Genomic DNA, 55,128 nt, shown 5'->3' on the forward strand with positions numbered 1-55,128 from the left:
CGGGTGCGGCACGCCGAGGACCGCCGACTCGGCCACCCCGGGGTGCGCCTGGAGCACCAGCTCCACCTCGTGCGGGTAGACGTTGAAGCCGTTTACCAGGATCAGCTCGCCGAGCCGGTCGACCAGGAACAGGTCGCCGTCGCCGTCGGCGTACGCGACGTCGCCGGTGGCCCACCAGCCGTCCGGGTCCGGCCCGCCCCGCCCGTCCGGCCAGTAACCGGCGAACAGGTTCTCCCCGCGTACCACGATCTGCCCGGGGTCGGTGCCGGCCAGCTCGTCGGAGAGGTCCATCTCGTCCTCGTCGGGGGCGTCGGCGGGCGCGCCGTCGCGCCACAGCTCGACGCCGTCGGCGCCGGTCAGGCGCAGCTCGACGCCGGGCAGCGGACGGCCGATCGAGCCGGGTTTCGGCTCGCCGCCGACGAGCGTCGACGTGAGCACCGGCGCGGTCTCGGTGAGCCCGTAGCCGACGTGCACCGGGTGCCCGGTCAACTCGGTGAAGCGCGCCCCGACGGCCGGCGGCAGCGGCGCCGCGCCGCACACCGCGACGCGCACCGAGGCGAGCGCCGCGGCCGGGTCACGCTCCGCCTCGGCCCAGGTCAGGAACATCGACGGTACGCCGACGAGCACCGTGACCCGGTGCCGGGCGATCTCGTCCAGCGCCCCGGACGGGCCGGGCTCGTCGACGAGCACACCCGTCGCGCCGTGCCGCACCACGGCGCCGAGCACCGTGTTCAGCCCGTACGCGTGGAACAGCGGAAGGGCGAGCAGCACGACGTCGTCGGGGCCGACCACCGGCGGCTCGATCCGGTCGGTCTGGTCGTGGTTGGCGGCGAGCGCGCGGTGCGACAGCATCGCGCCCTTGGGCCGTCCCTCGGTGCCGGAGGTGTAGAGCAGGACGGCGAGGTCGTCGCCGGCGCGGGCCGGGAACCCGTCCGGCCCGGTGTCGCCGCGTACCGGCGGCGCGGTGTGCACGGCGCGCAGCCCGGGCAGCTCGGCGCGGTCCACCCGGGCGGTCACCTCGGGGGCGCCGACCAGCACCGTCGCGCCGGAGTCGGTGAGCACGTGCCGCAGCTCGCGGGCGGTGAGCGCGGGGTTGACCGGTACGGCGACCAGGCCGGCCCGGAGCGCGGCGAGGTAGGTGACCACGAAGTCCGGGGTGTTGCCGAACGCGACAGCCACCCGGGGCGGATGTCCCGGTCCGGCAGCCGGCGGCGCGTCGGCGAGCAGCGCGCGGGCGGTGGCGGTGACCGCGTCGTCCAGCTCGGACCAGGTGAGCGTCCGCTCGCGCCAGCGCAGCGCGGCCCGGTCGCCCCGTTCGGTGGCGGCCCGGCGGAGCCGGTCGGCGAGGTTCGGCGCGGAGCTTTCGGCGGCGTCCTGCACGGTGGCTGAGTCTGGCACAGCGGCGTCCGCCGGACCATGCCCGGACACGGCACCGGGTCCGCCACACGGGACTGGGAATGCAGTACGGTGGGATTCCCGAGCGCGGGATAACGATCTCCAGCGGCACGAGCCGAGCGACCCGGGGCGACCCGTGCGAGCCGCCCTCGCGACACGCCGAGCGGAAAGAAAATCTGCTCCGACCAGGACTTTCCACTGCGGACCACGATCCGGCGCGAAAGTCAACCACACGCGACGGACAACGGGTCCGCCATTCGTGCGATCCGGCGGGAAATACTTCCGCTCTGTGTAACGGACTTGCCACGCGTGGGTGACGTTGGCCCTATCATCACTCGGGTCGGCTCACCCCATTTGCCGTGAGTCGACACCCCTCAGCCCGAGGAGGCCCCCGTGCCCGTCAGCGCATTGGACCAGCACCTCAAGGGGATCTGCCGCCCGTCGGCACGTCCCGACCCGGCCGCGCCCGGCCGGGTTCCACCCGGTCCCCCGGCACCACAGTGGCGCCCGGTGCGGTCGCTGCCCACTCGGACCGGGGAGGCGCGGTGACCACCTTCGGTTACGCCGAACGGCCGGCCGGCGTCACCGGCCCGACCCAGCGCAACCCGCTCAACGAGCGCGCGGACCCGCCTCCACGCAGCGCCGAGAGCCAGCTCGCGGTACGCGGCGAGGGGCGGCGCGTACGCAGCCGCGCGCACCACACGAACGAGGCGCCGGCGCGTCCCGCGACGCCCGGCGGCAACGCGAAACCCGCGGCCGGCCGCCTCGGCAGCCCGGCCCGCCCGACCATGCCGGCGCAGGCCCGGCGCGGTGACGCGGCCACCGGCGCGGAGCCGTCCGCCGCGGAGACCGCGATCCTGCCGGCGGTGACCACAGGCGACACCGCCGTCCTGCCCGCCGTGCCGGCCGCCACGCCCGCCACCGGATTCCCCAGCCGCCCCGACCCGTCCGACCCGGCCACCGAGGTGTGGACGCTCGTCGAACGCGCGCAGGCCGGCGAGTCCGAGGCGTTCGGCCTGATCTACGACAGGTACGTCGACACCGTCTTCCGGTTCGTCTACTTCCGGGTCGGCAACCGCCAGCTCGCCGAGGACCTCACCTCCGACACGTTCCTGCGCGCGCTCAAGCGGATCGGCAGCTTCACCTGGCAGGGGCGCGACCTCGGCGCCTGGCTGGTCACCATCGCCCGCAACCTGGTCGCCGACCACTTCAAGTCGGGGCGCTACCGGCTGGAGGTGACCACCGGCGACGTCCTCGACGCCGACCGGGAGGACCGCGGTCCGGAGGGTAGCCCGGAGGCGGCGGTGGTGGAGCACATCACCAACGTCGCCCTGCTCACCGCCGTCAAGCAGCTCAACCCGGAGCAGCAGGAGTGCATCGTGCTGCGGTTCCTCCAGGGCTTCTCGGTGGCCGAGACGGCCCGTGCCATGGGCAAGAACGAGGGCGCCATCAAGGCCCTCCAGTACCGCGCGGTACGGGCCCTGGCCCGCCTGCTGCCCGACGGCTTCCACTCCTGACCGGCAGCCACCGTCCCGTTTCCTCACCGGCGCCACCGCCGGGCGCTGTCGCGTGCCCGACGCCCCACGCAGGCCGATCACTCTTGGTGATTTCGCCGCCGTCCCAGCCGTAACCGGCGACCGGCGCGGTCCGTTTCTCCGGGTGCGACCAGTGGTTGTCCCGGCGTCCCCCGGGCCACCCGGTCCGGCGGGTCGGGTCGGCCGTTCCGGTCGACTCGGTGCCACACGCTGCCACCGGTCGCTGGTGACGACGACGGCCGCCCGGCCGTGACCAGCGAGAGGGGGTGCCGCGGTGGACAGCGACCTCTTCTCCCGTCGGCGGGCCGAGCGCTTCGCGCAACTCCTCGACGAGGCCAACGGCGGACGCCGGCACCACGTCCGGTCCAAGGCGGACGGTGAACTCACCGCGCTCGTCGAGGTGAGCCGCCGGCTCAGCGCCGAACGGCCCGACGTCGAGCCCGGCGCCGAGTTCCGCACCGGACTGCGGGCGATGCTCGTGGCCACCGCCGAACGTGAGGGCGTCGGCACTCCGGCCAAGACCACCACCGGGGTACGCGGAACGCTGCTGCCCGCGATCACCGGACGTCGGGCGCGGGCCCGGGGCGCGATCCTGGTCGGCGTGGCCGCCGGCGCGGTCGCCCTCTCCGGCATCTCCGCCGCCAGCGAGAACGCGCTGCCCGGTGACGCCCTGTACGGCATGAAGCGCTCCACCGAGCGCGCCCAGCTCGCGCTCGCCAGCTCGGACATCAGCCGTGGGCAGCTCTTCCTCGACTTCGCCCGCACCCGGCTGGACGAGGCCGCCTCGGTACGCGGCGACCGGCTCGGTTTCAGCGCCGTCCTGGACGACATGGACGCGGACACCCGGCAGGGCGTACGCCTGCTGACCACAGTCGCGGCGCAGCGTTCCGACCCGGTGGCGCTGGACGCGGTGGACACGTTCCTGGCCGGCCAGCGCCGGGTGGTCAGCGGCCTGCTGGACCGGCCCGACCACGCCGAGCGGGACCGCACCCGCCGCTCGCTGGCGCTGCTCGACGCGGCCGGCAAGCGCGCCGACGCGCTGCGCGAGGCGATCGCCTGCGGACTGCCCGCGCCACAGGCCAGCGACGCGCTCGGGCCCGCCCCGGCGGCCTGCCCGGCCGACCGCTGAGCGCGTACGCCGACCGCGCCACACTTCTCCCGGCGGACACCCACCCGTCACACCGTGCCGGATACGCTCGACGCGGAGGGCGTACGCGGTCGTCGAGGCAGGGAGGTCACCGTGGCCGGAACCCGGAAGGTGACCGTCAGCACCGACGCGCACGGGCACACCACGGGCTGGTCGGAGGCCCCGTCGGCGCCCGCGACCACGATCCCGCCGGACCCCACCGCCGCCGCCTTCTTCGACGTGGACAACACGATGATGCAGGGCGCCTCGATCTACTGGTTCGCCCGCGGGCTGGCCGCCCGGAAGTACTTCACCACCGGTGACCTGGCCCGTTTCGCCTGGCAGCAGGCCCGGTTCCGGCTGCTCGCCACCGAGCACGCGGGCGACATGTCCCAGGCCAAGGAGGCAGCGCTCGCGTTCGTGCAGGGCTGGCGGGTGGACGACATCGAGCGTCTCGCCGACGAGATCTTCGACGAGCTGATGGCCCCGCGCATCTGGGCCGGCACCCGCCGCCTGGCCCAGCGTCACCTCGACGCGGGCGAGCGGGTCTGGCTGGTCAGCGCCGCCCCGGTGGAGATCGGCCGGGTGATCGCCGCCCGGCTCGGCCTTACCGGCGCGATCGGCACGGTGGCCGAGGTGGTCGACGGCGCGTACACCGGGCGGCTGGTCGGTGACCTGATGCACGGGCCGGCGAAGGCCGAGGCGGTGACCCAGCTCGCCGCCGTGGAAGGGCTGGACCTGGCCCGCTGCGCGGCCTACAGCGACTCGGCGAACGACCTGCCGATGCTCTCCGCCGTCGGCCGTGCGGTCGCGGTGAATCCCGATCCGGCGCTGCTGCGGCAGGCCCGCGAGCGGGGCTGGGACGTGCGCGACTTCCGCACCGGGCGGCGGGCCGTACGCATCGCCGTGCCCTCCACCGCCGCCGCCGGGCTGCTGGCCGGCGCGGTCACGGCCGGACTGGCGCTGCACCGGCGCCGCCACCGCGAGGCCTGAGCCGGCGCGCGTTCGCTCAGGGCCCGAACGGGTCGGGGCGGCGTTCGAGCAGCTTGTGCAGCGTCTGCTGGATCGTCTCCCGCACCTGGTCGGCGAGGTTGAACACCACGAGCGGGTCGTCGGCGGAGTCACGCAGGTGCGCGGTCGGGATCGGCGGGCAGAACTCGATCAGCCACTTGCTCGGCAGTGGCACCATGCCCAGCGGCCCGAGCCAGGGGAACGTCGGCGTGACCGGGAAGTACGGCAGTTTGAGCAGCCGCGCGAGGGGCTTGATGTCGGCGAGCATCGGGTAGATCTCCTCGCCGCCGACGATCGCGACCGGCACGATCGGCGTGCCGGTGCGCAGCGCGGCGGAGACAAATCCGCCCCGGCCGAAGCGCTGGAGCTTGTAGCGGTCGGAGTAGAGCTTGCCGACCCCCTTGAAGCCCTCCGGGAACACGCCCACCAGTTCGCCGTTGCCGAGCAGCCGCTCCGCGTCCGGGTTGCAGGCGACGGTGCCGCCGGTCTTGCGGGCTATCTCGGAGACGACGGGCATCCGGAAGACCAGGTCGGCGCCGAGCAGCCGCAGGTAGCGGCGCGCCGGGTGCCGGTCGTGCAGCGCGGTGGAGAGGATCAGCGCGTCGAGCGCCACGGTGCCGGAGTGGTTGCCCACGACCAGGCCCGCGCCCTCGGCCGGTACGTGCTCGATGCCGCTGACCTCGGTGCGGAACCAGTCCCGGTAGAGCAGCCGGACCAGCGGGTGGACGACCGCGTCGGTCAGGTCGGGGTCGAAGCCGAACTCGTCGACCTCGTAGTCACCGGCGAGCCGCCGCCGCAGGAACGCCAGGCCCTGGGCCACCTTGCGGTCCCAGTGGTCGCCCGGCCGGTCGGCCACCGCCGGTCCGGGCGGCGTGTCACCGGCCGGCGCGTCGCCGGCCACGGCCTTCTTCGCCACGGCCTTCTTCGCCACGGCCTTCTTCGCCACGGCCTTCTTCGCGACCGTCTTCTTGGCCACCGTCTTCTCGGCCGTCGGGCGGTGCGCGGCCGGACCCGGGGCGGCCGACCCGGCCGGGGTGCCGGGCTCGTCGGCGGAGGTGTCCGGCTCGACCGGCGCGGCCGGGCGGGCGGACGGCGCGGTCACCCGGCGGTGTCCGTTGCGCCGTGCCGGCTCCGCGCCCGGCCCGGGCACGTCCAGCGGTACGTCGTAGCGCGCGTCGCGCCGCTCCTCCGGGCTGGTCACGAACGCTCCCGTACGGTCGAGCGGACCTGCCGGATGCTCTCCAGCACCAACCGCTCGGCCGCGGCCAACTGGTCCCGGGTCACCACGACGCCGCCGTGGTGGGCGCGGATGAAGTCCTCGAACGCGGCGGCGGTCGAGCGGGGCGTGAAGCCGAACTCCCGCTCCAGCCGGCTGGTGTCCACCACCCGGCCGTGCACGAACAGGTCCACCTGGTCCAGGCCGTACCGGCCGAAGCCCAGGCTACGGGCGATCGCGGCGACCCCGGCCAGGCCCGGTTCCAGCACCGGCACCGCCACCCGGCCGGCCCGGCGGATCGCCTGCGACAGCGACAGCACGCCCGGCCCGGCGACGTTGTACGTGCCCGGGTGGTCCTCGGCGACCGACCGGTGCAGCACCTCCAGCGCGTCGTCGAAGTGCACGAACTGCAGGCGCGGGTCACGGCCGAAGACGGTGGGCACCACCGGCTGGGAGAAGTAGCGCGTGAGCGTGGTGTCGGCGGCGTACCCGATGAACGGCGCGAAGCGCAGCACGGTCGCGGTGACGTCGGGCCGGCGGCGGCGGAACCCGCGGACGTACCCCTCGATGTCGAGTATGTCGCGGCCGAAACCGCCGCGCGGCACCTCGCGCGGCTCGGTCTCCTCGGTGAAGACGGCCGGATCGCGGAACGACACCCCGTACGCGGCGGTGGACGATCGGACCACGAGCTTGCGCAGCCGGGGCGCGCGCTGCGCGGCGGCGAGCATCTGCATCGTGCCGATGACGTTCTGTTCCTTCATCGCCGACCGGCCGCCCTGCTGCGGGTCGGGGGAGGTGACGAGCGCCAGGTGCACCACGGCGTCGACGTCGAGGTCGGCCAGGAGACCGCCGAGCGAGTCGAGGTCGAGACGGACCCGTTCCACGTCGGTGAGCAGGTCGGCCAGCTCGGGGTTGGGCGGCGCCGGATCGACCCCGATGACCCGCTCGATCCGCGGGTCGGCGGCGAGCCGGGCGGCGACGTGCGCGCCGAGCCAGCGACCGACCCCGGTCACGACGACGACCCCCGGGGCACCGGAGGTGTCACCGGGGGTCATGTCGTGCGCCTTGCGCGGCAGGCGGGATCGAGCCGGGACGTCCACGGCCTGATCACCTGAGCCTCCGAGGGTCGACAGTTGGCAAGTGGTGCCGGGTGCCGGGCCAGTGCCCGGCCCCGGTCACTTGCCGAGACGGCGACGCTGGACGCGGGTCTTGCGCAGCAGCTTGCGGTGCTTCTTCTTAGCCATGCGCTTGCGGCGCTTCTTGACCACCGAGCCCATACGACAGCCTTTCGATGCAACGTTCGGGGCGGACCGGAAGACACCACCGCCGGTGGCGCCTTGACCGCTTGCGGACAACGGACCGGACCAGCGTGGTGGGCAGGGCACACCAGAGGGCGATCACGGTCGTGGTCCAGCCTAACCGGAGTGCGTCAGCAGGACCAACGCGCCCCCGTCGATGCCCCTTTTCGTCGCACTCGGCGGACCGGCCCGCCGAGTGCTCAGGCGGACTCCTGGAAGGCGCCCCGGAGGTATTCGTGCACGGCGTGCTCGGGCACCCGGAACGAGCGGCCGACCCGCACCGCGGTCAGCTCACCGCTGTGCACGAGACGATAGACAGTCATCTTGGAGACCCGCATGACCGTCGCCACCTCGGCGACGGTCAGGAACCTGACATCCGACAGCCGTGCGTCGGACTGCGACCCGGCCATGGCTCACCGACCCATTCCCGTGCCCGGCGCGTGTCACCGGGCAGGTGCTCCCGCCTCGACGAGCGACGCGCGTGTAACCAGTACGGTAGCGGGACGGCTGTGACCTGCGCGATCCCTTCCACCCTTTGATCATGGCGGGACAGCCGTTCACCCGATGTCCACCAGGGGTTTTTCGCCCGGACGGGTGTCTCGTCCGTAACGCCTACTCCGCGCGCAGCGCCACCACCGGGTCGAGCCGGCCGGCCCGCTGCGCCGGCACCACGCCGAAGACGATGCCGACCGCCGCGGAGACGCCGAACGCCAGCGCCAGCGACCACCAGGTGATCGCCGCCGGGATCGGCGAGAGCGCGTCGACGAGCAGCGCGGTGCCCACGCCCAGCGCCATCCCGGTCAGGCCGCCCACCGAGGTGAGCAGCACCGCCTCCAGCAGGAACTGCACGCCGATGTCCCGGGGACGCGCGCCGACCGCCTTGCGCAGGCCGATCTCGCGGGTCCGTTCGCGTACCGAGACCAGCATGATGTTGGACACGCCGACGCCGCCCACCAGCAGCGAGATGCCCGCGATGGCGGCCAGCACACCGGTGAGCACGCCCAGGATGTCGCCGAGCACGCCGAGGATCTGCCGCTGGGTGACGGCGCTGAACTCGGTGTCCGGGTGCCGGCGGGACAGCTCCGCGACGATCCGCTCGCCGAGTTCGTCGATCCGCTCCCGGTCCGGCGCCTTCACCGCGATGCCGTCGATGCGCTGGGTGCCCCACAGCCGTTGCGCCGCCGTCACCGGTACGTGCACCTCGTCGTCCCGGTCCACGCCGAGGCTCTGCCCGAGCGGCGCGAAGACGCCGATCACCCGGAACCGCACCCCGGCCAGCGTGACCTGCTGACCGAGCGGGTCCCGGTCGGGGAACAGCGCCCGGGCCACCGAGTCGCCGAGCACCGCCACCCGGCGGCTGGTGTCGACGTCCGCCCCGGTCAGGTAGCGGCCCCGCGACAGCGATCTGGTGAACACCGACGGGGTGGTCTCCAGCACCCCCTGCACGGTGGTGAAGTCGGACCGGTTGCCGGCCCGGGCGGTCGCGCCGGAGGCCACTGTCACCGCGACCCGGCCGGGGTCGCCGACCACCCGGGAGACGGCGTCGGCGTCGCTGAGGTCCAGCGGCGAGACCACCGGCGCGTTGCCCACCTCGATCCGGCCCGGCACCACCAGCAGCAGGTTCGAGCCGAGCCCTTCGACCTGCTGCTCGACCTGCTGTTTGGTGCCGGTGCCGATGGCCACCAGGATCACCACCGAGGCCACCCCGATGATCACCCCGAGCATGGTCAGCACGCTGCGCAGCCGGTTGGCGCGAAGCGCGTCCCACGCCACCCGCCACGCCTCGGCCAGCCTCATCCCGCGTCCTCACCGGTCCACGTACGGCGCTGCTCGGCGCGAGGGCGCTCCCCGGGCCGCGGAAGGCGCCCGGTGGCACCGGCGGCGCCACCGGAGCCACCGGGCGGGTGCCCCGGGCCGCTTCCGGACACGGACCGGGGCTCCGCGCTGGGAGCGGGGTCCAGTGTCGCAGGTACGCCGGAGCTGTCCGACGGCGGTCGATCATGAGCGCTGTCCGAGCGGATCAGGCCGTCCCGCACCGCGATCCGCCGGCGCGCCCGGGCGGCCACCTCCTGGTCGTGGGTCACCATCACCAGCGCCACCCCGGACTCGGCGTTCAGCTGTTCCAGCAGCTCCAGCACCGCCTCGCCGGTGGCACTGTCCAGATTGCCGGTCGGCTCGTCGGCGAGCAGCACCGCCGGTTCGGTGACCAGCGCGCGGGCGATCGCCACCCGCTGCTGCTCGCCGCCGGAGAGCTGGTTGGGCCGGTGGTGCAGCCGGTGGCCGAGCCCGACCCGGCCCAGCATCGCCGCCGCCCGCTCCCGCCGCTGCCGCGCCCCGACGCCCCGGTAGACCAGCGGCAGCGCCACGTTGTCCACCGCCGACGTACGAGCCAGCAGGTGGAACGCCTGGAACACGAAGCCGATCGTCTCGTTGCGCAGCGTCGCCAGCTCCGGGGCGGTGAGCGTGGTGACGTCCCGGCCGCCGATCACCAGCCGGCCGCCGCTGGGCCGGTCCAGCCCACCGAGCAGGTGCATGAGCGTCGACTTGCCCGAGCCGGACGGGCCGATCACCGCCACGTACTCGCCCTGGTCGATGGTGAGCGACACCCCGCGCAGCGCGGACACCGAGACGCCGTCCAACTCGTACGTGCGCCAGACGTCGACCGCCTCGACCGCCGGTTCGGTCACGGGAGTTCCTGGCCGTCGCGGACCTGGTCGGCGCCGCGTACCACCACCCGGTCGCCGGCCCGTACGCCGTCGACGATCTGCACCAGGTCCTGCCCCTGCACGCCCACCGTCACCGGCACCCGGTCGGCCCGGCCGTCCCGCAACACCCAGACCGCGTCCCGCCCGTCGGCGGAGAACACCGCCGACGCCGGCACCGCCACCGCGTCGGCGGCCTCCCGCACCCGCAGCCGTACCACCGCGTTCATGCCGGGGCGGGGCGCCGGGGCGGCCTCGGCCTCACCCATCCGTCCGGCACCGAGGTCGAGCCGGACCCGGTAGGTGACGCCACCCCGCGCCGAACTGGTCGGCAGCACATCCACCGACCGCACAGTGGCGTCGTACGTCGCGCCGGTCACCGCGTCCAACTCGACCGAGGCGGGCACCCCCGCCCGCACCAACAGCACGTCCGTCTCGTCCACCTCGGCGAGCAGGCCGAGCCGGCCGGTGTCCACCACAGTCAGCACCGGCGTGCCGGCGGTGACCCGGCCACCGGCCGGGATCGCGTCGTCCACGCCGGGCGGCGGTCCGCCCTGCCCGCCCGCGCCGAACGCCGACGGGTCGAGACCGGGCACCGCAGCGCCACCGGCCGCACCGAGCAGCCCGGCCAGATCGGCCGGCGCCGCCGCCCGGGTGCCGCCCGGCTGCACCACACCGGAGATCGGCGCGCGCAGCGTCAACGCGTCCACAGTCGCCTTCGCCAGGTCGTACGCCTGCTGGGCCTGGAGTCGCTGCGCGGCCGACAGCGCGCCGACGGCGCTGTTCAGCCCGGCGACCCCGCGCTGCACCTGGGCGACCGCCCGGTCAGCGGCGCGGGCGGCCGACTCGTACTGCCGCTGCGCCGAGGAGACCTGGAGCAGCAGCGCGGCGCGTACCTGCGGGTCGCCGACCTTGCCGGCGGCGGCGCGGGCGGCGGCGAACGCCTCGTCGGCGGCCCGGTCGGTGCCCCGCCGGCTGCCGCCCAGGTCACCGGTGCCGGTGCCCCGGCCGGCCCGCTTCGCCGCGCGCAGCGCCTCCCGGGCCTGCGCCAGGCGCTCCCGGGCGGACGGCGAGTCGATCACCGCGAGCACCTGCCCGCGGCTGACCCGCGCGCCGGGGGCGACCCGCAGGCTGGCGAGCGTGCCGTCGGCGGGCGCGGTGAGCGTGGCCGCGGCCCGTGCGGTCACGGTGGCCGGCGCGTCGATCACCTCGCTGACCGGGGCGCGGCCCACCTCGGCGACAGTCACCGCCGGGGCGTCGTCGCCGCAGGAGGCGGCGGTCGTGCCGGTCAGGGCGACGACGGCGAGCAGCGCGGTGACGAGACGGGGGCGGCGGGCCGCGGGCAGCCGCGGCGAGGGAGTGCGGGCCACCCGGCCCATGCTACGACCCCGTCGACAGGCGTCGACGTGTCAGCCGACGACGGCCCGCACGTACGCGACGCACTCGTCGTGCAGCATCGACCACGGGTCGCCGAGCACCTCGTCGGCGGCCTGCGCCGGTGACCGCCGCTCGTGCACCACGGCCCGGTAGAAGTCGAGCATCCGCTGCTCGCCGTAGCGGTCGACCAGGTGCCGCACGGCCAGGTAGCCGACGCCGTAGGCGCCGCCGACCCGGCTGTCACTCGCGTCCGCCTCCGGCGCCACCGCCTCCAGCCGCCCGGACCAGCCGCCGCGCAGCAGGTCGCGCACCTCGGTCAGTCCCTCGTAGCGGTGGACCGGCTGGCCGTCGGCCCCGGCGTACTCGGCCAGCCCCTCCACCAGCCACCAGTCGGCGCGGTCGGCGTACCCCCGGTCGGGCAGCGAGGCGGCGTGGGTGAGTTCGTGCCGCAGCAGGTCGTCGACGCCGTCCGGGGTGACGGTCTGGGCGTTGAGCACGACGTCGTGGCGTCCACCGCCGACGCCGACCGCGTACCCGGCGGTCCACTTCGGCCGGCCACCGCCGTACCAGCGCCGCCACTCGGTCTTCCCGGCGTAGTAGACGAGATACCGGTCCGGCCGCGCGTCGCCGACCGCGTACCGGTCCGCGACCCGGGCGGCCGCCTCGGCCTGGGCGAGCAGGCCGGGCAGCTTGCTCCGCTGGGCGGTGGTGGTGGCCACCACCACCCGCTTCCCGACCGTCACGGCCAGGTCGTTCGCCTGCCACGGCCGGACGCCGGCCGGGTCCGTGCCGGACGGTTCCAGCGCGGTCAGCCGGGGCTCCTCCCCCACCAGCCGCCAGCGCGCGTCCAGCTCCACAGTGCTCGGCGCGCAGTCCGGCGCCACGAAGCAGTACCCCACTGTGATCGTCTGCCGCCACTGTCCGGGCTGCCCGTCGGCCGCCTCCGGCACCCCGTCGGCGGCCGGCCGCCACACGGTGACGCGCAGCGCCCGCAGCGCCGCGTACCGCCGGCTCAGGGCCGGCCGCGCCGCCGGTTCGGCGATGGCGAGGAAGCCGGCCCGGTCGGCGCCGACGAGCGCGGTGGCCTGCCGGTCCAGCAGCGCGAGCATCCGCTCGCCGAGCCGCCGCTGCGCCGCCGTGCCCGGGTCGCCCTTCGCGGCCGACCGTCCGGCCGCGTCCGGCGCGGGCCCGCGCAGGAGCACGCCGGGCACCGCGCCCGCCACCAGGCCGAGCGCGAGTCCGAGCGCGGTCCAGAGCGGCCAGCGCCGCCGCTTCCGCACCGCCCGCGTCGGCTCGCCCACGTGCATCAGGGGTACGGGGTACGGCGCGGGTACCGCGACGGGGTGCGGCAACGACGCCGGTGCCGGTGCCATGGTGTCAACGGCGGCGTCCACCTCGGCGCTGTCGGCGCCGGCGTCAGCCGCGCGGGCGGTCTCGGCGCGGGTGTCGTCAGCGCCGGCGTTGGCGCTGAGGTTGGCCGCGACCGCGTCGGCGGCGCTCGCCTTGTCGACGGCATCGACGGCATCGACGGCATCGACGGCATCGACGGCGGGACGATGCTCGTCGCCGTCCGTCGTCCGGCCGGGAGGCTGCTCGTCGCCGTCGGTCACCGGCGAAGGGTACGACCAATCGGGCGTTCCGGGAAAGAGTCCCGCCGCTGTTCCGCCGCGCTCCGAGATCTTGGAAGGAAAGGGCCCCCAGAGGGGCCGAATTCTTCCAAGATCTCTCAGATCGGGGTGCCGGTCAGCGTCAGCGTGGCCTTGTCGGCTGCCCAGAGGGCCACCAGGGCCACGCCGGGCACGGCATGACCGGCCAGGGCGAGCAGCACGCCGCCGGTGAGGAAGCAGGCGGCCTGGACGGCGAGCTTGGCCGGGTCGGGCAGCGTCACGGCGGCGCGCGGTGAGCAGAACAGTCCCCACACCACGGCGATCACCAGCGGCGCGCCGAGCCCGGCCAGCAGGCGCAGCGGCCAGCCGACGTCGAGCGTGAAGCCCCAGTATCCGGCCGAGCCCAGCAGGGCCAGCTCCAGCAGGAAGATCACGCCCAGCAGCAGCGCGGTCATCGGTCTCCCCAGGAACGGTAGGCGCGGTCCAGGCCCGCGATCAGCTGGTCGAAGGAACGGTCGGTGTCGCGGGGCAACCCGAATCCGCCGGCCGCCTCCAGCGCGACGAAGCCGTGTACGGCGGCCCGGAACATCCGGATCGCGTCGATCGCGTCGTCGCCGTCGAGGCCGTACCCGAGCAGGATCGCCCGGATCGCGCCGACCGCGCGCTCACCGGCGGCGAGGTGTTCGGCGTCGGCCGGGTCGGGCGCCCGCTGGGCGGCCGGGTAGCGGCCGGGGTGCTGCCGCGCGTACGCCCGGTAGGCGGCGGCGACGGCGCGCAACGCGTCGCCGCCGGCCCGGCCCGCGGCGGCGGTGGTGAGCACGTCGGCGATCTCGGCGGTGGCGAGCACGGCGAGCTGCTGGTGCAGCGCGTCCACGCCGCGCACGTGCTTGTAGAGGCTGGGCAGCGCGACGCCGAGCCGGGCGGCGAGCGCGGCCAGCGTCAGCTTCTCGTAGCCGACCTTGTCGGCGAGCACGGCCGCCTCCCGCACGACTGTGGCCGGGGTCAGGCCGGCCCTAGGCACGCGCGGTCACCGCCAGGAACTCGACCAGGTCGGCGGCGGTGGCGTCGGGCTGGTCGGCGTGCGGGTAGTGGCCGGAGTCGGCGATCATGCGCGCCTCGGCGACGGCGAACAGTCGTCGCGCGGCCCGCGCCTCCGCGCCGGGGTCGGGGAAGTCCGGGTCCTTGGTGCCCATCAGCACCAGGACCGGCCGGTTCACGTCGCGGGCCCGCGCGGTCCAGTGCGGGTCGGCCGGCGCGACCACGCCGCGCACGGCGGCCATCCGGCCGCGCAGCTTGGCGACCAGTTCCTTGCGGTACGCGGCGTCGTCCGCCGGGCGTCCGCAGGGGAACAGCGTGCGGTGGAACAGCCCGAACAGCCGAGGGCTGCGCAGCACGACGGCTTGCGCGGCCCGCATCAGCGGGTTCGGCTTGGGCGTGCCGACGAACGGGCTGACCTGCACGATGCCGCTGACCAGCTCCGGCGCCTCGGCCGCGGCGAAGACCACTGCCGCGCCGCTGGAGGAGCTGCCGACCAGGGTGGCCGGGCCTCCGCCGAGCGCCCGCACCACGGCGAGCAGATCGCCGCCGACGTGCTCCGGGGCGTACGTGGGCCAGCGCGGGCTGGAGTCGCCGTGCCCGCGTACGTCGACAGCCGCCACCCGGTAGCCGGCCGCGACCAGCCGGGGCGTCAGGTGCCGGAAGGCGGCCCGGTTCTCGCCCATGCCGTGCGCGAGCACCACGAGCGGGCCCGATCCGTGCACCTCGTACGCGATAGTGCCGCCGTCCCGCGTCACCTGGCTAACTGTCATAGCCCTAAAGCTAATGCTATTAGCCAAGACGCGTCAAGCTTGACCTCAACCCGGGATGAGGTCGCACGATCCCGCACATGCCGATCACCGCCGACACCCACGTACGCCTCGCCCGCCCGAGCCGCGACCTGGTGATGCTCGGGCTGCCCGGGGCCGGCTGGCACCTGGAGCTGGTCGGCGGCTCGACGCTCGCGGTCGAGCCGCGCCCCACCGACGAGGACCTCTTCGTGCTCTACCTCGACGGACCACCCGACGACGAACTGGTCCCGAGAATCGAACGGGCCGGCGGGACCAGGGTCTCCGCCGGCCCGTACTGGGACAGGTGGGGTGTCACGTTCGCCGACCCGGACGGCTACCGCCTCGTGCTGTGCACCCGGGCCTGGTCGAACGACTGACTCACTTCTTCGACAGCACCGCGCGGCCGAAGAACGCCAGGTTCGCCGGGCGCTCCGCGAGCCGGCGCATCAGGTAGCCGTACCACTGGTCGCCGTAGGGGACGTAGGTCCGCACCGTGTAGCCCTCGCCGACCAGGCGCTGCTGCTCCTCCGGCCGGATGCCGTAGAGCATCTGGAACTCGAACCGGGCCGGGTCGCGGTCGAACCAGCGGGCGCGGTCCTCGCCGATCGCGATCAGCCGCGGGTCGTGCGTGGCGAGCATCGGGTAGCCGTCGCCGGACATCAGCACGTTCATGCAGCGCACGTACGACTTGTCCACCTCGCGGGCCGACTGGTACGCCACCGACTCCGGCTCCTTGTACGCGCCCTTGCACAGCCGCACCCGCGACCCGGCGGAGGCCAGCTCCCGGCAGTCCGACTCGGTCCGCCGCAGGTACGCCTGGAGCACCGCCCCGGTCGACGGGTGGTCCTTGCGCAGCTTCGCCAGGATGTCCAGCGTCGAGTCGGTGGTGGTGTGGTCCTCCATGTCCAGCGTGACAGTGGTGCCCGCCGCGTCGGCCGCCGCGCAGATCGCCCGCGCGTTGTCGTACGCGAGCTGCTCGTCGAACATCTGGCCCAGCGCGGACAGCTTCACGCTGACCTCGGCAGCCGGGGTGAGCCCGGCGGCGCCGAGCCGGCTCAGCAGCGTGAGGTACTCGTCCCGGGTGGCGTTCGCCTGCTCCGGGGTGGCGGTGTCCTCGCCCAGGTAGTCGAGGGTGACCGCTTGGCCGTCGGCGACCAGCTCGCGGGTGGCGCGCAGCGCGTCGTCGGTGGCGGCGCCGGCGACGAACCGGCGGACGACGTCCCGGGTGAACGGGGCCGTCGCGACGAGCCGCTCCACCTGGGAAGACCGGGAGGCGGCGAGGATGACGGAACGGAGCATGAGCCGAGCGTAACGCTCATCACCGGCCCTCCGCCGGGCGCGTCCGAGGCCCGCTCGGGTCGGCGCGCGGACCCGGGGCGGGCACCCCCGGCTGGCGTCGATCGGCTACAACGTTCACGTGGATCGACGACACCCCCGGCGGCGGCTCCGCTCGGCCTCCGTGCAGCTCGGCGCGCTGACCGCGCTCGCCCTCGCGCTCTCCGGCTGCAACAACGGCTACGACGACGACGATGACGACTGCGCGCTCGGACCGGCCGGCGGGGGCGGCGACACCGTCGCGGTCGCCCTGCGTGTGCCGGCGACCGCCACCGCCGCGCGCGGCGAGCCGGCCCCGACGACCGCCGCGCTGCCCGAGCGCGGCGGCTTCGGCAGCCACCTCGCCTCCTGCGGCGGCTGACGTGCGCCGCGAGGCCAGCACGCCGCGCCCCGGCTGGGACGAGACCATCCGGGCCCAGGGCCTGGTGTACGTCGACACCGAGCTGCCCGACGGCAACGTCATGTCGTACTGGGACGAGACGGCCGCGTACTCGTTCACGCTCGACGAGGTGCTCCGCCTGGAGGAGGCGACGGAGGAGCTGCACCGGATGTCGGTGGCCGCCGCCGAGCACGTGGTGGCCCGCAACCGGTACGCCGAGTTCGGCATCCCCGAGTGGGCCGCCGAGGCGGTCGCCCGCTCGCTGCGGGAGAGCCCGCCGACGCTGTACGGCCGGTTCGACCTCTGGTACGACGGCAGCTGCCCGCCGAAGATGCTGGAGTACAACGCCGACACCCCGACCGCGCTGGTCGAGGCGAGCATCGTGCAGTGGTACTGGCTGGAACACACCCGCCCGGACGCGGACCAGTGGAACAGCCTGCACGAACGGCTGGTCGGCGCGTGGGCCAAGATCGGCGCCGGGCTGCACGAGCGCCGGACGCACGTGCTCTGGTCCGAGGAAGAGGAGTCGGGCGAGGACCAGATCACCGCCGGCTACCTGGCCGAGACGGCCCGCCAGGCCGGGCTGGACGTGACGCTCATGCCGATCCAGCAGGTCGGCTGGGACGGGCGGCGCTTCGTCGACGCCGACGACCGCCCGATCACCACCTGCTTCAAGCTCTACCCCTGGGAGTGGATGCTGGCCGAGCCGTACGGGCGGCCCGCGCTCGACCCGGGCACGCCCACCACCTGGATCGAGCCGGCCTGGAAGCTGCTGCTGTCGAACAAGGCGCTGCTGGCGGTGCTCTGGGAGCTGTACCCGGGGCACGACTACCTGCTGCCCGCGTACCTGGACTCACCGCGCGGCATGACCGAGTACGTGGCCAAGCCGCTGCTCGGTCGCGAAGGCGGCTCGGTACGCATCGTGACCGGCGGCACCGAGATCACCAACCCGGGGATCTACGGCGACGAGGGCTTCTGCTTCCAGGAGTTCCGCGCGTTGCCCGAGTTCGAGGGCAACCGGACGGTGCTCGGCAGCTGGATCGTGGACGGCGAGTCAGCCGGCGCCGGCGTACGGGAGAGCGAGAGCCTCATCACTGACGGTTACGCGCGGTTCCTGCCCCACTACATCGACGCACCGCGTCTGCCGTGAGTCGTCTACCGTTGGTGTCGTGAACTTCGACGCGTACGCCCGGACCGGGGTCGAGCTCGTCAACGCCCGGCTGGACGACCTGGACGGCCTACGGGCTGTCTTCTCGGACGAGCAGGGCTGGATGCGCGACGAAGTCGCGGAACGGGACCTGGCGATCTTCCGGCGGGCGCAGAAGCGACTCCGGGACGTCTTCGAGTACGGCACCTCGGGCCGGGACAACGAAGCGGTGGCGGAGCTGAACGCGCTGCTGGAGGCGTTCCCGGTGCAGCCGCGCATCTCCGGCCACGACTCCTCCGACTGGCACATGCACGTGACCAGCCGGGGCGCGTCGGTCTCCTCCGAATACCTGGCCGGCGCGGTGTGGGGCCTGTCGGTGTGGCTCTGCGAGTACGGCAGCGCCCGCTTCGGGGTCTGCGCCGACGACCGCTGCGGCAACGTCTACCTGGACACCTCGTCCAACTGCTGCCGGCGGTTCTGCTCCGAGCGCTGCGCCACCCGCTCCCACGTGGCGGCGCATCGGGCCCGCAAGCGGGCCGCGGTCGGCGAGCAGGCCGTCCCCGCGCAGCCGCTGTCCCCGGTGAGCTGACCTCCGGGGCGGCGCGCCCCGGTCAGGCGTCGACCGGCGAGGCGGCGGTCAGGTTCGCCCGGGCGAACTCCAGCGACTCACGCAGGTCCGCCTCCCGGACCGCCCGGCTCTTCGCGCCCCGGGTGGTCACCTCTACCGCCACCGTGCCGCTGAACCCTCGGCCGGCGAGCGAGCGGAGCATCTCCGCGCAGGGCTGCCCGCCGCGACCGGGCACCAGGTGCTCGTCACGCCCCTCGCCGGTGCCGTCGCCCAGGTGCACGTGCGCCAGGCCGGAACCCATCCGGTCGGCCATCGCCATCGCGTCGGTGTGCGACGCAGCGCAGTGCGACAGGTCGAGCGTGTACGAGGCGTACCCGATCTCGGTCGGGTCCCAGCCCGGCGCGTACGGGACGAACTGCCGCCCCGCCATCCGCACCGGGTACATGTTCTCCACCCCGAAGTGCAGGCCGCCGAACTGCCCGGCGATCGTGTCGAGCCCGTCGGCGAAGGTACGCGCGTAGTCACGCTGCCAGGTGAACGGCGGGTGCACCACGACGGTCGGCGCCTCCAGCGTCTCGGCCAGCTCGGCGGCCTTGCGCAGCCGCTCCCACGGGTCGGGGCTCCACACCCGCTGGGTGACCAGCAGGCAGGGGGCGTGCACCGACAGCACCGGGACGCCGTAGTGCTCGGCGAGGCCGCGCAGCGCGCCCGCGTCCTGGCTGACCGGGTCGGTCCAGACCATCACCTCGATGCCGTCGTAGCCGAGTTCGGCGGCGAGCTGGAACGCCGCCGCGGTCCGTTCGGGGAAGACCGAGGACGTGGACAGGAGTACCGGAACGCGGTAGGTCACGCCTCCGAGGGTAGCTCCAACCGCCAGCGAGCATCGGGACGAGCAACCGCAAAGCAACCCAGAGCGCTCGTACGGTCACATCGGCGCGAGCTGATCCAGCCGACGCAGGATGACGCCCTCGCGCAGCGCCCACGGGCAGATGTCCACGCCGTCCACACCGAGCCGCCGCATCACCGCCTCGGCCACCACCGCGCCCGCGAGCAACTGGTGCGCCCGCTGCGCGCTCACCCCCTCCAGCTCGGGCAACTGGGCCGGCGGGATGTGCCTGATGAACCCCAGCACCTGCCGCAGGCCGGTACGGGTCAGGCTGCGCCGCGCCCACAGGCCCGCACCGGAGGGAGCGGCCCCGGCCAGCCGGGCCAGCGTGCGGAACGTCTTCGAGGTGGCGACCGGACGCTCCCAGCCCACCGCCGTCAACTGCTCCACCACCGGGTCGAGCTGCGCGTCCACGTACGCCCGCAGTTCCTCCACGGCCTCGGCCGACGGCGGCGCCGTGCCGGCCGGGTCGACCGCCAGCCGCTCCCGGCTCAGCCGGCCCGCGCCGAGCGGCAGCGAGATCGCCACGTCCGGGTGCTCGTCGATGCCGGCCGCCAGCTCCAGCGAGCCGCCGCCGATGTCCATCGCCAGCAGCCGCCCGGCGGACCAGCCGAACCACCGCCGCACCGCGAGGAACGTCATCCGCGCCTCGTCCGCCCCGGAGAGCACCTCCAGGCGTACGCCCGTCTCGTCGCGGACGCGGGCCAGCACGTCGGCGGCGTTCGTGGCGTCGCGAACAGCGCTCGTGGCGAACGCCAGCAGATCCTCGGCGCCCAGCCCGTCCGCCGCCGCCCGGGCCATGCCGACCGCCTTGACCAGGCCGTCCGCGCCACCGACGGTGAGCGCGCCGTCCGGACCGATCTGCTCGGCCAGCCGCAGCACCACCTTCTCCGAGTGCGCCGGCCACGGATGCGCGCCGTGGTGGGCGTCGACCACCAGCAGATGCACCGTGTTGGAACCGACGTCGAGGACACCCAGTCGCATGGGAAAGACCCTAGGGCCAACACGTTTCGTCGGCTCGGCGGCCGGGCGGGGTCACCGCGCGTACGCTGGTCCGAGTGACAGGGCAGATCGAGCTTCACGTGCTGGTGGACGACCCCGAGGACCCGCGCAGCCGCGAGGTCGGGCTGGACTTTCCCCGGGAGTGGATCGAGTTCGTCGACCCGGCCGACCCGAAGCACGTCGTCCGCGCCGACCTGACCTGGCTGCTCTCCCGCTGGACGTGCATCTTCGGGCAGGGCTGCCACGGCATCATCGCCGGACGGGCCGCCGACGGGTGCTGCTCGCACGGCGCGTTCTTCACCGACTCCGACGACGAGAAGCGGGTCCGGGCCGCGGTCAAGCGGCTGACGCCGGAGACGTGGCAGCACTTCCGGCGCGGGTTCAAGAACTGGACCGAGAACGACACGGTCGACGGCAAGACACCGGCCCGGCGTACCGCCACCCGCGACGTGGACGCCCCGTGCGTGTTCCTCAACGACGCCGACTTCGCCGGCGGAGGCGGCTGCGCGCTGCACGCCCAGGCGCTGCGCGACGGGGTGCACCCGCTGGAGTACAAGCCGGACGTGTGCTGGCAACTGCCGGTACGCCGCGACCAGGAATGGCACAAGCGGCCGGACAACACGAAGGTGCTGATCTCCACGCTGGCCGAGTTCGACAGGCGCGGCTGGGGCGCGGGCGGGCACGACCTCGACTGGTGGTGCACCTCCTCGACCGACGCGCACGTCGGCGCCGAGCCGATGTACGTCTCGTACGGGCCGGAGCTGACCGCGCTGATCGGCGCGCCCGCGTACGCGAAGCTGGCCGAGCTGTGCGCCGCCCGGCAGCGCCAGGGTCAGATCGCCCCGCACCCGCAAGCGAGTGAAGGCCGGCACCCCGTCTCGGAGTGCCGGCCTTCGTATCTCTTACTTGTTCCAGTGCTGGGCCACGAGGTCGGCGGCCTGCTGTTCCCACTGGGCGTAGTGGTCCGGGTAGGCGGAGACCTGGACGGTCTGGGCGGCCTTGGTCAGCGGCATGTCCTGCCAGCCGTCGACCTGCTTCAGACCCTTCAGGAACGCGGTGGTGGAGTACTCGGGGTCGGTGATCTGCTCGACCGTGCCCCAACCGCTGGAGGGGCGCTGCTGGAACAGGCCCTGCGAGTCGTGGTCGTTACGGTCACCGAGGTGGCCGAGGTTCTCCAGCTTCGACTCCTGCAACGCGGTAGCGATCGACACGACCGCGGCACGCTCGTCCATGCCGGCCTTCTTCGTCGCCGCGATGATCGCCTTCACGTTCTTGGTCTGCTCGTCATTGAGGTCGATGCGGGACTGGGCGCCCTGCACGCCGTGCGGGATCAGCTTGTCGGACTGCACGGTGGCGGTGACCGGCTTGACCGCGTGGGTGGTGTCGGCCGCGTGGGCGGCGACCGGGCCGGCGAACACGCCACCGGTGAAAGCCAGACCAGCAATACCCAGAACGCTCTTACGCAGAATCGTGTTCATGATGGGGGCTCCATTCGGGGGTCGACACACCCCCCGGGGGGACCGGGGGTGCGTGGGCACCGTCAGGCGCTCAAGAAAGTCTCAAGGGGGATCCCGGCTGCTCGCGGGGCGGGGGCCTCTACGCGGCGCCGGAAGGATGTCCAACGACCGTCGGCCCGGCATCATTCCCGGGCCAGCTCACGCTGTCGGGGTGCGGCGCGGGGCTCACGTCGTCGGAACCGTGTTCAACGACCGGCCGGGCGGGATGATTCCCCGCGGCTCACGCCGCCGCACGTACTCAACGGCCTGAGGTCTGTTCCCACAGCCGACGCGCTCGGGGGGCGCGGCCTTGCTCGGTCGTTCACCCGGTTACAACGCCCCGCACCCGCCAGCGATTCCGCCACCAGAGTGCCGCCCACCACCACCGAACCCGACACCCCGCCCACACACGCCAAACCTCACCGAGCCCGGCCCGGCCGCCTCGCTCCACGCCCTGTTGATCAAGGAGTTTGCGGCCCTTTCCGGCACCCACGAGCCCACTAACTCCTTGATCACCGCGATCTTGGAGTTGTGGCACCTCACGAAGGGCGCCAAACCGGGCATCCCGGGCACCACAACTCCAAGGTCCGACAAGCCTTCGCCAGGCCCCCACACCGGGTTGATCATGAGGTTAGCGGTGACAAACCGGACACCAAGTGCCGCCAAGTTCATGATCGACGCGACCGGGCAGGACGGATGCGCTGGACGGGGAGCGAAGCGGCCGCGACCGGCCTCGCGATCTTGCAGTTTGCGCCCTCCGAGCACCCGATTCGCCCGGTTTGCGGGGCACCAATGTGCAAGATCGCGCGATCGAGGGAGGGCTGGGCGGAGTGGGGGTCGAGAACTCCCCCGGGAGGCCCCGAGGGTCGGCGATCTTGGAGTTGTGGTGCCTCGCGAAAGGTGTCAAGCCGGGCATCCTGGGCGCCACAACTCCAAGATCGACGGGGGGCGTGGACGGGGGGACGGGCGGGTGGCCGGCCCGGGGGTCAGGGCTCGAACTTGTAGCCCAGGCCTCGGACCGTGACGATGTAGCGCGGCGCGGACGGCTCCGGCTCGATCTTGGAGCGCAGCCGCTTCACGTGCACGTCCAGCGTCTTGGTGTCGCCCACGTAGTCGGCGCCCCAGACCCGGTCGATCAACTGCCCGCGGGTGAGCACCCGCCCGGCGTTGCGCAGCAGCAGCTCCAGCAGCTCGAACTCCTTGAGCGGAAGCTGCACCCCGGCGCCGCCGACCGTCACCACGTGCCGTTCGATGTCCATCCGGACCGGGCCGGCGGCGAGCGTCGGCGCGCCCGTCTCGTTCGACTCGGCGCTCTGCCGGCGCAGCACCGCCCGGATGCGGGCGACCAGTTCACGCGGCGAGTACGGCTTCGTCACGTAGTCGTCGGCGCCGATCTCCAGGCCGACCACCTTGTCGATCTCGCTGTCCCGCGCGGTGACCATGATGATCGGCACGTGCGAGCGCTGGCGGAGCTGCCGGCACACCTCGGTGCCCGACATCTCCGGCAGCATCAGGTCGAGCAGCACGATGTCGGCGCCGGTCCGGTCGAACTCGGTGAGGGCGTCGGTGCCCGTCGCGGCGACGGAGACCTCGAAACCCTCCTTGCGGAGCATGTAGGACAGGGCGTCGGAGAACGACTCCTCGTCCTCGACCACCAGTACGCGGCTCAACGGGTGTTTCCTTTCCTGTGGTCAGACCTGCCGGAGCTCGGCCGGGCCGGCCTCGATCCCAGCGGAGGCGAGTGTCGTCTCCAGGTCGTCCGGGGGGCGGGCGGGCAACCGGAGGGTGAACGTCGACCCCCCACCAAGAGTGCTCGACACGTCCACCCGGCCGCCATGGTTGCTGGCGATGTGCTTTACGATGGCCAGTCCCAGGCCGGTGCCGCCGGTCGCGCGGGAGCGGGCCTGGTCGGCGCGGTAGAACCGCTCGAAGATCCGGTCCACGTCGTTCGGGGCGATGCCGATGCCCTGGTCGGCCACGGCGATCTCGACGTGTTCGTCGGTTCCGGTGACCGTCACCCGGACCATGGTGTCCTCGCCGGAGTAGGTGATTGCGTTCTCCACCAGGTTCGCCACCGCGGTGGCGAGTTGGCTGTCGCTGCCGTACACGGTCAGGCCCCGCTGCCCGCCGACGGCGATCTCCACCCGGCGGGCGGTGGCCGCGGTGCGGGTGCGGTCGACGACCTCGGCGAGCACCCAGTCCACCGAGACCGGCTCGGGCGCGGGTTGCGGCTCGGCGCCCTGGAGGCGGGTCAGTTCCAGCAGCTCCTGCACGAGGCGGCCGAGCCGGGTCGACTCGTGCTGGATCCGCTCGGCGAACCGCCGCGCGGCGACCAGGTCCTCGGACAGGTCGGGCGCGCCGTCGGAGGCCGGTTCGGTGGCGTCGACGAGCGCTTCGGCGAGCAGTTGCAGCGCGCCGATGGGTGTCTTCAGCTCGTGGCTGACGTTAGCCACGAAGTCCCGGCGTACCCGGGCGAGACGGTGCGACTCGGTGACGTCGACCGCCTCGATCGAGACGTAGCCGGAGCCCAGTCCCATCGCCCGCAGGTGCACGCCGAGCGGGTTGTCGCCACCGCCGTCGCGGCCCCGGGGCAGGTCCAGCTCGATCTCGCGCCGCACGCCCGTGCGGCGGACCTGCCCGGCGAGGGTACGGATCAACGGGTGCGCCGCGATCGAGCCGGGTGTCGCCCCGGTACGCAGCAGACCCATCGCCCGGGCGGCCGGGTTGACGAGGACCGGCACGTCGTCCGGGCCGAGCACCACCACGCCGGCGCGTAGCGAGTCGATCGTCTTGCGTCCGAGCCCGGATAGGCCCCCCTGCTGGTCGTCCGGAATCGTCGGCCTCCCTGCGTCACGACGGGTGGTCCCGCCGCCCCGCGACGCCCGCCGGCGCCGCCACTGCTCAACCGGTCCGGACAGCGTCGCCCCGGCGACCAGCCCGGTCACCAGCGCCACGGCCACCGCGACCGCCACCGCCCATTCCACCCGGCGATCGTAGGGTCATTGTTAACCCAGGGATCGGGCACAAAGGGACGAACCACTCTCGCTTCCGGCAAAGTTCACCTGCGGGCCCCGCGTCGTTCACCCACGTTCATCCTGGTGCCGACCGTTCGGCCTAGCGTGGGGCGCGCACCTGCTCCCGCCGTACCCCTCGGGGTCGCGGCACCGACCCCAGGAAGTGACGATGCGCGACGAGTTCCGGGCCGACCTGCAGATTGTCAGCCAGTTGCTGGTGGACATGGCCGAGGCGGTACGCGCGGCCATGCGGCAGGCCACGAAGGGTCTGCTGACCGCCGACCGGACGGCCGCCGAGACGGTGATCGCGCGGGACGCCGAGATCGACGAGCTGTACCGGCACGTGGAGGAGCGGGTCTGCGACCTGCTGGCCCGGCAGGCGCCGGTCGCCTCCGACCTGCGTGCCATGATCACCGCGCTGCACGTGGCAGCCGATCTGGAACGGATGGGTGACCTGGCCGACCACGTGGCGAAGACGGCGCTGCGCCGGCACCCGTCCCCGGCCGTCCCGGCGGAGCTGCGGCCGGTCTTCACCGACATGGCCGGGATCGCCGACCGGATGGCCGAGAAGATCGGTGCCGTGCTGGCCAAGCCGGACGCCGACGTGGCCGCCGAGCTGGACGGCGACGACGACGCGATGGACGACCTGCACAGGAGCCTGTTCGGGGTGCTGCTCGGCGACGACTGGCCGTACGGGGTGGAGACGGCGATCGACGCGACGCTGCTGGGTCGCTTCTACGAGCGTTTCGCCGACCACGCGGTGAACGCGGGCGAACACGTGGTCTACCTGATCACCGGTTCGACGTCCGCCTGACCCCGGCCCGCGCGCAAGGAAGGGCCCCTTATTAACAGCGAGCGTTAATAAGGGGCCCTTCCTTTACCGCAGGCGTTAAAAAGGGACCCTTCCTTACACCAAGCTCAGCGGCCCTGGTTGGCTACCGCGGCGGCGGCGTCCTTGGCCGCGTCCGGGTCCAGGTACGTGCCGCCGAGCACCTGGGGACGCAGGTCGGCGTCCAGGTCGTAGCGCAGCGGGATGCCGGTGGGGATGTTCAGCTTGGCGATCGCCTCGTCGGAGATCTGGTCGAGGTGCTTGACCAGGGCGCGCAGCGAGTTGCCGTGCGCGGCCACCAGCACCGTCCGGCCGGCCAGGATGTCCGGCACGATCGAGTCGTACCAGTAGGGCAGCATCCGGTCGACGACGTCCTTCAGGCACTCGGTGCGCGGCATCAGCTCGGTCGGCAGCAGCGCGTACCGGGGGTCGCCGACCTGCGACCACTCGTCCGCGTCGTCGATCGGCGGCGGCGGCGTGTCGTACGACCGGCGCCAGAGCATGAACTGCTCCTCGCCGTACTCGTCGAGGGTCTGCTTCTTGTTCTTGCCCTGCAGGGCGCCGTAGTGGCGTTCGTTGAGCCGCCACGACCGGCGCACCGCGATCCAGTGCCGGTCGGCGGCGTTCAGCGCCAGCTCGGCGGTGCGGATGGCCCGGCGCAGCAGGCTCGTGTGCACCACGTCCGGCAGCAGGTCGTGCTCGCGGAGCAGCTCGCCGCCGCGCCGCGCCTCGGTCTCTCCCTTGGTGGTCAGGTCGACGTCGACCCAGCCGGTGAAGAGGTTCTTGGCGTTCCAGTCGCTCTCGCCGTGCCGCAGCAGGACCAGCGTCCCGACGGTGGGCCCCTCGCTCGCAGTCATGCCGATCATCCTGCCGTACCGGCGCGACGGGCACGCGCCGACCGGTCGTGACGACCACCACGTGGAAAACCTGATGACCACGGCTCCGGCCCGGCACTAGGTTGTAAGGCGTTCTAAACAGGTCGGTCATTACCACACGGGGGCGTCGGGATGCGGACGGTACGAGGCTGGTTCCAGGACACGGCGGGTGGCCTGCCACGGACGTTCTGGTACCTCTGGGCCGGCACGCTGATCAACCGGCTCGGCTCGTTCGTCCTGATCTTCCTGGCCATCTACCTGACCCAGGAACGCGGCTTCTCCGCCGCCCAGGCCGGTCTGGTGATCGGTCTCTGGGGCGCCGGCGGCGCGGTCGGCACCACCATCGGCGGCACCCTGACCGACCGCTGGGGACGGCGGCCCACGCTGCTCGTCGCGCACGTCGGCGCGGCGGGCATGATGATCGCGCTGGGCCTCGCCCGGCCGCTCTGGGCGGTCGCCGTGGGCGCGCTGCTGCTCGGCGCGTTCGCCGAGGCGGCCCGCCCGGCCTTCGGCGCGATGATGGTCGACGTGGTGCCGGACAAGGACCGGCTGCGCGCCTTCTCGCTGAACTACTGGGCCATCAACCTCGGTTTCGCCTGCGCCGCCGTGCTCGCCGGCTTCGCCGCCCAGGGCAGCTACCTGCTGCTGTTCCTGGTGAACGCGACCACCACACTCGTGACCGCGCTGATCATCTTCGCCAAGGTCGGCGAGACCCGCGGCCCGGTCACCGTACTGCCGGTCAAGGGGATGCCGGCGCCGGCCGGCGCGCTGCGCACCATCCTCGCCGACCGGGTGTTCCTCGGCTTCGTCGCGCTCAACCTGCTCGCCGCGCTGGTGTTCCTCCAGCACATCTCGATGCTGCCGATCGCCATGGGCGACTCCGGGCTCAGCCCCGCCACGTACGGCTCGGTGATCGCGCTCAACGGCGTGCTCATCGTGGTCGGCCAGCTCTTCGTACCCCGGCTCATCAAGGGCCGCAGTCGCTCACACGTGCTGGCGCTCGCGTCGCTGGTGATGGGCGCCGGTTTCGGGCTCACCGCGTTCGCCGACACGGTCTGGCTCTACGGCCTGACCGTGCTGATCTGGACCGTCGGCGAGATGCTCAACTCGCCGTCCAACGCCACCCTGATCGCGGAGCTGTCCCCGGCCGCGCTGCGCGGCCGCTACCAGGGCGTCTTCTCGCTGTCCTGGCAGCTCGCCGGCGCCGCCGCGCCGATCCTCGGCGGCCTGGTCCGCGAGCAAGCCGGCAACAGCACGCTCTGGCTCGGCTGCGCGGGCATCGGCGTCGTGGCGGCCGTCGCCCACCTGATCTCCGGCCCGGCCCGGGAGCGCCGCGCGCTCGCGCTGCGCGCAGTGGGCACGCCGGTCGCGCCGGTCACCGCCACCGCCTCCCCGGCGCCCGAGGCGGCCGAGGCCGCGGCCACCGCACCCGCCGCGCCGGTCCGGGCCGGTTCCTGAGTACGCCCCGACGCGACCGCCCCGAGGCGGGTGGATACCGTACGGGACGGAATCGGTAAGGAAACCTTCCTGGAGGACTGGTGCACGGCCTGCGGCGCTGGTGGGACGACACGGCCGGCGGGCTCCCCGCCACGTTCTGGTACCTCTGGTCCGGCCTGCTGATCAACCGGGCCGGCGCGTTCGCGCTGCTGTTCCTGTCGCTGTACCTGACCGTCGCGCGGGGCGCCCCGCCGTCGCTGGCCGGGCTGGTGGTCGGCGCGTACGGGATCGGCGGCGCGGCCGGCACGCTGCTCGGCGGCGTGCTGGCGGACCGCTGGGGACGGCGGGCCACGCTGCTCGCCGCCCACCTGGTCGCCGCCGGGCTGATGGCGGCGCTGGCGTTCACCACGCACCTGGCGGTGATCGCCGTACTAGCCACGCTGGTCGGGGTGGCGCACTCGATGCCCAGCCCGGCGTTCGTGGCGGCCATCGTGGACGTGGTGCCCGAGGCGCGCCGCTCCCGCGCGTTCAACCTGCAGTTCTGGGCGTTCAACCTGGGCATGGCGGTGGCCTCGCTGCTGGCCGGAATCCTCGCCGAGGCCAGCTTCACCGCGCTGTTCCTGGTCGACGCCGCAGCCACGCTGGCGGCGGCGGTGGTGATCGCGCTGAAGGTGCCGGAGACGCTCACCCGGCGGCCGGCGCTCACGCCACGGGCGGTGATGGGACGCCGTCCCGGGCTGCACACCGCGCTCACCGACCGCACGTTCCTGGTGTTCGTCGGGCTGACGTTCCTGCTGGCCGTGCTGACCATGCAGACCTCGACGATCATGCCGCTGGCGATGCGCGCGGACGGCCTGCGCCCGTCGGCGTACGGGCTGGTGGTGGCGCTCGGCGGGGCGCTCATCGTGGTCGGGCAGCTGTTCGTGCCCCGGCTCATCGAGCCGTACCGCAAGTCGACGGTGCTGGCCGCCTCCACCGCTCTGATGGCGCTCGGGTTCGGCACGCTGACAGTCGCCGACGGGCTGCCGCTCTACCTCGGCGCGGCGGTGGTCTGGACGGCCGGGCAGATGCTCGCCGCACCGCCGAACGCGCAGATCAACGCCGACCTCGCCCCGCCCGAGCTGCGGGCCCGCTACCAGTCGGTGTTCTACCTGACGTTCCCGGCCGCGTCGTTCGTCGCGCCGGCGCTGGGCGGGCTCAGCCTGGAGCATCTGGGCGAGCGGCACTGGCTGGTGGTCGGCGTGCTCGGGCTGCTGGCCGCCGCCGGGCACCTGCTCGCCGGGCCGCCCCGGGAGCGCCGGGTCGCCGCGCTGCGGGCGGCAGCCGTGGAACCGGTCTCGTCAGCCCGCTGAGCGCCGACAACGGCAGAGCGCCCATCCCGACCCCCGTCGAGATGGGCGCTCTGACCGTACGCCCGGCGGCGGCGGGCGACACTCACCCCCGTAAGCGTCGCCCGCTCGCGCCGCCGGTTCCACGGGTGGCACCGTCCCCCAACGGCGTGCTCCACCCGATCTTCGCATCTCGCCTGCGCGGATCTGATCGATCCACCGCTCCCCCGAACGGAAACAAGCGTGACGCGGTGCAATAAAGTTAGTTCGCCCAGATTCCGGATTCAACCCAGATCGCTGTCTTGCCCGTCACAGCGTCCGTGTCGGGAATCCGGCTGTCCGTGCTGCGGTCCCTGGGATGGCAAACACCGGGTTCCCGGGGTCCATTCCCGTAAACCTCAGCCGTCCTCGCGATTCGGGTTCTCGGTCCGGAAGAAGTTGCTCTGCCGCCCGTCCCGCATCTGCTCCTGGTAGATCAGGTTCAGCCGCCGCAGGTCGAACGTCCGGAACCAGTCGTCCCAGGTGATCTCCCGGATCCGGCTGCTCTCCCGGTAGCCGGGGATGTTGAACGTCAGCACCCCGGGCCGGCCCGCACGCTCGGTGCCGGCGATGGTGGCCGGCTTCGCGCCCCGCGCCCGCGCCCAGCGCTGGATCACCTCGTGGTTACGGGTGACCAGGCTGCGGCCCGGACGCTCCGGCCGGTCCGCGAGCGACGTGATGAGCTGCGACGATCCGATCGACCGGCTGGACGCCGGCCCACGGGTCGGCGCGCTCTGCGCCCGAGCCGACGTCGCCTTCCGGGCCGGCGCCGCCTTGGCGCGCGAAGGAGCGGCCTTCGCCCTCGACGGAGCCGCCTTCTTCGCCCGGGCGGGCGTGGCCTTCGCGCGGGACGGGGCCGCCTTCGCGCGCGTCGCGGTCGCCCGCGACGAGGTGGCCTTGGCGCGGGCGGGGGCCGCCTTGCGCGTACCCGTCGCCTTGGCCCTGGCACCGGTGGCCCGCGCGGCCGGCGCGGACTTGGCCGGCGACGTGGCCCGGCGGGCAGTGGTCTTCTTCGCGGCGGTGCTCTTGCGGGTCGCGGCCGGCCGCCCGGCCGGTCCGGAGCTGCGCCGCGCGGCGCCGCCCTCCCCGCGCATCGTCCGCGCCAGGGTCTTCACCAGTTCCGGCTTCCGCAGCGCGGAGATCCCGGAGACCCCGCGCCGCTTGAGCTGGCTGCGGATGTCGTCCACCTTCATCCGGGAGATCGCCGACTCCGACACCCTCGGGGTGTTCGGCGTATGGTTGCCGCTTTGCCGCTTGGTCCGGGTCGCAGTCGTGCCGCGACCTGAGCTGTTGCGCTGAGCCATGGGACACGCTCCTCGACAGTCCGTCCTCGGCCCGCGGTGGGTCCCAATGCTCCGCACCGCGCGGGGCGGCATACCCGTCAGGAGGGCTCCGAACCTCCGGCGGGCGATCCGGCAGTGGCGGACGGCTCGAAGAGGTGCGCGAACGCGGCCAGGTTGGCAGTCGACTCGCCGCGCTTGACCCGCCACTCCCACTCCCGGCGGATCGCCGTGCCGAAGCCGATCTCCAGCATGCTGTCGAACGACTCGTCGGCGTACGTCAGCACGGAGCCCAGCAGCCGGTCCAGCTCGTCGGCGTCGACCCCGGCCAGGTTGACCCGACCGGTCAGGTAGACGTCGCCGACCGCGTCGATGGAGAACGAGACGCCGTACATGCGGGCGTTGCGCTGCAGCAGCCAGGCCCACAGCTCCTCGCGGCGCTCGTCGGGCTGGCGCATCACGAACGCCTCGACCCGCAGCGCGTGCTCGCCCACGATCAGGTTGCAGATCGTCTTGAGCTTGTGCGTGCCCGGCAGGGTCACCGCGTACGACGCCTCGCCGGTCGACTCCCACTCCAGCTCGCGCTCGGCGCAGACGGACTCGATCAGCGCGGCGACCTCACTCCTGCGGCTCATCGCACCCACTCTACGACCGGTCGACCGGGGCCGCCGGACGGGTGATCACCAGGAGCACAGCATCGCCGGGTCGCCGAGCCGCCGCGCCAGCCGGGCCCGGTGCTCGGTGATCGCCTCCCCGTAGACGGCGAGCAGGCCGGAGGCGGTGCGGTGCCAGGAGAAGTCCCGGGCGTGCCGCTCGGCGCCCCGGCCCAGCGCGGCACGGCGTACCGGATCGGGCAGCAGGCGCGCCAGCGCCCGGGCCCAGTCGACCGGGTCGTGGCCGTCGATGAGCATGCCGCTGACGCCGTCGCGTACCGCGGTGACCAGGCCGCCCACGGCGGCGGCCAGCACCGGCGTGCCGCACGCCTGGGCCTCCAGCGCGACCAGGCCGAACGACTCGTTGTGCGACGGCACCGCGACCAGGTCGGCGGCGCGGTAGAGGGCGGGCAGGTCCGCGCCGGTCTGCGGCGGCAGGAAACGCACCCGGTCGGCGATGCCGAGCGCGTGCGCCAGCTCGATCAGGGCGGTGGGCCGGTCCAGGCCACTGCCGCTGGGCCCGCCGCAGATCACCACGGTCAGCTCGTCGGCCAGCGCCGGATCCCGTTCACGCAGCGCGGCGGCGGCACGGACCAGCACGTCCGGCGCCTTGAGCGGCTGGATGCGGCCGACGAACGCGACCACGTACCCGTCGGCCGGCAGGCCGAGCCGGCGGCGTGCGGCCCGGGTCGCGGCGTCCCGGTCACCGACGGCGGGACGGAACCGCTCCAGGTCGACGCCGGGTTCCACGATCGCCACCCGGTCCGGGTCGGCCGCGTACCGGTCGAGCAGGTCACGGGCCTCGACCCGGGTGTTGGCGACCAGCCGGTCCGCCTCGGTGACCACCTGCTCCTCGCCGATCACGCGGGCCTTCGGCTCGGGGCGGTCCCCGGCGGCGAGGCGGGCGTTCTTGACCTTCGCCAGCGTGTGCGCGGTGTGCACCAGCGGTACGCCCCAGCGCTCCTTGGCCAGCCAGCCGACCTGACCGGAGAGCCAGTAGTGCGAGTGGATCAGGTCGTAGTGGCCCGGCGGGCGGGCCGCCTCGGCGCGCAGCACCCCGGCCGTGAAGGCGCAGAGCTGGCCCGGCAGTTCCTCCTTGGTCAGCCCCTCCAGCGGCCCGGCGGTGACGTGCCGGACGGACACGCCGGGCGCCACCTCGACCACCGGGGGCAGGTCACCGGCGGTGGCCCGGGTGAAGATCTCCACCTCGACGTCGGCCTCGGCCAGCCGCCGGGCCACCTCCAGGATGTAGACGTTCATGCCCCCCGCGTCACCGGTGCCGGGCTGGTGCAGCGGCGACGTGTGCACCGAGAGCGTGGCGATACGGCGCGGCCGCGGCCACGGCAGGGCACCTCGCTGACGACCGACACCGGTGTGCAAATCCGCCACGTCCGCTCCCTCTGTCACGGTTGATGCCGTCCCGCACGACCGGCGCTTCTCGGTCAACCCGTGTGCCGGATCTCATCTTCCCCATCGGGGTTCGGAAATGCCCTTCGCCGGGTCCCCGGCGTGACGGACCTCATCACCGCGCGCGGCCGGGCGGCGGTGGACAATGTCCGGATGACTTCAGTCGCCATCGTCACCGGGGCGTCCAGCGGGATCGGCGCGGCCACCGCCCGCCGGCTCGCCGCCGAGGGATTCCACGTGCTCGCCGCCGCCCGGCGTACCGACCGGCTCGCCGCGCTGGTCGCCGAGATCGAGGCGGCCGGCGGCGCGGCGAGCGCGGTGGCCTGCGACGTGACCTCGGACGAGTCGGTCGCCGGGCTGGCCGCCGCGGCCGAGGCCGCCCCCGGGCCGGTCACGCTGCTGGTCAACAACGCCGGCGGCGCGCGCGGCCTGGACCCGGTCGAGACGGCCGACGTGGGCGACTGGCAATGGATGTACGACGTCAACGTGCTCGGCACGCTGCGCGTCACCAAGGCGCTGCTCCCGGCGCTGGAGCGCTCCGGCGCCGGCACGATCGTGATCGTCAGCTCCACCGCCGGGCACGTCGTCTACGAGGGCGGCGGCGGCTACACGGCCGCGAAGCACGCGCAGACCGCGGTCGCCGGCACGCTGCGGCTCGAACTGTGCGGCCGACCGGTCCGGGTGATCGAGATCGACCCCGGCATGGTGAAGACCGAGGAGTTCGGCCTGGTCCGCTTCGGCGGTGACGCCGACCGGGCCGAGGCGGTCTACGCCGGTGTCGCCGAACCGCTGGTGGCCGACGACGTGGCCGACTGCGTGGCCTGGTGCGCGACCCGCCCGCACCACGTCAACATCGACCGGCTCGTGGTCCGCCCGCTGGCCCAGGCCGCACAGCACAAGGTGCACCGGGAGTCCTGATGGAGCGTCCGCTCGGCGTGGCCACCCGGGGCACCACCAACCCCAACCGGCTCCGGCGGGTGGACAACTGGATCGTCGAGACCTGCGGCGACGCGCTGCGCGCCGCCGCCGACCCGCTCGTGGTCGACCTCGGCTACGGCGCCACCCCGGTCACCCCGGTCGAGCTGCGGGCCCGTCTCGCGGCCGGCGTCCGCGCCGACGTGCGGGTGGTCGGCCTGGAGATCGATCCGGTACGCGTCGCCGCCGCCCTGCCCGCCGCCGACCCGCCCGGGCTGACGTTCGCCAGGGGCGGCTTCGAGCTGGCCGGACTGCGTCCCGCGCTGGTGCGGGCGTTCAACGTGCTCCGCCAGTACGACGAGAGCGAGGTGGCCGACGCCTGGCACACAGTCACCGGGCGGCTCGCGCCCGGCGGGCTGCTGGTCGAGGGCACCTGCGACGAGCTGGGGCGGCTCGGCTCCTGGGTGCTGCTGGACGCCACCGGCCCTCTCACGCTCACGTTGTCGGCGAAGCTGACCACGCTGGAGAGCCCGGCCACGCTCGCCGAGCGGCTGCCGAAGGCGCTGATCCACCGCAACGTCCCAGGTGAACGCATCCACGACCTGATCGAGGCGCTGGAGCAGGCGTGGCGCGCGGCCGCCGGCTACGCCCCGTTCGGCCCCCGGCAGCGCTGGCTGCGGACGGTAGAGGCGGTGAAGGAGTCAGGCTGGCCGATCCGGGACAGCCCTCGTACGTGGCGCCACGGCAACCTCACGCTCCCCTGGCCCGCCATCTCCCCCCGCTGACCCGCCCGCCCCCGCCCACCGCCCACCGCCCCGCCGATCTTGGACTTGTGGCGCCCACCTTGCCTCGTTTGGCCCAGTTCACGAGCCACCACAACTCCAAGATCAAGGGAGACGTCACCCCTCCCCTGGAACCCTCGCCGGGACCCTTCGAGTCCAGCGTTGATCTTGCACTTGCTGCCCCGGCAGAACGGGTCAAACCGCTCGGACCGAGGGCCGGAAGTGCAAGATCGCGGGGGTGGGAGGGGGAGTGGGAGGGGGCGGGGGGCGGGGGCGCGGGTCAGATGGTGCAGTTGATCAGGACTGGTTCGGGGTGGAGGGTTACGCCGAAGCGGGACTGGACGCCGTCTCGGATCTCGCGGGCCAGCGCCACCAGCGCGGCCGTGCTGGCGCTGCCGGAGTGGTTGGTGAGCGCGAGCGTGTGCTTGCTGGAGATGGCGACGCCCTCCGGGCCCGCGTACCCCTTGCCGAACCCCGCCTTGTCGATCAGCCACGCGGCGCTGACCTTCACCGTGCCGTCGGCGCCCGGCCAGTGCGGCGGCTCACCCACCTCGGCGGCGCGTTCCCGTACCTGCTCGAACACCTCGCCCGGCAGCACCGGGTTGGTGAAGAACGAGCCGACCGACCAGGTGTCCGGGTCGGCCGCGTCCAGCACCATGCCCTTGCCGGCGCGCAGCTTCCGCACGGTGGACCGGGCGTCGGCCAGCGGCACCCGGTCGCCGACCTCGACGCCGAGCGCCCGGGCCAGTTCGGCGTAGCGGACCGGGCCGGAGCGCGGGGACCGGGTGAGCCGGAAGTCGACCGAGAGCACCACCCAGCGGTCGCTGTACTTGAAGATGCTCCCCCGGTAGACGAACCCGCAGTCGGCCGCCGCGATCCGCGTCACCCGGCGTTCGGTCCGGTCGTACGCCTCGACGGCGACGATGGTCTCGGCGACCTCCTGGCCGTACGCGCCGACGTTCTGGATCGGTGTCGCGCCGGCCGAGCCGGGGATGCCGGAGAGGCACTCCAGCCCGGACCAGCCGCGCTCGACGGTGGCGGCGACGAAGTCGTCCCACGGTTCGCCGGCTTCGACACGTACCGTGACGGTGTCGCCCTCCTCGGCCACGGCCTGGAACCCGCGCGAGCGGACGAGCACGACGGTGCCGGGGAAGCCCTGATCGCCGATCACGACGTTGCTGCCGCCCGCCAGCACCAGCACGGCCTGCTCGCGGGCCTCCGCTTCCTGCACTTTTCGCACGATCTGGGCGGCGTCCTCGGCGATCTCCAGCCGCCCGGCGGGTCCGCCGAGCCGGAGCGTGGTGTAGCGCGCCAGGGTGGCCGGATCGGTCGGTTCACCGGCAGTAGCCGGTTCGGCGTAGACGTCTGACACGCCTTTCACCCTAGGCTGAGGGGTAGCCGGCGCACCCACTGGTGGCCCGGTCACCCCCGGGAGGATGGCGATGAGCAGACTGCACCACACGAAGGACTTCTGGATCGGCGCGCTGCGCACGGAGGGTCCCGCCTTCGCCGCGGCGGTTTCGGAGGCGCCGCCCGAGACACCCGTGCTGTCCTGTCCCGGCTGGACGGTCACCGATCTCGCCCATCACCTGACCCGCGTGTACGTCTGGGCGGGCACCGTGCTGACCGCCGGTGGCACCACCCGCCCGGAGCGGCACGACCCGGAGCCGCCGGCGGACCTGACGCCGGCCCAGTGGTACGTGCGGGAGTACGAGCGGATCACCGCGCTGCTGGAGGCGGCGGATCCGGAGGCGCCGGCCTGGAACTTCGCGCCGCAGCCGAAGAAGGCGGCCTTCTGGCCGCGCCGGATGGCGCACGAGACGGCCGTGCACCGCTGGGACGCCCAGCTCGCGATCGGTGCGGGTGATCCGATCGAGGCGAAGCTCGCGGCCGACGGGGTGAGTGAGGTGCTGGACACCTGGCTGCCGGCGGGCCGGCGGGTGCAGCCCGGGCAGTGGCGCGGCGTGGTGCAGCTGACCGCGACCGACGCGGCCCAGGAGTGGTACCTGCGGTTGCGGGGTGAGGGGGTCGCGCTGCTGGACACCGCGACGATCCTGGACCACGACGACCACCGGGCCCGGGCACAGGTGGCCGGCACGGCGAGCGATCTGCTGCTGGCGCTGATGGGCCGGATCAGCTTCGACGCGCTGGACGTGGCGGGCGACCCGGCCCTGCTGGGGGGCCTGCGGGTCGGCTGACGACGGGCACCGGACGGAGAGGGGCGGCGGGCGCCCCTCTCCGTTTCTTTTCGGACAGCTCTGAGAGCGCTCTCTTGACAAGGTCCGTGACCCTCCACCACGCTGTCGTGAGAGCGCTCTCTAAGTTCCGGAACCGCCTTCCACCACCCGTTTCGACGACCCGAGAGGTCAGGACAGCATGCTCACCTTCACGCGCCGCCGCCTGGCGGCGGTTGCAGTGGTCGCCGCCACCGCGCTGCTCGGCACCACCGCCTGCGGCGGCGGCGGCGATGCCGCCGCCGACGGGCCGATAACGCTCACCGTCGACGTCTTCGGCCAGTTCGGTTACGCCGGTCTCTACCAGGAGTACATGGCCAGCCACCCCGGCGTGAAGATCGTCGAGCGCGGCACCGGCGGCAACCTCGACGAGTACTCCCCGAAGCTCACCCAGTGGCTCGCCGCGGGCAAGGGCGCCGGCGACGTGGTCGCCATCGAGGAGGGCCTGCTCGTCGAGTACAAGGCCAACCCGCAGAACTTCGTCAACCTGCTCGACCACGGCGCGGCCGACCTGAAGGGCAACTTCCTCGACTGGAAGTGGAACCAGGGCCTCACCGCCGACGGCAAGCAGCTCATCGGCCTCGGCACTGACGTAGGCGGCATGGCGATGTGCTACCGCACCGACCTGTTCGCCAAGGCCGGCCTGCCCACCGACCGGGAGGCCGTGTCCAAGCTCTGGCCCACCTGGCAGGACTACATCAAGGTCGGCGAGCAGTTCACCGCGAAGAAGACCGGCGCGTCGTTCCTGGACGCCGCGACCAACACCTTCAACACCATCCTGCTCCAGACCGCCGGCAACAGCAGCGGCTACAGCTACTACGACACCAGCAACAACCTGGTCGTGGGCAGCAACCCCGCGGTGAAGCAGGCGTACGACACCACGATGGACATCATCGACTCGGGGCTGTCCGGCAAGTACGGCTCCTGGTCCGAGGAGTGGGTGTCGGCGTTCAAGCAGTCGAAGTTCGCCACCATCGCCTGCCCGGCCTGGATGACCGGCGTGATCGAGGGCAACGCGGGCGCGGGCGCCAAGGGCAAGTGGGACATCGCCCAGATCCCCGGCAACGGCGGCAACTGGGGCGGCTCGTTCCTCGCCGTGCCGAAGCAGAGCAAGCACCAGGCCGAGGCGATCGAGCTGGCCAAGTTCCTGACCAGCGCCAAGGGTCAGATCGGCGCGTTCAAGGCGAAGGGTCCCCTGCCCTCTTCGCCGCAGGCGCTGGAGGACCCGGCGATCATCGACTCGAAGAACGCCTACTTCTCCGAGGCGCCGGTCGGGAAGATCTTCGCCGAGGGCGCCAAGAGCCTGAAGCCGGTCTACATGGGACCGAAGAACCAGGCCGTACGCACCGAGGTCGAGAACGCCGTCCGCAGCGTCGAGCTGGGCAAGCGCTCCCCGGAACAGGGCTGGAGCGACGCGGTCGCCAACGCCGAGAAGGCCGCCGCCAAGTAACCCGAGCAGCGCGTGCGGGCGGCCACCCGGCCACGGGGGCCGCCCGCACGGCGGAAAGGAGTCCCGGGTCATGGCCGTCCAGCTCGACGCCCGCCCGCCGGTCGCACCGGCACCCCGCCCCACCCGTCCCGGCCTGGGCAACCGGCTCAGCCGACTCGACACGAAGTACTCGCCGTACCTGTTCATCGCCCCGTTCTTCCTGCTGTTCGGCGTCTTCGGGGCGTACCCGCTGGCGTACACGTTCTGGGTCTCGCTGCACGACTGGGACCTGCTCGGCGCCGAACACCCGTACATCGGCTTCGACAACTACACCCAGCTGCTCGCCGACTCGGACTTCTGGCACTCGGTGGTCAACACGCTGGGCATCTTCGTGATCTCCACGGTCCCGCAGCTGCTCGCCGCGCTCTGGCTGGCCAACCTGCTCAACCGGCAGTTGCGCGCCCGTACCACCTGGCGGATGGCGGTGCTGATCCCGAACGTCACCTCGACCGCCGCCGTGGCGATCGTGTTCGCAGTCCTGTTCGGCCGCGAGTTCGGCATGATCAACTGGGTGCTCGACCACGTCGGGATCAGCGCGATCGACTGGAAGGCGAACCGGTTCGCCGCCTGGGTCGCCATCTCCACGATGGTCGACTGGCGCTGGACCGGCTACAACGCGCTGATCTTCCTGGCCGCCATGCAGGCCATCCCCCGCGACCTGTACGAGTCGGCGGCGATCGACGGCGCCGGCCGGGCCCGCCAGTTCTGGTCCATCACGGTGCCGCTGCTCAAGCCCACGATCATCTTCGCGGTCATCATCTCCACCATCGGCGGCCTCCAGCTCTTCACCGAGCCGCGGATGTTCAACTCCGGCACCAACGCGATCCGCGGCGGACCGCTGCGGGAGTCGCAGACGGTGACCATGTACATGTTCGAGAACGCCTTCGCGCCGCACTACAACTTCGGCTACGGGTCGGCGGTCGCCTGGCTGCTGTTCGCGCTGATCGCCGTGGTCGCGGCGATAAACGTCCTGCTCCTGCGCCGGCTCGGCGGCGGCTCCCGCAAGGAGGTCTCCCGATGACCCGCCTCTGGTCGGCAAGCCGGCTCACCTACCTGGCGCTGACGCTCTCGGCCGTCCTGTCGATCTTCCCGATCTACTGGATGTTCGTGGTGGCCAGCCGCACCAGCGACACGATGGGCCAGGTGCCGCCGCCGCTCACCCCCGGCGGCAACCTCGGCGCCAACATCGCCCGGCTGTTCGACAACACCGACGCGTACTTCCTGACCGGCCTGATCAACTCGGCGATCGTGGCCACCACAGTCACGATCTCGGTGGTGTTCTTCTCCACGCTGGCCGGGTTCGCGTTCGCCAAGTTGCGCTTCCGGGGGCGCAACGCGCTGCTGCTGGTCATCGTCGCCACCATGATGGTCCCGACGCAGCTCGGCGTGATCCCGCTCTACCTGCTCATGACGAAGCTGAACTGGAACGACCGGCTGCCCGCCGTGATCGTGCCGGCGCTGGTCACCGGCTTCGGCGTGTTCATGATGCGCCAGTACGCGGGCCAGGCGGTCAGCACCGAACTGATCGAGGCGGCCCGGATGGACGGCTGCAACACCGCCCGGATCTACTGGAACGTGGTGCTGCCCGCGCTGCGCCCGGCCGCCGCCGTGCTCGGCCTGCTCACGTTCATGACCACCTGGAACGACTTCCTGTGGCCGTACGCGGTGCTGAACGACCCGGAGAACCCGACGGTGCAGCTGTCGCTGCGGGCCCTCTCCGACGGGTACTACCAGGACATGTCGCAGGTGTTCACCGGCACGGCCATCGCCACGCTGCCGCTGCTGCTGGTGTTCATCGTCTTCGGCCGCCAGATCATCGGCGGCATCATGGAAGGTGCGGTCAAGGCATGAGCAACGTCCGATTCCCGGAGGGCTTCGTCTGGGGCGGGGCCACCGCGGCGTACCAGATCGAGGGCGCCGCCCGCGAGGACGGTCGCGGTCCGTCGATCTGGGACACCTTCAGCCGTACGCCGGGCGCGGTGTTCGCCGGCCACACCGGCGACGTGGCCTGCGACCACTACCACCGGTACGCCGAGGACGTCGCGCTGATGGCCGAGCTGGGGCTGCGGGCGTACCGGTTCTCGGTGTCCTGGCCCCGGGTGCGGCCGGACGGCACCGGCCCGGTCGAGCCGCGCGGGCTCGACTTCTACGACCGGCTGACCGACGCGCTGCTGGACGCCGGCCTCGACCCGATCGTCACGCTCTACCACTGGGACCTGCCGCAGGCGCTGGAGGACCGGGGCGGCTGGACCGTCCGGGAGACCGCCGAGCACTTCGCCGAGTACGCGCTCGCCGTGCACGGCCGCCTCGGCGACCGGGTCCGCACCTGGACCACGCTCAACGAGCCGTGGTGCTCGGCCTACCTCGGGTACGGCTCCGGGGTGCACGCGCCGGGGCGGCGGAACGCCGGTGACGCGTTCCGGGCCGTACACCATCTGCTGCTCGGCCACGGCCTGGCGGCGCGGGCGCTGCGCGCGGCCGGCGTGGAGACGCTGGGGATCACGCTCAACCTGGCCGACGTGCAGCCGGCGGACGCCGCGAGCGCCGCGGACGCCGAGGCGGTACGGCTGGTCGACGGCCTGCACAACCGGATCTTCCTGGACCCGCTCACCGGCGGCGGCTACCCGGCGGACGTGCTGGCCCACGTCAGCCGGATCGTCGCGCCGGACTTCATCAGGGACGGGGACGAGAAGCTGATCGCCGCGCCGCTGGACCTGCTCGGCCTGAACTACTACGCGCCCACCTACGTGGCCGGGCGGGCGGGCGGCGCGGGCGGGGACGCGTACCCGGGCACCGCCGGGACCGTCGAGTTCCTGCCGCCGGCCGGGCCGCTCACCGACATGGGCTGGTCGATCGAGCCGGCCGGGCTGACCCGGCTGCTGGAACGGGTGGCCGCCGACCACCCCGGGCTGCCCCTGATGATCACCGAGAACGGCGGGGCGTTTCCGGACACCGACCTCGACGAGCAGGGCGGGGTGGCGGACACCGACCGGGTCGCCTACCTCGACGGGCACCTGCGCGCGGCGCACGAAGCCATCGCCCGCGGCGTGGACCTGCGCGGTTATCTCGTATGGTCGGTGCTGGACAACTTCGAATGGGCCGAGGGTTACCGGAAGCGATTCGGGATCGTCCACGTCGACTACCTGACCCAGCGGCGCACACCAAAGCACAGCGCCCGCTGGTACCAGGAGGTGATCGCCCGGAACGGGCTGTGACGAGGTGGTGGTTACGGGGATGACGACGGCACAGCGACCGACCCTGGAGGCGGTGGCCCGGCTGGCCGGCGTGTCCCGGGCCACCGTCTCCCGGGTGGTGAACGGCTCGACCACTGTGGCCGAGCCGATCCGGCAGGCGGTACGCCGGGCGGTCGAGGAACTCGGGTACGTCCCGAACCTCGCCGCCCGCAGCCTGGTCACCCAGCGGACCGACTCGGTGGCGCTGGTGCTGCCCGAGGCGGCCACCCGGGTCTTCTCCGACGACCAGGTGTTCCCGGGCATCATCAGGGGCGCGGCGCAGGAGCTGGAGGCGGCGGACAAGCAGCTCGTGCTGATGCTCGCCGGCTCACCGGCCGGACACGAACGGGTCGAGCGGTACACCACCGGGCGGCACGTCGACGGGGTGCTGTTCGCCTCGCTGCACGGCGAGGACCCGCTGCCCGGCCGGCTGGCCCGCCTCGGCATCCCGGTGGTGTGCAGCGGACGGCCGCTGGACGGCGCCGACGTGCCGTACGTGGACGTCGACCACGAAGGCGGCGTGAGCACGGCGGTCCAGCACCTGATCGCGAGCGGACGCCGTCGGATCGCCACCATCGCCGGGCCGCAGGACATGGTCGCCGGAATCGAGCGGCTGATCGGCTACCGCAGCGCGATCACCGAGGCCGGGCTGCCGGAGCTGGTCGCGTACGGCGACTTCACCCGGGAGTCGGGCACCGCCGCGATGCGGGAGCTGCTCGCCGCCGACCCGGAACTGGACGCCGTGTTCGCCGCCTCCGACCTGATGGCGCACGCCGCCCTGCGGACGCTGCGGGAGGCCGGGCGGCGGGTGCCCGAGGACGTGGCAGTGATCGGGTTCGACGACATCGAGACGGCCGCGTACACCGAACCGCCGCTGAGCACCGTGCGGCAGCCGATAGTGGAGCTGGGCCGGTCGATGACCCGGCAGTTGCTGCGCATCGCGGCGGGCGAGGACGTCGAGCAGGCGCTGGTGCTGCCCACCGAGCTGGTGCTGCGCGAGTCCGCGTAAGGAAGGGCCCCCTCTTAACGCCTCAGGTAGAGGAGGGGGCCCTTGTTAACAGCCCGCTCCGCGTTAACCGGTCGCGGGGCGGGTGGCGGCGGGTCTAGGGTCCGCCGGATGAGTGCAGCCGAGATCCGTCCCGCCCGTCCCGACGACGCGCCCGCCGTGGTGGCGTTACGCGCGCTCGTCTATCCGTATCTGGTGCGCGGCGTCGAGTCGACCCGCCGCATGATCGCCGAACCACCGCCCGGCGAGGACTGGGCGGCCTGGGTCGCCGAGGCGGACGGCGACGTCGTCGGCTGGGCGTCGGCGTACCGCAACACGCAGACCTCGACGCCCGGGGTGGGGGAGATCGCCATGCTTCACGTCCACCCGGACCACCGCCGCCAGGGCATCGGCACCGCCCTGTTCGACCACGCCTTCGGCCGCGTACGGGCGCTCGGGTCGACCCGGGTGCTCGCCCACGCCCGCACCGAGTCGCTGCCGTTCGCGCAGCGGCACGGCTTCACGCCCAGCCGGGAGCTGCGCTACTCCGCGCTCGACCTGCGCACCGCCCCGCCGATGCCGACGCCGCCGCCGGGCGTACGGCTGCTGCCGACCGCCGGGCTCGACCCGCGCCGGGTCCACCGGGTGGACGCCGAGTCGGCCCGGGACGAGCCGGGTGACGTGCCGACCGACACGCTCGACTACGACCTCTGGCACCACGAGTGCTGGGAGAACCTCGGGCTCGATCGGGAGGCAAGCACGGTTGCCGAGGTGGACGGCGAGCTGGTCGCGTTGAGCCTGGTGAAACGCGACGGCGACCGGATGTGGTCGGACTTCACCGGCACGCTGTCCGCGTACCGGGGCCGGGGGTTGGCCCGGTTGACCAAGCAGGCCGCGCTGCACGCCGCCGCGGCGCGCGGCGTACGGACCGCGTACACCTCGAACGACGAGGCGAACGCGCCGATGCTGGCGATCAACGCGGCCCTCGGCTATCGGCCGGTGGACAGCCAGTGGTCGTGCCGGCGCACGCTCAGCTGAGCCCGGCGGCCACCCGCACCGCAGTGGCGTACGTATCGGCGCCGAACAGCACCAGCCGCGCCTCGGTGACGTGCACCGGGGTGGCCGCGTGCAGCACGGTGAGCGCCTGCGCCACCGCGTCCTCGACCGGCCAGCCGTAGATCCCGGCGGAGATCAGCGGGAACGCCACCCGGGTCGCGCCCAGCCCGTCGGCGACGCGCAGGCTGTTGGCGTAGCAGTCGCGCAGCAGCGCCGAGCGGTCCTCGCCCGGCGAGAAGACCGGCCCGACCGTGTGCACCACCCAGCGCGCGGGCAGGTTGCCGGCGGTGGTGGCGACGGCCTGGCCGGTGGGCAGCCCGCGCCCGTACCGGGAGGCGCGCAGCGCCCGGCACTCCTCCAGGATCGCCGGGCCGCCGCGCCGGTGGATCGCGCCGTCCACGCCCCCGCCGCCGAGCAGCGACGAGTTGGCGGCGTTGACTATCGCGTCGACCTGCTGCGCGGTGATGTCCCCCTCGATCAGGACGGTGTCCATCTCAGCTCTCCTCGATCGGCTGGCCCAGCGACCGGCGGGCCAGCAGCGCGGCCCCGGCCACGGCGGCCGGCATGACCAGCACCGCGCCGAGCGGGATCAGGAAACACAGGAAGACCGCCACCCCGAAGCCGAGCGCCGTCGGCCGGTCGGCCCGCAGCCGCGCCCGCCGGTCCGGCAGCCGCATCCCGCGCCGGTAGAACGGCGCGCCGACCAGCTCCAGCGCCAGGAACCAGCCACCCACCAGGGCACCGACCACCGGGACCACCGTCTGTCCCACCACCGGGATGAAACCGGCGGCGAACAGGGGTACGCCGATCAGCGCGGACAGCGCCACCAGGCGCAACGAGTCGGCGAGGCTGCGTCGCAGCGAGGACCAGAACGGCACGTCCACGGCGCCGGGGGTGCCGCCGAGCCGGTCCTCGACCCGCTCCGAGATCGCCTCGTAGAACGGGTCGCCGATGACGAGCGTGACGGCGGTGAACGTGAGCACCCCGACCAGCCCGGCGACCCCGACCACCGCCAGCCCGGCGGCGACCCGCAGCAGATTGCGCCAGGGCGACGACCAGTCGTCGGCGAACGGGGTGAGCCAGCCCGCCAGGTCGCCGACGAAGTAGAGCAGCGTGGCGAACAACGCCACGTAGAGCGCGCCGGTGATCAGCGCCGGGATCACGCCGAGCAGCATCAGCTTCGGGCTGCGGACGTACATGCCGAAGCCGCGCAGCAGCAGCCCGGCGCCGCCGAGGAAGCGGGTGGCCGCGCCGGTGACCGGCGCGATCGTACGGGAGGCGTTCACGACGGCACAGCCTAATCTGCCGGTGCACCACAATGGGCCGGTGCGTGCGTCCCGGCTGATCTCGCTTGTGCTGCTGCTCCAGTCGCGGGAGACGATGACCGCTGCCGAGCTGGCCCGCGAGCTGGAGGTGTCCGAGCGGACCGTCTACCGGGACGTGCTGGCGCTCTCCGCCGCCGGTGTCCCGGTGTACGCGGACCGGGGCCGGGCCGGCGGCTACCGGCTGCTGGGCGGCTACCGGACCCGGCTGACCGGGTTGAGCCGGGACGAGGCCGAGGCGCTGTTCCTGGCCGGGCTGCCCGGACCGGCAGGGGACATGGGACTGGCCGACTCGGTGGCCGCCGCCGAGCTGAAGGTGCTCGCCGCGCTGCCGCCGAGCCTGCGGGACGCGCCCGCGCGTACCGGGCAGCGGTTCCACCTGGACGTCCCCGGCTGGTTCCGGGAGACCGCGCCCCCGCCCGCCCTCGCCGAGCTGGCCCGGGCCGTCTGGCGGGACCTGATGGTGGAGCTGCGCTACCGGCGCGGGGACCGCGAGGTGACCCGCACGCTGGCGCCGTACGGGCTGGTGCTGAAGAACGGGGTCTGGTACCTGGTCGGCCGGGTCGGTGACGCCTGGCGGACGTACCGGGTGGACCGGGTGGTGGCGGTCGACGTGGGTGCCGACGGCTTCGACCGGGACGAGGACTTCGACCTCGGGGCGTACTGGCGGGAACAGGCCGGCGCGTTCCTGCGCGAGCTGTTACGCGAGCGGGTCACCGTGCGGCTCGGCCCGGCCGGGTTGCGGGCGCTTCGGCACCTGGTGGACGCGCCGTTCGTCTACACCGAGGCGGTCGACGCGGCCGGTCCGCCGGACGATCAGGGCCGGCTGGTGCTGCGGCTGCCTGTCGAGTCGGTGGACGTGGCGTACACCCAGTTGCTGGCGCTCGGCCCGGAGGTGGAGGTGCTGGCGCCGCCGCGGCTGCGGGCGCGCTTCGCCGAGGCGGCCCGCCGCGCGGCGGCGCTCTACACCGATCCGCCGGCCGACGGTCAGCGGTAGCCGTCCGGGTCGGCCGGCTTACCAGGCTTGACCACCTCCTCGTAGTAGCGGGCCCAGTGCGGGCGGCTGCCGTCGACGTCGGTGAAGCCGTACACCTGGGCCAGACCGCCGCTGTCCAGCGACTTGCCGTTCCAGCGGGCCCGGTCCGGGTCGGCGGCCAGGGCCGCGACCGCGCGCCCGACGAACGCCGGCGTCTCCGACATGACGAAGTGGGGCTCGGTCTTCGCGCCGTCACGCCAGTTCGCCTCGGTGACGCCGTAGTGTTCGAGCATCGCCTCCGAGCGCAGCCAGCCCGGCGTGAGCGCGACGGCGGTGCAGCCGTGCGGGGCCAGCTCGTGCGCCTGGCTGAAGCCGAGCCGGTTCACCGACACCTTCGCCAGGTCGTAGAAGACCGACAGGCGGTACTCGCTGTCGTTGTGCTCCTTGGTGCCGTCGCCGACCTCGACGACCAGGCCGCCCGGGTTGCGGATCAGCAGCGGCAGCGCGAAGTGGCTGGTGATGATGTGCGTGTCGACAGCCAGCCGCAGCGTACGGAAACCGGCGTCGAGCGGCTGCTCCCAGACCGGCTTCTCCCAGGTGATCAGCGGGTCGGCGCCCCAGACGTCGTTCACCAGCACGTCGAGGCGGCCCTGCTCGGCGTCGATCCGCTCGACCAGGGCGCGTACCTGCTCGGGGTCGAGGTGGTCGACAGCGACGGCGATTCCGGTGCCCCCGGCGGCGGTGACCAGCTCGGCGGTCTCCTCGATGGTCTCCGGCCGGTCCATCTCGGAGCGGCGCTCGCGGGTGGTGCGGCCGGTGGCGTAGACGGTGGCGCCGGCGGCGCCGAGCTGCACGGCGATCTGCCGGCCGGCGCCCCGGGTCGCGCCCGCGACGAGCGCGACAGTTCCGGTCAGTGGTGAGTTCATGGGATCACCGTGTCAGCGATACCTGACAACGGAAGTCCGGTTTCCCGAACGAACCGGATGGGCGATCATCACCGGTATGCACCTGCTGCTGTCCGGGATCGTCGGCTCGGTCGCGTACGGGCTGGCCGGACCCGGCTCGGACACCGACCGGCTCGGCGTGTTCGCCGCGCCCACAGTCGCGTTCCACGGCCTGCGCCCGCCCCGCGAGTCGGTGGTCACCACCGACCCGGACGTCACGCTGCACGAGGCCCGCAAGTACGCGCTGCTGGCGCTGAGCGGCAACCCCACCGCCACCGAGCTGATGTGGCTGCCCGACGACTGCTACGAGACCCGTACCGGGTTCGGTGAGGAGCTGATCGCGATCCGGTCGGCGTTCCTCAGCGCGCCGCGCGTCCGTGACGCCTACCTCGGGTACGCCGCGCAGCAGTTCCGCAAACTCGCCGGCCGGCCCGCCGACGCCGGTGGGCGGCTGCGCTCGGCGAAGCACGCCCGGCACCTGGCCCGGCTGCTGCACCAGGGCCGGGTGCTGTACGCGACAGGCGTACTGGAGATCCGCCTCGCCGACCCGGAGTGGTTCCGCGCGTTCGGCGAACGGGTTTCCGGCGGCGCGCTGGAAGAGGCGCAGGCACTGGTGGCGGACGCCGAGGCGGAGTTCGACCGGATCCGCTCACCGCTGCCGGAGCGCCCGGACGAGGAGACGGTGGAACGCTGGCTGCTCGCCGTCCGGGCGGCGTACCTGCCGCGCTGAGCGGGTCAGTCCGCCAGGCGTACGCGTACCCGGCGGTTGGCCCGCCCCTTGCTCTCCACCTTGACCACCTGGACCTTGCCGATCTGGGCGGTGGAGGCGACGTGCGTGCCGCCGTCGGCCTGCACGTCCAGCCCGACGATGTCGACGATCCGCACCTCCTGCTCCTCCGGCGGGATCAGGTTCGACTGGGTACGGATGATGTCCGGCAGCGCGAGCGCCTCGGCGCGCGGCAGCACCCGCACCGCCACCGACCGATCGGCGGCCACCTCGGCGTTCACCAGTTCCTCGATGCGGGCCTTGAAGTCCGGCGGCACCTCGGGCAGGTTGAAGTCCATCCTCGCCTCGCCGGGCTCCATGTTGCCGCCGGTGACGAGCGCGCCGAAGTCACGGAACACCACGCCACAGAGCACGTGCAGGCCGGAGTGGGTACGCATCAGCATGGTCCGGCGGGCGTCCTCCACCGCGCCGACCACCTCGGTGCCGACCGGCGGCACCGGGTCGCCCTCGGCCGGGATCAGCCACAGGTCGTCGCCCTTGCGGGTGCCGACGATCCGGGTCTGTACGCCCTGCCAGAGCAGCACCCCGTGATCCGGCGGCTGCCCGCCCCCGCCCGGGTAGAACGCGGACCGGTCCAGCACGATGCCCTGCTCGGGATCGGCCGCCAGCACCCGGCAGGTCCACTCGCGCAGGGTCGGGTCGGCGAGGTCGAGCCGGTGCGTACGGCCGTGGTGTGTGACGCCCATGGACGGCGACGTTACCCGTTCAGGAACTCCGAGACGCGCCCCCGCAGGTCGGCGCGTTCGGTCCAGAGCACGCCGGGCCTGTCGTACACGTGCAGTGTGGCGTTCGGGAGCGCGGCGGCGAGCCGTTCGGCGACGGCGACCGGGTGCAGGTCGTCGTCGGCGGCGGCGATGACCAGCGCCGGCGCGGTGACCGCGGCGAGCGACCCGGCGTCGTCGAGCGGGGCCTGGGCGGGCAGGTCGGCCAGCCCCGGCGCGAGCCCGTCGCGCAACAACTGGTCGAGCCGCTGCCGCAGGTAGGCCCAGCCGGCCGGGGTGTTGCGCACCGACGGCGGCAACTCCAGCGACACCACGTCGGCCAGCGCCGAGGCGTCGCCCTCGGCCACCGCGTCGAGCAGGCCGGTGAGCCGGGCGCGGGCCACCTCGCCGCGCGGTGTGTCCAGCACGGCGGGCAGGAAGAAGACGAGTCTCTCGAAGCGTTCCGGGCTCTCCGCGAGCAGCCGGCAGAGCGCGCCCGCGCCGAGGCTCGCGCCGAACGCCCGGGTCGCGCCGCTCAGGTCCGCCATCGCGCGCAGGTCACGGGCGAGGTCCAGGTAGGTCCACGGGCCGGGCGGGGAGTCGGAGCGGCCGTGCCCGCGGAACTGGAAGAAGACGCGCCGCCCGGCGACGCCGCTGCCGAACGGGCGGGTGGTGGCGATGCCACTGCCCAGCCCGTGCGCGAACACGGTGACTGGGTCACCGGTGCCGGTGACCAGCCGTTCCAGGCTCACCCCGTGCGGGGTGGCGACCAGCTCCGTCTCCGGCTCGGGCAGCGCGGGACGCCCGGTTCGGGGCGCGCCGGGGCCGGGCCCCCAGGTGCGGGGACCGCCGTCCGGCGGCGGAGGCCAGCGGAAACCTCTCACCAGGACCCTCGGCCGTCGTGCAGGTCCCGCAGGCCGGGCCGCACGTCGAGCAGGTAGATCAGACCGGCGGCGATGCCGATCAGTCCGAACAGGCTGATCGGGCCGAAGCCGAGCAGGGTCAGCAGCAGGCAGACCGCCAGGATGGCGACCCAGCCGCCCTTGGGCAGCGTGCCGAGCGCGGCGAAACCGTCGCCGCGCTGGGTGACCGCGTGCACCAGCGCCACTCCCTGTACGACCAGGGCGAAGACGAGCAGGATCAGCTGGATCACGTCTTGGACTGCGAACGCGAAGATCGGCGCGGCGATGGCCATGGGGGCAAGCTTATGCCGAGACCCCGGAAACGTCCGACAAGACGTTGTCCGGGGTCCGGTGGGGCATCAGGTCACTCGGCGGCCGGGCGGGTCCGCTTCGTGGCCTTCGGCAGCTTCGCCGACGGGGTGGCCGGCTTGGTGGCCTTGGTGGCGGTCGTCTTGGCGACGGCCTTGGTGGCGGTCGCCTTGGTGGCGCGGGTGCGCTTCACCGCGGCCGGCTTGGCGGCCACCGCCTCGGCCACCTCGGCCGGGCTGGGCACATCGGTCGTCGCGGCGGCGGTGTCCGGCTTCGCGGCCACCTCGGTCTTCGTCGCGACCGCGACCTTCGGGGTGACCTCGGCCTTCGGGGCCACGTCGGTGCCGGTGGCCTCGGTGGCCTGGATGTCGGCGTTCACCGTGTCGGCGGCCTCCAGCACGCCGGCGCCGACGACACGCTCACCACGGGCGACCAGTTCGGCGTACGCGGCCAGCGCGCGCTCCTGCGCGGCGTGCGCGCCGGCCACCACGACGGCGGCGTTGCGGGTGGCGGCCTCGCGGAGCTTGTCCAGGTTGGCGGCCTCGCGCAGCTTCTCCAGGTTCGCCGCCTCGCGCAGCTTCTCCAGGTTGGCGGCCTCGCGGAGCTGGTCGAGGTCGGTGGCGACGGCGCGCTCGCGCAGCCCGGTCGCGGTCTGGTTGGCGGTCTTCAGCGTCTCGGTGGCCTTCTGGCGCAGCTCGAAACCGGTGACGACGGCCTTGCCGCCGAGGTCGGTCACGACCCGGGTGCCGAGGCCGCTGACCACGGTGGGCAGCTTGCGCAGCTGCTCCAGGGCCAGCTCACCGGCGCCGGCGGCGGCGTAGAGGGGTGCGGGGATGCGGTTGGTCTTCGGCTGGGTGGTCATGACTGCTCCTCTTCGGCCGCACCGGCGGCCTTCCGGGCCGCCCGGCGGGCGGCCGCTTGCTCAGGGGCGGCGGTGGTCGGGGCGGGCGCGGTGGTCGGGGCGGGCGCGGTGGTCGGGGCGGGCGCGGCACCCGCTTCGGTGACGGCTACCGATTCGAGGACCGCCTCGGTCGGCGTGCCCTCCGGCGTGACCGGACCGGTAGCGGCCGCCGCCACTGTCGCCGGGGCCTCCGGCGCGGTGGCCGGCTCGGTCGCGGCGGCCTTCTCGGCCGTCTCCGCCGCCCCGGCGGCCTCGGTCGCCTCGGCCAGGCGGGCGTTCTCGCGCCGGAACGTCTCGTAGATCTGGGTGAGCGACTGCTTCTGGGCCATGGTCAGCTCGGGGTCGACGGCGATCGCCGCGAGCACGCCCTGCCCCTCCTTGTCGTCCAGCAGCCCGGCCCGCAGGTACATCGCCGGGGTGGAGACGCGCAGCGCGCTCGCGAGCTGCTGGAGCACCTCGGCGCTCGGCTTGCGCAGCCCTCGCTCGATCTGGCTCAGGTAGGGATTGCTGACACCCGCCTGCTCGGCGAGCTGGCGCAGTGAGATCTTCGCGTTGCGCCGCAGGTCGCGAATGAACCCGCCGACATCGGGAAGGTCCTTGCTGGTGGCCATGACTCAACGCTAGCTCGGTCCGCTAACTGCTGCAAGCAAAACGCTAGCCAGAGTTAGCAGGGTCACCGATGGCGGGTTGCGGAGCCCATGTCCGTTCCGTACGGTTCTCCCCCGTGACCAAGATCGATATCAACGGTGCCCAGCTCGCGTACGACGAGAGCGGCACCGGCACCGCCGTGGTGCTGCTGCACGCCGGCATCGCCGACCGGCGGATGTGGCGCGGGCAGATCCCGGCACTCGCCCAGCGGCATCGGGTGATCGCGCTGGACCTGCGCGGCTACGGCGAGTCGGAATTGCCGCCCGCGCCGTTCGCCCACCACGACGACGTGATCGGGCTGCTCGACGCGCTGGGCATCGAGCAGGCCGCGTTCGTCGGCTGCTCGTTCGGCGGCCGGGTCGCGGTGGACACCGCGCTCGCCCACCCGCAGCGGGTCTCGGCGCTGGCGCTCTTCGGCGCGCCCGTCTCCGGCAACGAGTGGTCCGAGGAGACCGAGCAGCTCTGGGAGGACCTGGTCGGCGACGTGGACCCGGAGGACTTCGCCGCCACCGCCGCCGGGGAGGTGCGGTTCTGGGTGGTCGGCCCGACCCGCCGCCCGGAGGACGTCGACCCGGAGCTGATCCGGTTCGCCGAGGAGATGGACCGCCGGGCGCTCGCCGCCGAGCAGGCGCTGAGCGCGGTCGACGTCGACGAGCTGGACCCGCCGGCGATCGACCGGCTGGGCGAGCTGCGCGTACCGGTGCTGGTCGGCACGGGCGCCGACGACCTGGCCGACATCCGCCGCCTGGCCGACCGCATCGCCGACGAGGCCCCCCGGGGCATACGCATGCCGGACGTCCACAACGCGGCCCACCTGCTCCCCCTGGAGCGCCCCACCGAAACCAACACCGCCCTCCTCCCCTTCCTCCCCTGACCGCCCCCTCCCTCCCTTCGCCGCGTTGATCTTGCACTTGTGGCCCTCGGTGCGCCTGGAATGCGCGTTTCGCCTGGGCAGCAAGTGCAAGATCGACGGGGATGGAGGGCGGGGTGGGGCTACCAGAGGGGGCGGGTTGCGCCTACGGGGAGGCCGCCGCCCAGCACGGGGGTCTCGGCGTACTCGGTGAGGATCGGCTCGTCGACGCCCAGCCGGGACAGCGCCGAGACGAGGACCGGCATGCGGGCCCTGGCCGCGCCGTCGTCGATCTTCAGCGCGACCGCGCCGACCCCCGGGACCGCCGCCGCGATCACACCCTCCGCGCCGATCTTGGCGAGCAGACCGGGTACGCCGCGCATCAGCCGCGTGTCCTCGGCCTGGGTACCGCCGACCAGCTCCGGGTACGTGCGCATCGCGTCCGCCACAGTCCGCTCGACGGTGCCCGGCTCGGCGTCGACCAGCCGCAGGAACGCCCGCGCCAGCCCGGTGAGCGAAACGGCGAGCACCGGCGCGCCGCAGCCGTCCACCCCGACCGCCGCCGCCCGCTCCCCGGTGAACTCCTCGATCGTGGCGGTCAGGCGCTGCTGGAGCGGGTGCTCGGGCCGCCAGTAGCCGTCCAGCGGCCAGCCGGCGGCCAGGCAGGTGCGCAGCATGCCGGCGTGCTTGCCGGAGCAGTTCATCAGCACCCGGGCGGGACCGCCGCCGGCCCGCAGCACCGCCTCCCGGGCGGCTTCGCCGACCGGCAGGTCCGGCGGGCAGTGCAGCGCGTCCCCGGTGAGGCCGCCGCCGCGCAGCAACGCGGTGACCCGCTCGATGTGGAACTCCTCACCGGCGTGGCTGGCCGAGACGAGCGCCAGGTCGGCCGGGTCGGTGAGCGGCAGCCCGGCCCGCAGCATCCCGATCGCCTGCATCGGCTTGTTGGACGAGCGGGGGAAGATCGGCGAGGTCACGTCTCCGGCCCCGGCGACAGGCGCTCCGGCGGCGTCGAGCACCACCACGGAACCCCGGTGGAAGCCCTCCACGAAACCGGACCGGACCACCTCGGCGAGCGGCGCGCCGCCCTCGTACGTCTTTCCCACGTAATGGACCGTACCGATGGGGCGGGCCCGGCCGACGGCGGGGTGACCTGCGGCGTCGCCCGGGGCCGTACAGGGCCGGCGGCCGGTACGCCGCTTACCCGCCGGTGGCCGGAAGACCGAGCAGCGTACGGGCCTCGGCGGTGGTCAGCGGAGGCCGCTGGGCGAGCTGGGCGAAGCCGACCGCCCGCGCGACGAGCTGCATGTTGGACTCCACCGGGCGCCCCTTGGCGTACGTGACCGTGTCCTCCATGCCGACCCGCAGGTGGCCGCCGGTCGACAGCGACGCCAGCATCACCGGGATGGTGCTGCGCCCGATGCCGGTGGCCGCGAACGTGGTGCCCTCGGGCAGGTCACGCAGCATCTGCTGGGCCGCCACCAGGGTCGCCGTGGTGCCGGGCATGCCACCCGGCACCCCCATCACGAAGTCGACGTGCACGTGCCCGCCGTGCGGCAGGCCGTACTTGCCGAGCAGCCGCTGCAGGGCGGTGAGGTGGCCCAGGTCGAAGATCTCGTACTCGGGGACGACGCCGCGTTCCTGCATCCGGGTGTGCAGGTCGACGATGAACTCCCACCGGTTGAGGAACACGTCGTCGCCGAAGTTGACGGTGCCCATGGTGCAGGAGGCCATGTCCGGCGCGGCGTCGAGCACCGCCAGCCGGGCGGACTCCGGGTCGGTCACCGCACCCCCGGAGGAGAGCTGCACGATCAGGTCGGTGCTCTCCCGCAGCGCCGCCACGGTGTCGCGCAGCCGCCCCTGGTCGAGCGTGGGCCGCGCCTCGTCGTCGCGGATGTGGACGTGGATCACGGCGGCGCCGAGCGCCTCGCACTCCTTGGCGGTCAGCAGCAGCTCGTCGAGCGTCACCGGCAGCGCCGGCACCTCAGCCTTCGCCGACTCCGCGCCGGTGGGGGCAACCGTGATCAACGTCCCTGTCGTCATGCCCCGGATCCTAGACCGGTGCCCAACGTCGGGTCGACCGGAGGATTTCCGGTGCGGGCGGCGTTAAGAAGGGACCCTTCCTCTACCGGAGGCGTTAATAGGGGGCCCTTCCTTACACGTCGATGGCGGCGGCGCTCTCGCCCACGAGCAGGCGGGCATCGTCGGGCGTGTTGCGCTTCAGCACGGCGAGCGCCACCTGACCCAGCTCGAAGTGCTGCACGGCGGTGCCCACGAAGCCGACCGTCCGGCCGTCGAGCGTCACCGGCGTACCGGCCACCGGCGGCTGGTCGCTCGCCACGCCGTCCAGATGCAGCAGGACCAGCCGGCGGGGCGGCTTGCCCAGGTTGTGCACCCGGGCCACCGTCTCCTGGCCCCGGTAGCAACCCTTGTCCAGGTGCACGGCCGGGGCGATCAGGTCCACCTCGGCCGGGATCGTCCGGTGGTCGGTGTCCACCCCGGCCCGTACCTGCTTGGCGGCGACCCGGACGGCCTCGTACGCCCACAGCCCGGCGACCGGCACCCCGGCGCCGCGCAGTTCGGCGACCACCCCGTCCACGGCGGCGCGGGGCACGAGCAGGTCGACGCCGAGCGCCACCCGGCGGGCCCAGCCGCCGACCGGTAGCGGCTTGACGTCGTACACCACGGAGGGCCGCGCGGGCAGCTCGCCGGAACGGAACTTCGGACCCGGCACCGCCGCTACGTCGGGAGCCGCCAGCCCGGTCACGCCGAGCGTGTCGAGCGCGCCGGGCGCCTCCGGCCCGACCAGCGACAGCAGCGCGAACTCGGCGGTGGCGTCGCGCGGGTCGACCTTGCTGAAGAACCGCATCTTCTCCAGGTACGACAGCAGGCCGCCGGTCATGCCCGGCTCGGTGTCCAGCCAGGTGGTCTCGCCGTCGTCGGCGACCATCGCGTGCTGCTCGACGTGCCCGTGCGGGGAGAGCACCAGCAGCTCGGTGCCCTGCCAGGGGGCCAGCGCGGCCAGGTGCTGGCTGGTGAGCGTGTGCAGCCAGCTGATCCGTTCCTCGCCGGGCACCGCGACCACGCCCCGGTGCGACCGGTCGACCAGGGCCACGCCGGTGGCCAGGAGCCGCTGCTCACGCATCGGGTCGCCGTAGTGCGCGGCCACCGGCGCGACACCGGCCGCCCGGTGGGCCGGCTCGGGCTGGTCCCTGGTCTGGTCGTCGATGCTGTCGGTGGTCACCGCTCCGGCGATGTCGATCATGCGTGTTCCCCGTTCAGTGTGCAGCGGCCGCAGACTCCGAAGAGCGCGACGTGCCCGATGTCGA

Annotated in this window: 57 protein-coding genes and 1 pseudogene (2 of these 58 running past the window's edge); 23 read left to right on the plus strand and 35 right to left on the minus strand. The window is 73.3% G+C overall.

Annotated elements, in window-relative coordinates; translation table 11 throughout:
* Window positions 1-1,428, minus strand: partial view of an AMP-binding protein gene (locus DQE82_RS20220; protein WP_113973497.1) — the 5' portion only. 249 nt of this gene lie to the left of the window's left edge; the window shows 1,428 of its 1,677 coding nt (coding positions 1-1,428); the start codon lies at window positions 1,426-1,428; its stop codon lies beyond the left edge, outside the window.
* A gap of 512 nt (window positions 1,429-1,940) precedes the next feature.
* Here DQE82_RS20220 and DQE82_RS20225 point away from each other — a divergent pair.
* The 3 genes from DQE82_RS20225 (at window position 1,941) to DQE82_RS20235 (ending at window position 5,049) form a co-directional block, all read left to right on the plus strand.
* Window positions 1,941-2,912, plus strand: coding sequence for an ECF subfamily RNA polymerase sigma factor, BldN family (locus tag DQE82_RS20225; RefSeq protein ID WP_043328086.1), 972 nt, complete (start codon window positions 1,941-1,943; stop codon window positions 2,910-2,912).
* Window positions 2,913-3,204: 292 nt separating this feature from the next.
* Window positions 3,205-4,059 (plus strand): DUF5667 domain-containing protein, encoded by an 855-nt coding sequence (locus DQE82_RS20230; RefSeq protein WP_043328084.1) that lies wholly within the window; start codon window positions 3,205-3,207, stop codon window positions 4,057-4,059.
* 111 nt (window positions 4,060-4,170) lie between these two features.
* The gene (locus DQE82_RS20235; protein WP_043328083.1) at window positions 4,171-5,049 is read left to right on the plus strand and encodes an HAD family phosphatase; all 879 of its coding nucleotides are present in this window, start codon (window positions 4,171-4,173) and stop codon (window positions 5,047-5,049) included.
* Between the two features lie 16 nt (window positions 5,050-5,065).
* Here the strand turns inward: DQE82_RS20235 and DQE82_RS20240 are convergent, their stop codons facing one another.
* The 11 genes from DQE82_RS20240 to DQE82_RS20290 all read right to left on the minus strand — a co-directional run bounded on the left by DQE82_RS20240 (window position 5,066) and on the right by DQE82_RS20290 (window position 15,075).
* The gene (locus DQE82_RS20240; protein ID WP_051611579.1) at window positions 5,066-5,968 is read right to left on the minus strand and encodes a lysophospholipid acyltransferase family protein; all 903 of its coding nucleotides are present in this window, start codon (window positions 5,966-5,968) and stop codon (window positions 5,066-5,068) included.
* Between the two features lie 296 nt (window positions 5,969-6,264).
* Window positions 6,265-7,338, minus strand: coding sequence for an NAD-dependent epimerase/dehydratase family protein (locus DQE82_RS20245; protein WP_064446676.1), 1,074 nt, complete (start codon window positions 7,336-7,338; stop codon window positions 6,265-6,267).
* A 120-nt stretch (window positions 7,339-7,458) separates the two neighbouring features.
* Window positions 7,459-7,560, minus strand: a complete 102-nt coding sequence (locus tag DQE82_RS20250; protein ID WP_007465623.1) for a 30S ribosomal protein bS22 — start codon at window positions 7,558-7,560, stop codon at window positions 7,459-7,461.
* Between the two features lie 221 nt (window positions 7,561-7,781).
* The gene (locus DQE82_RS20255) at window positions 7,782-7,991 is read right to left on the minus strand and encodes a helix-turn-helix domain-containing protein (RefSeq protein WP_013288759.1); all 210 of its coding nucleotides are present in this window, start codon (window positions 7,989-7,991) and stop codon (window positions 7,782-7,784) included.
* Window positions 7,992-8,193: 202 nt separating this feature from the next.
* A complete protein-coding gene (locus DQE82_RS20260; protein WP_064446677.1) occupies window positions 8,194-9,378 on the minus strand; it encodes an ABC transporter permease in 1,185 nt (394 codons plus the stop codon).
* The gene (locus DQE82_RS20265; RefSeq protein ID WP_051611343.1) at window positions 9,375-10,268 is read right to left on the minus strand and encodes an ABC transporter ATP-binding protein; all 894 of its coding nucleotides are present in this window, start codon (window positions 10,266-10,268) and stop codon (window positions 9,375-9,377) included. Before DQE82_RS20265 ends, DQE82_RS20260 begins: the two co-directional genes overlap by 4 nt.
* Window positions 10,265-11,662, minus strand: a complete 1,398-nt coding sequence (locus tag DQE82_RS20270) for an efflux RND transporter periplasmic adaptor subunit (RefSeq protein WP_113973498.1) — start codon at window positions 11,660-11,662, stop codon at window positions 10,265-10,267. The genes DQE82_RS20265 and DQE82_RS20270 overlap by 4 nt, the downstream gene beginning before the upstream one ends.
* Before the next feature lie 30 nt (window positions 11,663-11,692).
* The gene (locus DQE82_RS20275; RefSeq protein WP_113973499.1) at window positions 11,693-13,270 is read right to left on the minus strand and encodes a hypothetical protein; all 1,578 of its coding nucleotides are present in this window, start codon (window positions 13,268-13,270) and stop codon (window positions 11,693-11,695) included.
* A 116-nt stretch (window positions 13,271-13,386) separates the two neighbouring features.
* Window positions 13,387-13,722: a YrdB family protein gene (locus tag DQE82_RS20280; RefSeq protein ID WP_069087781.1), complete on the minus strand. Its 336-nt coding sequence runs from the start codon at window positions 13,720-13,722 to the stop codon at window positions 13,387-13,389.
* Window positions 13,719-14,288: a TetR-like C-terminal domain-containing protein gene (locus DQE82_RS20285; RefSeq protein ID WP_113973500.1), complete on the minus strand. Its 570-nt coding sequence runs from the start codon at window positions 14,286-14,288 to the stop codon at window positions 13,719-13,721. Before DQE82_RS20285 ends, DQE82_RS20280 begins: the two co-directional genes overlap by 4 nt.
* On the minus strand, window positions 14,281-15,075 hold the full coding sequence (locus tag DQE82_RS20290) for an alpha/beta fold hydrolase (RefSeq protein WP_113973501.1): 795 nt from the start codon (window positions 15,073-15,075) through the stop codon (window positions 14,281-14,283). The genes DQE82_RS20285 and DQE82_RS20290 overlap by 8 nt, the downstream gene beginning before the upstream one ends.
* A gap of 77 nt (window positions 15,076-15,152) precedes the next feature.
* Between DQE82_RS20290 and DQE82_RS20295 the strand changes: the two genes are divergently transcribed.
* The gene (locus DQE82_RS20295) at window positions 15,153-15,470 is read left to right on the plus strand and encodes a VOC family protein (protein ID WP_113973502.1); all 318 of its coding nucleotides are present in this window, start codon (window positions 15,153-15,155) and stop codon (window positions 15,468-15,470) included.
* Between the two features lies 1 nt (window position 15,471).
* Here DQE82_RS20295 and DQE82_RS20300 read toward each other — a convergent pair whose 3' ends face one another.
* Window positions 15,472-16,392, minus strand: coding sequence for a proline dehydrogenase family protein (locus DQE82_RS20300; protein WP_113973503.1), 921 nt, complete (start codon window positions 16,390-16,392; stop codon window positions 15,472-15,474).
* Window positions 16,393-16,510: 118 nt separating this feature from the next.
* Here DQE82_RS20300 and DQE82_RS20305 point away from each other — a divergent pair, with 118 nt between their 5' ends.
* From DQE82_RS20305 to DQE82_RS20315, 3 genes are read left to right on the plus strand one after another with little or no spacing between them, the layout of a single operon-like run.
* Complete coding sequence (locus DQE82_RS20305) at window positions 16,511-16,789, plus strand: hypothetical protein (protein ID WP_223201299.1); 279 nt, start codon at window positions 16,511-16,513, stop codon at window positions 16,787-16,789.
* 1 nt (window position 16,790) lies between these two features.
* Complete coding sequence (locus tag DQE82_RS20310) at window positions 16,791-17,957, plus strand: glutathionylspermidine synthase family protein (protein ID WP_113973504.1); 1,167 nt, start codon at window positions 16,791-16,793, stop codon at window positions 17,955-17,957.
* Window positions 17,958-17,976: 19 nt separating this feature from the next.
* Window positions 17,977-18,543, plus strand: a complete 567-nt coding sequence (locus tag DQE82_RS20315; RefSeq protein ID WP_018787720.1) for a CGNR zinc finger domain-containing protein — start codon at window positions 17,977-17,979, stop codon at window positions 18,541-18,543.
* Window positions 18,544-18,565: 22 nt separating this feature from the next.
* Here DQE82_RS20315 and DQE82_RS20320 read toward each other — a convergent pair whose 3' ends face one another.
* Window positions 18,566-19,372: a sugar phosphate isomerase/epimerase gene (locus DQE82_RS20320; RefSeq protein ID WP_064446686.1), complete on the minus strand. Its 807-nt coding sequence runs from the start codon at window positions 19,370-19,372 to the stop codon at window positions 18,566-18,568.
* Between the two features lie 75 nt (window positions 19,373-19,447).
* Window positions 19,448-20,392: a Ppx/GppA phosphatase family protein gene (locus DQE82_RS20325; protein ID WP_043328071.1), complete on the minus strand. Its 945-nt coding sequence runs from the start codon at window positions 20,390-20,392 to the stop codon at window positions 19,448-19,450.
* Window positions 20,393-20,466: 74 nt separating this feature from the next.
* Here DQE82_RS20325 and DQE82_RS20330 point away from each other — a divergent pair.
* Window positions 20,467-21,273, plus strand: a pseudogene (locus DQE82_RS20330) (hypothetical protein); the annotation flags it as partial.
* Between the two features lie 39 nt (window positions 21,274-21,312).
* Here DQE82_RS20330 and DQE82_RS20335 read toward each other — a convergent pair.
* The 3 genes from DQE82_RS20335 to DQE82_RS20345 all read right to left on the minus strand — a co-directional run bounded on the left by DQE82_RS20335 (window position 21,313) and on the right by DQE82_RS20345 (window position 24,890).
* Window positions 21,313-21,888 carry a hypothetical protein gene (locus DQE82_RS20335; RefSeq protein WP_113973505.1) on the minus strand — a complete coding sequence of 192 codons (576 nt, stop codon included), beginning with the start codon at window positions 21,886-21,888 and terminating at the stop codon, window positions 21,313-21,315.
* A gap of 1,004 nt (window positions 21,889-22,892) precedes the next feature.
* Window positions 22,893-23,576, minus strand: coding sequence for a response regulator transcription factor (locus DQE82_RS20340; protein ID WP_030504594.1), 684 nt, complete (start codon window positions 23,574-23,576; stop codon window positions 22,893-22,895).
* Window positions 23,577-23,597: 21 nt separating this feature from the next.
* The gene (locus DQE82_RS20345; protein ID WP_199496054.1) at window positions 23,598-24,890 is read right to left on the minus strand and encodes a cell wall metabolism sensor histidine kinase WalK; all 1,293 of its coding nucleotides are present in this window, start codon (window positions 24,888-24,890) and stop codon (window positions 23,598-23,600) included.
* A gap of 199 nt (window positions 24,891-25,089) precedes the next feature.
* On the opposite strand from DQE82_RS20345, the gene phoU reads away from it, so the two are divergent.
* A complete protein-coding gene (gene phoU / locus DQE82_RS20350; RefSeq protein WP_064446849.1) occupies window positions 25,090-25,734 on the plus strand; it encodes a phosphate signaling complex protein PhoU in 645 nt (214 codons plus the stop codon).
* Window positions 25,735-25,838: 104 nt separating this feature from the next.
* Here the strand turns inward: phoU and DQE82_RS20355 are convergent, their stop codons facing one another.
* Window positions 25,839-26,606, minus strand: coding sequence for a phosphoglyceromutase (locus tag DQE82_RS20355; protein ID WP_113973506.1), 768 nt, complete (start codon window positions 26,604-26,606; stop codon window positions 25,839-25,841).
* A 150-nt stretch (window positions 26,607-26,756) separates the two neighbouring features.
* On the opposite strand from DQE82_RS20355, the gene DQE82_RS20360 reads away from it, so the two are divergent.
* Both DQE82_RS20360 and DQE82_RS20365 read left to right on the plus strand, forming a co-directional pair.
* Complete coding sequence (locus DQE82_RS20360) at window positions 26,757-28,082, plus strand: MFS transporter (RefSeq protein ID WP_113973507.1); 1,326 nt, start codon at window positions 26,757-26,759, stop codon at window positions 28,080-28,082.
* An 80-nt stretch (window positions 28,083-28,162) separates the two neighbouring features.
* Window positions 28,163-29,413, plus strand: coding sequence for an MFS transporter (locus DQE82_RS20365; RefSeq protein WP_113973508.1), 1,251 nt, complete (start codon window positions 28,163-28,165; stop codon window positions 29,411-29,413).
* A 374-nt stretch (window positions 29,414-29,787) separates the two neighbouring features.
* Here DQE82_RS20365 and DQE82_RS20370 read toward each other — a convergent pair whose 3' ends face one another.
* From DQE82_RS20370 to mshA, 3 genes are all read right to left on the minus strand, one after another.
* The gene (locus DQE82_RS20370) at window positions 29,788-30,732 is read right to left on the minus strand and encodes a hypothetical protein (protein ID WP_113973509.1); all 945 of its coding nucleotides are present in this window, start codon (window positions 30,730-30,732) and stop codon (window positions 29,788-29,790) included.
* 77 nt (window positions 30,733-30,809) lie between these two features.
* Window positions 30,810-31,343 carry a YbjN domain-containing protein gene (locus DQE82_RS20375; RefSeq protein WP_043328058.1) on the minus strand — a complete coding sequence of 178 codons (534 nt, stop codon included), beginning with the start codon at window positions 31,341-31,343 and terminating at the stop codon, window positions 30,810-30,812.
* Between the two features lie 45 nt (window positions 31,344-31,388).
* On the minus strand, window positions 31,389-32,750 hold the full coding sequence (mshA, locus tag DQE82_RS20380; RefSeq protein WP_043328056.1) for a D-inositol-3-phosphate glycosyltransferase: 1,362 nt from the start codon (window positions 32,748-32,750) through the stop codon (window positions 31,389-31,391).
* Between the two features lie 171 nt (window positions 32,751-32,921).
* Between mshA and DQE82_RS20385 the strand changes: the two genes are divergently transcribed.
* Both DQE82_RS20385 and DQE82_RS20390 read left to right on the plus strand, forming a co-directional pair.
* Window positions 32,922-33,686: an SDR family NAD(P)-dependent oxidoreductase gene (locus tag DQE82_RS20385; RefSeq protein WP_064446850.1), complete on the plus strand. Its 765-nt coding sequence runs from the start codon at window positions 32,922-32,924 to the stop codon at window positions 33,684-33,686.
* Window positions 33,686-34,468 carry a class I SAM-dependent methyltransferase gene (locus tag DQE82_RS20390; RefSeq protein WP_113973510.1) on the plus strand — a complete coding sequence of 261 codons (783 nt, stop codon included), beginning with the start codon at window positions 33,686-33,688 and terminating at the stop codon, window positions 34,466-34,468. Before DQE82_RS20385 ends, DQE82_RS20390 begins: the two co-directional genes overlap by 1 nt.
* Window positions 34,469-34,745: 277 nt before the next feature.
* Here DQE82_RS20390 and DQE82_RS20395 read toward each other — a convergent pair whose 3' ends face one another.
* Window positions 34,746-35,837 carry a UDP-N-acetylmuramate dehydrogenase gene (locus DQE82_RS20395; RefSeq protein ID WP_113973511.1) on the minus strand — a complete coding sequence of 364 codons (1,092 nt, stop codon included), beginning with the start codon at window positions 35,835-35,837 and terminating at the stop codon, window positions 34,746-34,748.
* A gap of 70 nt (window positions 35,838-35,907) precedes the next feature.
* Between DQE82_RS20395 and DQE82_RS20400 the strand changes: the two genes are divergently transcribed.
* The 7 genes from DQE82_RS20400 to DQE82_RS20430 all read left to right on the plus strand — a co-directional run bounded on the left by DQE82_RS20400 (window position 35,908) and on the right by DQE82_RS20430 (window position 43,444).
* Entirely contained in the window at window positions 35,908-36,663 is a 756-nt protein-coding gene (locus DQE82_RS20400; protein WP_043328053.1) for a maleylpyruvate isomerase family mycothiol-dependent enzyme, read from the plus strand.
* A gap of 178 nt (window positions 36,664-36,841) precedes the next feature.
* A complete protein-coding gene (locus DQE82_RS20405; RefSeq protein WP_113973512.1) occupies window positions 36,842-38,149 on the plus strand; it encodes an ABC transporter substrate-binding protein in 1,308 nt (435 codons plus the stop codon).
* 70 nt (window positions 38,150-38,219) lie between these two features.
* The gene (locus DQE82_RS20410) at window positions 38,220-39,209 is read left to right on the plus strand and encodes a carbohydrate ABC transporter permease (protein WP_064446692.1); all 990 of its coding nucleotides are present in this window, start codon (window positions 38,220-38,222) and stop codon (window positions 39,207-39,209) included.
* Window positions 39,206-40,039: a carbohydrate ABC transporter permease gene (locus DQE82_RS20415; protein WP_030504579.1), complete on the plus strand. Its 834-nt coding sequence runs from the start codon at window positions 39,206-39,208 to the stop codon at window positions 40,037-40,039. The genes DQE82_RS20410 and DQE82_RS20415 overlap by 4 nt, the downstream gene beginning before the upstream one ends.
* Window positions 40,036-41,403 carry a GH1 family beta-glucosidase gene (locus DQE82_RS20420; protein ID WP_113973513.1) on the plus strand — a complete coding sequence of 456 codons (1,368 nt, stop codon included), beginning with the start codon at window positions 40,036-40,038 and terminating at the stop codon, window positions 41,401-41,403. Before DQE82_RS20415 ends, DQE82_RS20420 begins: the two co-directional genes overlap by 4 nt.
* 19 nt (window positions 41,404-41,422) lie before the next feature.
* Complete coding sequence (locus tag DQE82_RS20425) at window positions 41,423-42,430, plus strand: LacI family DNA-binding transcriptional regulator (RefSeq protein WP_113973514.1); 1,008 nt, start codon at window positions 41,423-41,425, stop codon at window positions 42,428-42,430.
* 108 nt (window positions 42,431-42,538) lie between these two features.
* A complete protein-coding gene (locus tag DQE82_RS20430) occupies window positions 42,539-43,444 on the plus strand; it encodes a GNAT family N-acetyltransferase (RefSeq protein WP_113973515.1) in 906 nt (301 codons plus the stop codon).
* Here DQE82_RS20430 and DQE82_RS20435 read toward each other — a convergent pair.
* Both DQE82_RS20435 and DQE82_RS20440 read right to left on the minus strand, forming a co-directional pair.
* Complete coding sequence (locus DQE82_RS20435) at window positions 43,437-43,955, minus strand: O-acetyl-ADP-ribose deacetylase (RefSeq protein WP_113973516.1); 519 nt, start codon at window positions 43,953-43,955, stop codon at window positions 43,437-43,439. The genes DQE82_RS20430 and DQE82_RS20435 overlap by 8 nt on opposite strands.
* A 1-nt stretch (window position 43,956) precedes the next feature.
* On the minus strand, window positions 43,957-44,748 hold the full coding sequence (locus tag DQE82_RS20440; protein WP_043328041.1) for an EI24 domain-containing protein: 792 nt from the start codon (window positions 44,746-44,748) through the stop codon (window positions 43,957-43,959).
* A gap of 40 nt (window positions 44,749-44,788) precedes the next feature.
* On the opposite strand from DQE82_RS20440, the gene DQE82_RS20445 reads away from it, so the two are divergent.
* Window positions 44,789-45,781 carry a YafY family protein gene (locus tag DQE82_RS20445; protein ID WP_113973517.1) on the plus strand — a complete coding sequence of 331 codons (993 nt, stop codon included), beginning with the start codon at window positions 44,789-44,791 and terminating at the stop codon, window positions 45,779-45,781.
* Here DQE82_RS20445 and DQE82_RS20450 read toward each other — a convergent pair.
* A complete protein-coding gene (locus tag DQE82_RS20450; RefSeq protein ID WP_064446698.1) occupies window positions 45,772-46,686 on the minus strand; it encodes an SDR family oxidoreductase in 915 nt (304 codons plus the stop codon). The two genes, DQE82_RS20445 and DQE82_RS20450, sit on opposite strands and share 10 nt — an antisense overlap.
* A gap of 76 nt (window positions 46,687-46,762) precedes the next feature.
* Between DQE82_RS20450 and DQE82_RS20455 the strand changes: the two genes are divergently transcribed.
* On the plus strand, window positions 46,763-47,434 hold the full coding sequence (locus DQE82_RS20455) for a DNA polymerase beta superfamily protein (RefSeq protein WP_113973518.1): 672 nt from the start codon (window positions 46,763-46,765) through the stop codon (window positions 47,432-47,434).
* A gap of 5 nt (window positions 47,435-47,439) precedes the next feature.
* Here DQE82_RS20455 and DQE82_RS20460 read toward each other — a convergent pair whose 3' ends face one another.
* The 5 genes from DQE82_RS20460 to DQE82_RS20480 form a co-directional block, all read right to left on the minus strand.
* The gene (locus DQE82_RS20460) at window positions 47,440-48,177 is read right to left on the minus strand and encodes an alanyl-tRNA editing protein (RefSeq protein WP_064446700.1); all 738 of its coding nucleotides are present in this window, start codon (window positions 48,175-48,177) and stop codon (window positions 47,440-47,442) included.
* An 11-nt stretch (window positions 48,178-48,188) separates the two neighbouring features.
* On the minus strand, window positions 48,189-49,076 hold the full coding sequence (locus DQE82_RS20465) for an alpha/beta fold hydrolase (protein WP_043328034.1): 888 nt from the start codon (window positions 49,074-49,076) through the stop codon (window positions 48,189-48,191).
* A complete protein-coding gene (locus tag DQE82_RS20470; RefSeq protein WP_013288803.1) occupies window positions 49,073-49,387 on the minus strand; it encodes a DUF2516 family protein in 315 nt (104 codons plus the stop codon). Before DQE82_RS20470 ends, DQE82_RS20465 begins: the two co-directional genes overlap by 4 nt.
* A gap of 71 nt (window positions 49,388-49,458) precedes the next feature.
* Window positions 49,459-50,265, minus strand: coding sequence for a hypothetical protein (locus DQE82_RS20475; protein ID WP_113973519.1), 807 nt, complete (start codon window positions 50,263-50,265; stop codon window positions 49,459-49,461).
* Window positions 50,262-50,915: a helix-turn-helix domain-containing protein gene (locus tag DQE82_RS20480; protein WP_113973520.1), complete on the minus strand. Its 654-nt coding sequence runs from the start codon at window positions 50,913-50,915 to the stop codon at window positions 50,262-50,264. The genes DQE82_RS20475 and DQE82_RS20480 overlap by 4 nt, the downstream gene beginning before the upstream one ends.
* Window positions 50,916-51,028: 113 nt before the next feature.
* On the opposite strand from DQE82_RS20480, the gene DQE82_RS20485 reads away from it, so the two are divergent.
* On the plus strand, window positions 51,029-51,826 hold the full coding sequence (locus DQE82_RS20485) for an alpha/beta fold hydrolase (RefSeq protein WP_233514727.1): 798 nt from the start codon (window positions 51,029-51,031) through the stop codon (window positions 51,824-51,826).
* Window positions 51,827-51,945: 119 nt separating this feature from the next.
* On the opposite strand, the gene DQE82_RS20490 is transcribed toward DQE82_RS20485, so the two are convergent.
* The 4 genes from DQE82_RS20490 to DQE82_RS20505 form a co-directional block, all read right to left on the minus strand.
* A complete protein-coding gene (locus DQE82_RS20490) occupies window positions 51,946-52,905 on the minus strand; it encodes an asparaginase (protein ID WP_233514728.1) in 960 nt (319 codons plus the stop codon).
* Between the two features lie 94 nt (window positions 52,906-52,999).
* Window positions 53,000-53,842, minus strand: a complete 843-nt coding sequence (locus DQE82_RS20495; RefSeq protein WP_113973523.1) for a 3-keto-5-aminohexanoate cleavage protein — start codon at window positions 53,840-53,842, stop codon at window positions 53,000-53,002.
* A 112-nt stretch (window positions 53,843-53,954) separates the two neighbouring features.
* Window positions 53,955-55,064 (minus strand): folate-binding protein YgfZ, encoded by a 1,110-nt coding sequence (locus tag DQE82_RS20500; RefSeq protein WP_113973524.1) that lies wholly within the window; start codon window positions 55,062-55,064, stop codon window positions 53,955-53,957.
* Window positions 55,061-55,128, minus strand: the end of a protein-coding gene (locus tag DQE82_RS20505; protein WP_082930986.1) for a Fur family transcriptional regulator. Its footprint extends 340 nt past the window's final position; the window shows 68 of its 408 coding nt (coding positions 341-408); its start codon lies beyond the right edge, outside the window; the stop codon is at window positions 55,061-55,063. The genes DQE82_RS20500 and DQE82_RS20505 overlap by 4 nt, the downstream gene beginning before the upstream one ends.

This window comes from Micromonospora sp. LHW51205 (genome assembly GCF_003315815.1).
GTDB lineage: Bacteria > Actinomycetota > Actinomycetes > Mycobacteriales > Micromonosporaceae > Micromonospora > Micromonospora chalcea.

Bases quoted from the DNA above. Each gene is read 5' to 3' on its own strand.
- DQE82_RS20410 (WP_064446692.1), top strand. From the start codon at position 38,220: ATGGCCGTCCAGCTCGACGCCCGCCCGCCGGTCGCACCGGCACCCCGC.
- DQE82_RS20290 (WP_113973501.1), bottom strand. From the start codon at position 15,075: ATGACAGTTAGCCAGGTGACGCGGGACGGCGGCACTATCGCGTACGAG.
- DQE82_RS20335 (WP_113973505.1), bottom strand. From the start codon at position 21,888: ATGAACACGATTCTGCGTAAGAGCGTTCTGGGTATTGCTGGTCTGGCT.
- DQE82_RS20385 (WP_064446850.1), top strand. From the start codon at position 32,922: ATGACTTCAGTCGCCATCGTCACCGGGGCGTCCAGCGGGATCGGCGCG.
- DQE82_RS20245 (WP_064446676.1), bottom strand. From the start codon at position 7,338: ATGACCCCCGGTGACACCTCCGGTGCCCCGGGGGTCGTCGTCGTGACC.
- DQE82_RS20355 (WP_113973506.1), bottom strand. From the start codon at position 26,606: ATGACTGCGAGCGAGGGGCCCACCGTCGGGACGCTGGTCCTGCTGCGG.
- DQE82_RS20475 (WP_113973519.1), bottom strand. From the start codon at position 50,265: ATGACCACCCAGCCGAAGACCAACCGCATCCCCGCACCCCTCTACGCC.
- DQE82_RS20295 (WP_113973502.1), top strand. From the start codon at position 15,153: ATGCCGATCACCGCCGACACCCACGTACGCCTCGCCCGCCCGAGCCGC.
- DQE82_RS20495 (WP_113973523.1), bottom strand. From the start codon at position 53,842: ATGACGACAGGGACGTTGATCACGGTTGCCCCCACCGGCGCGGAGTCG.
- DQE82_RS20390 (WP_113973510.1), top strand. From the start codon at position 33,686: ATGGAGCGTCCGCTCGGCGTGGCCACCCGGGGCACCACCAACCCCAAC.
- DQE82_RS20325 (WP_043328071.1), bottom strand. From the start codon at position 20,392: ATGCGACTGGGTGTCCTCGACGTCGGTTCCAACACGGTGCATCTGCTG.
- DQE82_RS20420 (WP_113973513.1), top strand. From the start codon at position 40,036: ATGAGCAACGTCCGATTCCCGGAGGGCTTCGTCTGGGGCGGGGCCACC.
- DQE82_RS20455 (WP_113973518.1), top strand. From the start codon at position 46,763: ATGCACCTGCTGCTGTCCGGGATCGTCGGCTCGGTCGCGTACGGGCTG.
- DQE82_RS20255 (WP_013288759.1), bottom strand. From the start codon at position 7,991: ATGGCCGGGTCGCAGTCCGACGCACGGCTGTCGGATGTCAGGTTCCTG.
- DQE82_RS20280 (WP_069087781.1), bottom strand. From the start codon at position 13,722: ATGACCGCGCTGCTGCTGGGCGTGATCTTCCTGCTGGAGCTGGCCCTG.
- DQE82_RS20360 (WP_113973507.1), top strand. From the start codon at position 26,757: ATGCGGACGGTACGAGGCTGGTTCCAGGACACGGCGGGTGGCCTGCCA.
- DQE82_RS20270 (WP_113973498.1), bottom strand. From the start codon at position 11,662: ATGGGCCGGGTGGCCCGCACTCCCTCGCCGCGGCTGCCCGCGGCCCGC.
- DQE82_RS20405 (WP_113973512.1), top strand. From the start codon at position 36,842: ATGCTCACCTTCACGCGCCGCCGCCTGGCGGCGGTTGCAGTGGTCGCC.
- DQE82_RS20480 (WP_113973520.1), bottom strand. From the start codon at position 50,915: ATGGCCACCAGCAAGGACCTTCCCGATGTCGGCGGGTTCATTCGCGAC.
- DQE82_RS20460 (WP_064446700.1), bottom strand. From the start codon at position 48,177: ATGGGCGTCACACACCACGGCCGTACGCACCGGCTCGACCTCGCCGAC.
- DQE82_RS20375 (WP_043328058.1), bottom strand. From the start codon at position 31,343: ATGAGCCGCAGGAGTGAGGTCGCCGCGCTGATCGAGTCCGTCTGCGCC.
- DQE82_RS20470 (WP_013288803.1), bottom strand. From the start codon at position 49,387: ATGGCCATCGCCGCGCCGATCTTCGCGTTCGCAGTCCAAGACGTGATC.
- DQE82_RS20425 (WP_113973514.1), top strand. From the start codon at position 41,423: ATGACGACGGCACAGCGACCGACCCTGGAGGCGGTGGCCCGGCTGGCC.
- DQE82_RS20500 (WP_113973524.1), bottom strand. From the start codon at position 55,064: ATGATCGACATCGCCGGAGCGGTGACCACCGACAGCATCGACGACCAG.
- DQE82_RS20415 (WP_030504579.1), top strand. From the start codon at position 39,206: ATGACCCGCCTCTGGTCGGCAAGCCGGCTCACCTACCTGGCGCTGACG.
- phoU (WP_064446849.1), top strand. From the start codon at position 25,090: ATGCGCGACGAGTTCCGGGCCGACCTGCAGATTGTCAGCCAGTTGCTG.
- DQE82_RS20250 (WP_007465623.1), bottom strand. From the start codon at position 7,560: ATGGGCTCGGTGGTCAAGAAGCGCCGCAAGCGCATGGCTAAGAAGAAG.
- DQE82_RS20400 (WP_043328053.1), top strand. From the start codon at position 35,908: ATGAGCAGACTGCACCACACGAAGGACTTCTGGATCGGCGCGCTGCGC.
- DQE82_RS20430 (WP_113973515.1), top strand. From the start codon at position 42,539: ATGAGTGCAGCCGAGATCCGTCCCGCCCGTCCCGACGACGCGCCCGCC.
- DQE82_RS20450 (WP_064446698.1), bottom strand. From the start codon at position 46,686: ATGAACTCACCACTGACCGGAACTGTCGCGCTCGTCGCGGGCGCGACC.
- DQE82_RS20300 (WP_113973503.1), bottom strand. From the start codon at position 16,392: ATGCTCCGTTCCGTCATCCTCGCCGCCTCCCGGTCTTCCCAGGTGGAG.
- DQE82_RS20435 (WP_113973516.1), bottom strand. From the start codon at position 43,955: ATGGACACCGTCCTGATCGAGGGGGACATCACCGCGCAGCAGGTCGAC.
- DQE82_RS20260 (WP_064446677.1), bottom strand. From the start codon at position 9,378: ATGAGGCTGGCCGAGGCGTGGCGGGTGGCGTGGGACGCGCTTCGCGCC.
- DQE82_RS20370 (WP_113973509.1), bottom strand. From the start codon at position 30,732: ATGGCTCAGCGCAACAGCTCAGGTCGCGGCACGACTGCGACCCGGACC.